We start from the raw sequence: 57,671 nt of genomic DNA on the forward strand, positions 1-57,671 counted from the left end.
GGACGGGCCGGCGCTCACGGCGAACTCGTTCCTGACGTTCGCCAAGAAGAATTACGGCCTCGACCCACCCGACTAACCCACTCGTTTCCGCTGGACTCTCCTCGCTCGGGAGCGCCAGCGCTGTCCTGAGCGCGGTTTCTCCAGTGGTTTCCTGAGAGCTATCCGATAGGTTTCTCAGAAGTGCGTTCTCAACGGCTCTCGGAGAGTTCTTTCAGCCTGTTTAGTCGTGAAACCTGTGCATCATAGAGGTATCTTCGCAACATCAGGTTTGTAGTCGGAGTATCGCCGATTACTGCTACTCGCGGTTCGACACCGGCCCAGCGTTATCCCTCGAGTACCTCGTACGCCACGTCCGCATCCCGAAACGCGTCCGTAACGCGTCCGACGGCATCCGTTGTCGCGATGGCAGTTACCTCGAGTCCGTGTTCAGCAGCGTCGGCCGAGACTTCGCCGACGGCGAACGTCACTGCGGGTTCGACATCTGCCTGCCGACAGGCGACGGTCGCTTCGACACCCGTCGCCACGACGAGGTCGGCGTCGTCGCAGGCGTCACGAACTGTCTCGTCGGCCATCGCGCGACTGCCGCCGGTTCGAACCGTCGGCACCTGAAGAACAGTCACGGAGCCGGGTTCGAGTTCCATCACGCCCTCGAAACTCGTGACACCGACGTCGGTGCCGGCCTCGGCGTCGGTGGTGGCGATACCGGTTGCGGGACCCTCTCCGCCTGGGGTCGCGTGAAGGAGGCCGTCCTCGAGTGTCAGTGAGACGGTGTTGCCCTCTTCGATATCATCGGCAGCGATGTAGGCGTCTTCGCTCATTGCACCGAGAACGTCACCGGTGACGTGGTCTGCGAAGCGACGCACGTCGTCTGCGGCGCGAAAGAGCCAGTCGACGCCCTCGCGGGTGACGCGGTAGCGCGACCGGCCTTCCTTTTCGACGAGGCCGTCATCGACGAGATCACGGATGTACTCGCTGACGGCCTGGCTCGTCACGCCGACTTCCTCGGCGATCTCCCCCTGGCTGACGGCGGGCTGGCGCTCGGCGATCTGTACGAGGATCCGAAATCGCGTCGCGGCCCGTTTGTTGTCGAGGACGTCGACCATACGCCCTCTTTGTTCCGAGGAGAGCAAAAAGGTACGCGGTCGACGTGCGTGGATAGGCATGACTGCTCTTCTTTTGCACGTTCATCTCATCAGTATCTCATCTGTATCTCGTCCCGGCATCTCGTCTCTGAACACCAAACACCAACCGCCAAGCATCAGCTGCCAAGCACCAAGTGAGTCGAATCCCTATCCATCACTGTCTAGCAACCTCGAACACCTGATTTTCCCTAGTGTTGGGACGGACTCGAGTCCAATCGCTCACAGCGACGACTGAACAAACTCATTAGGGTTCGAGAGAGTCACACGAGTATGACCGACCGCTACGACGTGGTGATCGCCGGTGCCGGGCCGGCGGGTGCCCAATGTGCCCGTGACCTCGCGACGCGCGGATACGACGTCGTCGTCCTCGAAACCGAGTCCGAGGACGAGTTCCCGCGACAGAGTAACAAATCGACCGCCGGAACGTTCCCCTCGATGATGGCTTCGTTCGGCATTCCCGACGACGTCGTCATGCAGTACACCGACAGCGTCGTCCTCGAGTCGCCGACCGACCACTACGTGAAAGAACAGCCCGGCGCAGTACTCGAGTTCGCTGACTTCAAGCGCTATCTCGTTGAGGACGGCCAGAAGGCGGGTGCGGAGTACTATTTCGAGTCGCGCGCGACCGCGCCGATTATGGAGGACGGTGAGATCGTCGGCATGACCTACAACGGCGATCAGGAGGTCTACGGCGACGTGATGATCGATGCGACAGGGCCGGCAGCGCCGATCGCGAAGAAACTCGGTGTGAGCGACTTGGAGCGCAAGAACCACGCTATTGGCATCGAGTACGAGTTCGAGGGAATCGACATCGATCGCCCTGGGTTTGCAGATCTCCACGACGCGATGATGCTGCGCCTGGATCACGAAATCGCGCCAGGGGGCTACTCGTGGATCTTCCACACTGGCGAAGATACAGCCAAGATCGGTCTCTGTTACATCCAGAACAACGGCCATGACCGATACGCACGCGATGGGTTCGCGATCGACGACTACCTCGACCACTGGCTCGACACCGACCCGCGGTTCCAGAACGCGACGCGGATCGAGGGCAAGCAACACCGCGGCTCGGCCCACATCCAGATGCCTGGGAAAATGCACACCGATCGATTCATGGCCATCGGTGACACGGTTCCGACGGTCGACCCGCTCTGGGGGGAGGGAATCAACAAGTGCATGCAGTCCGGCCGGATGGCAGCAGCAGCAGTTGATAGCTGTCTCAAACACGGAAACATCGAGCCGTCCGCAGAGAACCTCGAGGTTTACGACACGCTCTGGCACCGTGAGGTCGCGCCGAACATGCAAAAGCGCCTCTGGATGACGAAGCTGCTCTACCTCGCAGAGAACGAGCGCTACGATGAGTTCATGCAGAATCTGCGCCAACTCGACGACGATACGCTGGCAAAGGCAAATCGCGGGAACGTCCGCGCGATTGCAAACCTGTTCAGTCCGGGCGACATTCCGTTGCTCGCACGCTTTGCGAAACAGGAGTTTGGCTTCGGAGCCGGGTTCTAAGCGGAGCGGGCGTTTCTTGCATCGGCGCGCTCAAACGTGCTCCGGTAACCAGCCACCGTCGACTTCGATATTCTCGCCGCTGATATACCCCGAACTGGGATCGAGGAAGAACAACAGCGGCTGCGCCAGATCGTCGAAGCTCGCTGGGCGGCCACGTGGCAATTCCACGGGGAACTCGTCCGAGTTCTCGACGACGTACGGAGAAATCGCGTTGACAGTCACGTCGTCTTCCTGCGTATCCGCAGCCAGCATCCGGGTAAACATCAACACGCCCGCCTTTGCGACGAAGTACGGGAAATTCACCGGGCTCACTAGCCCCTTTTCGCTCGAGGCGTAGCCGATATTGACGATACGGCCGTACTCCTCGTCTCGGTCCCCTTCACGCATCCCCGCTAGCGCCCGCTTCGAACAGAGATAGGTGCCGTTGAGATTGGTCTCTAGGACGCGATTCCACGTCTCGAACTCGAGTTCGTCCCAGTGGCTGGGCGCGAAGTCGCCGACGTTGTTCACCAGCACGTCAACGCCCCCGAGTTCGGATTCAACGGCGTTGAAGAGTCCGTCGACACTTTCGGGATCGGTGACATCAGCCTGGACCGTCATCGCTTCTGTGTCGCCGCCACCGCGGGAGCGGGCTTCCTCGGCAACCTCACGGGCCGCGTCAGCGCTCGTATGGTAGTGAACCGCGGTGTCTGCGCCGTACTCTGCCGTCGCCAGCAGGAGTTCCCGGCCGACGCCGCGTGCGCTTCCCGTCACGAGAACGGTCCGGTTCTCGAGTGCGTGCTCGTCCATACCTCTCCCTCGTCGAGAGTGGATAAAAAAGCCGCCTGGGACGCCGAACCACGACGTGTCGTCGCCACGGGAACGGCTACCGAAGTTAAGTATCCCCCCGCACATACATGGGGTATGACACTGGAAACTGTCTTGCTCGCCGTTGGACCTGGCGATGCTGACCGCAGCACCAAACTGGCAGAAACCGTCGTCGAGGTCGCCAAACCGGCCGACGCGACCGTCGTCCTCGGACACGTCTTTACCGATTCCGAGTACGACGAGGTCCTCTCCCAACTCGAGTTCGACACCGAACTCGAGGGTGTCGACCCAGACGAGGTTGCGACGCGCCACTCGACGATTCGAGAGCTTCGGGACGTGCTCGACGAGCATGAGATCGAGTACGAGACTCGCGGTGCGGTCGGCGACCACGGGCCGACGATCGTCGAGTTGGCGACTGAGGAGGATGCAGACCGTGTCGTGGTCGGTGGCCGGCGTCGTTCGCCGACAGGGAAGGCGGTGTTCGGATCGACGGCTCAGGAGGTGTTGCTGTCGGCACCGTGTCCGGTGACGTTCGTCCGGAACGACGAGGACGACGAGGCGTGAGCAGGTGTTGACCCGTATGCTGGCGGGAACGCGTCCGTTGAACGTCTGAACACGTGAGGATACACCCGCCAGCGCTGTTCGACTCCAGTTCGGCGGTCTACGGTCGACTGGGAGCCGAGCGCTACCGATTCGAGCGGTTGCTATTCCGCCACTGCATCATCCACCGCAAACGAATCGTACTCGAGTTCTCCCGCTCGGTCGTACCGGAGCAACTGGATGTCCGTATTCGACGTTTCGGTGCTCGTCTGCGCGTCCCGCACCCACTTGTCCGCTCATTTCCCTAGTCCTATCCGCTCGTCCGTTTACCCGTTCCACAGGCGGGATTTACCATTATCTTGCAGACGCCAGAGCGGACCTTGCCCTTCGTTCATCGGACACTTACCGCTCTTCGTCGGCCAGGTACTTCCACTCCCGTTCTTGCCGGCGTTCGGCAACGTGTCGCTCACCGTCCGCGAGCTCGTCCCGGACCCGGCGTTCGAGCGCAACCGTTTCCGCGAGGAGCGTCGCCTGAAAATCCTCGAGAACGTCGTAGGACCACCGGTCGTCGTCGACGACGCCGTGCGGGAGTAGATCGCGCCTGATGGCCGCTGCGAGATCGTCGTGTCCAGCCGTACGGAGGTGTGTTTCGGCCTCGTCTATGTGATCTATGCCGTGGCCCGTCGCGTGATGGAACTCGAGAAGATAACCCTGCGCACGCTGAATCCATTCGAGTCCAAGTTCGACTTCGTGGAGGGCAGCGAGTTCCTGTTCGGAGAGGGGAGGTCCGGGTGCCTGGGGCTCGTCGGTTTCTCGGTTGTGGGTGTGGGTGTGGGTGTCCTCGGTCTCGGTCTTGACCTCGTCTTTGCCCCCGGTTTCGCTTTTGGAGTTGGTTGCGTCGGTGTCTCTGCTCCCGTCCTCGCTTGTGCCATCGATCTTGGCCGGCGGATCGGTGGTTGGAGAGTCGTCAGTCGCCATGCAGAATCTATGCTATACAATGGCAAGCATGTGTCGCCGTTCGCTCGCCGACGTTCGAGACGACCTATCGAAGGAACTACTCATCGTCGAGTACAATATGTGTAGTTAAGTAACGTGACAGCGGTCATTCGAACAGGATGGTCTACTATGCGGGCGTCGATCTCGGCGCGACGAACGTCCGGGCGGCGATCGCCACGGACGACGGGACGACGATCGGCGTCAGTCGAAACGCCACACCACGCGGACCGACGGGAATCGACGTGACAGAAGGGGTCCTCCGGACGCTGCGCGAAGCCTGCGGCGACGCCGGCGTTACGCCGGAAAACGTCGTGGCCGCCGGCATCGGTTCGATCGGTCCGTTCGACCTCGCGGAAGGTGCTGTTATCGACCCAGCGAACCTGCCGGACTCGATCGACCGCATTCCACTCACTGGGCCGATCGAAAAGCTTCTCCAAACAGACGAGGTGCACCTCCACAATGACACCACTGCAGGAGTTATTGGCGAGCGCTTTCACGCCGACCGAAACCCTGACGACATGGTTTACATCACCATCTCCTCGGGCGTCGGCGCTGGCGTCTGCTGTGACGGTGAAATCCTCGACGGCTGGGACGGCAACGCCGGGGAGGTCGGTCACTGTATCGTCGACCCGCGCGGCCGACTAACCTGTGGCTGTGGCCACGACGGCCACTGGGAAGCCTACTGCTCGGGCAACGGTATCCCTGACTTTGCGCAACTGCTGGCCGACGACGACCCGACGATTGCGACTGACCTCCCACTCGAGAGCCCAGACTTCACCGCGAAGGATGTCTTCGAGTTCGCCGGCGAGGACGAACTCGCTGACTACGTCATTGACCAACTTGCCCACTGGAACGCCATCGGCGTGACGAACGTCATCCAGTCGTTCGCGCCGATCGTCGTCTCCTTCGGCGGTGCCGTTGCGCTGCACAACGAGGAACTCGTCGTCGACCCAATCCGCGAACGCGTCTCCAAGATGTTGCTCAACAACGTGCCCGAGATTCGCGTCACCGACCACGGCGACGACGTAGTTCTTGAGGGCGCGGTCGCGAGCGCATTGACGAAAGGGACCGGTGACCGGCGATATCTCGACGCCTGAGCCGGTTTGGCGAATGATTACTTTCTTGACCCGTGCGTCGCAATACCACGTATGCGCCGACGAGCCTTCCTCCGCTCCGGTCTGACCACCGGGGCCGGTCTCAGTGCCGCCCTGTCCGCGTCTTCGGTGTCCGCAACTGACGAGTGTGCTCCCTCGCACGCGACCGTCGCTACCGGTTCACAGTCGAATATCACGACCACCAACCCCGACTCGTTTTCCGACGAGCCGGTCGAATTGAGGCTACAGGACGCTTTCCCTGATTCCTACGAGCCACTCGGTCGCACGTCGATCGGCGGCGCGGCCGAAGCGGTCGTCGGCGACGACGGGGAGACTGCCTATCTCGCAACGGCGACGGGATTCACAACTGTCGACGTCTCCGACCCGACCGATCCGGAGGTACTCGCGCGCGAAGACAGTCTGACCGTCGATGACGAGCCACTGACCGAGGTCCTTGACGTTAAAGTGAGCGGTGACCGCCTGGTCGTCCCAGGCCCGGCGAACCACACTACCGCCTCCATTTTCCATGGCTTCATCTGCTACGACGTGAGCGACCCCGCCGACCCCGTCGCCGTCACCGAACCGTACGAAACCGACTACCACATTCACAACTGTTTCCTCGAGGACAATCTGCTGTACATCGTCGCGAACAGCGAGGAGCCCACCGAAAACCCGCTCGTCATCTACGATATTAGCGACGACACCGTCGAAGAGGTCGGTCGCTGGTCGCTACTCGAGTACGAGCCTGGCTGGGAGGAAGTCCACTGGCTCCTGCGATACCTCCACGATGTCTACGTGCACGACGAAATCGCGTATCTCGCCTACTGGAACGCGGGAACCTACCTGATCGACGTGAGCGATCCCACCGAACCGGGGTACATCTCCCACGTCGCCGAGACGGAGCTCGAGGAGCAACAGGACATTCCGTTCTCTGGCGTGACGGACGCCCAGCAGGGGCTGCCGGGCAACGACCACTACTCGGCCGTCGACGACACTGGCACCCTGCTCGGGGTCGGCCGCGAGGCCTGGGCGACTGGCGGCGACGACCCAGACGGCCCGGGCGGGATCGACCTCTACGACGTGAGCGATCCAAGCGAGCCGACCTACCAGGCGACGATCGAGGCACCACCTGCAGAGAACGAGGGATACAACGACGGTATGTGGACGACCGCCCACAACTTCGAACTGCGAAACGACCGGCTCTACTCCTCGTGGTACCGCGGTGGCGTACTGGTCCACGACGTCTCTGACCCGACCTCTCCCACCGCACTCGCAGGCTGGCGAGATGCCGACGAGCTCGGCTTCTGGACGGCGCGGGTACTCGAGTCCGGTGAGACGTTCGTCGCGAGCAGCACGGAGATAATTCAGAGCGCTGATACCGAGGGTGCACTGCTGGTGTTCCCGGCGCAGGTGGACGACAGTGAGTCGGGTGGCAAAGATGGGGGCGGTGACGATGACGACGGCACCGGCGGAAGTGACATGGCAGATTCCATCCCAGGATTCACGGCTGCCGGCGTTGCCGGGGCGGCCGGCGTTGCTGGCAGCGCGCTCGGATTCGAGATGGTTCGTCGACAGCGGTCTGATTCCGCAGTTGAGTCGTCACAGGAGTGACTCAGTTTGCGAGGTGATTTGCGGCTGGCTCTTCCGTGGATGTCCGCAAAACCCTCGTGATCGTTCCTGACGTTCGGTTTTGCGGTCCAAACCTATTCACCGTTCGAGTTCGTAGGCCGGGTAATGAGTAACGCCGACGCCGACACCGACGCTGACGCCGAAACGACGCTCCGAGAGCGCGTCGAGGCCTGGCTCACTCGCGAAATGCCAATCATCCAGATGCACGGCGGGACGAGTGCCGTTCGCGAGGCCGACCCCGAAACCGGTGAGGTTATCATCGAACTTGGCGGTGGCTGTAAAGGATGTTCGGTCAGCGACGTAACCACGGGGAATATCAAGGCAGAACTGATCCAGTGGCCCGAAATCGACGAGGTGACGGTTCGAGTCCCCGACGCACGCGAGAGTCTCGGCGGTCCGGAGCAGGCCGAGTCCATCATGGGAATCGACCGAACGGAGGGCGGTCGCGGTGACTGGGGCTCGTCGAACCCCGGGGAAGACCACCTTTGAGGTGGTTTGGCGAACACGTTTGTCAGTTACAGCGGCGTGTCTCACGTTGACAGGGTCGGTCAGTTTTGAGTATTCCTATATCCTTTTACGCTCGAGTTACGGAGTTAGTCACCATGACGACGTGTGGATGCCCGACCACGGGAGGTGACGGTGATGGGTAACGAACCAATCGGCGGTTCGGACAGCGACCGCGACGCTGCAGCCGACTCTGCAGTCGAAGCGACAGCCGAGACAGCAGTCGAAACCAACGCCGACACTGAAACCGATACCGATACCGATACCGATACCGAAACCGAAGCTGAAACCGAAACCGACGGCGGCGTTCGACCCTACACCGTCCGCCTCGAACTCGTCGACGAACCCGGCGAGTTGCTCCGTGCACTCTCCCCAATCTCGGACAACGGCGGCAACCTCTTGAGTATTCACCACGAACGCGGCAACATCACACCACGCGGGCACATCCCCGTCGAGGTCGATCTCGAGTGCCCGCCAGACCGCTTCGACGACATCGTCGAAGGACTGCGCGACGCCGGCGTCAACGTCATCCAGGCCGGTGCCGAGCGCTACGGCGAAGAAATCTCTATCGTCTTCGTCGGCCACCTCGTCGAGAACGACCTCTCGGAAACCCTTTCACGAATCGAGGCCGAAGCCGAGGCTGCCGTCATCGACCTCTCGCTCGCCGCCCCTGACGGCACCGACGCTACTTCCAGTGCCCGCCTTCGACTCGCTGTCGACTCCGGACGAACCGACGCCGCACTCGAGTCCATTCGATCTATCGGGGCGGACAAGGACCTCACTATCGTCGAGCCGTTGCTCGGAGGTGAGGCCTGATGGCAGCCAGCCAGCGACTCGCGATTCTCGGTGCGGGTGACGTCGGCCGCTCCGTTGCAGACCTTGCAAGTGAGTATGGCCACGAGGTCGTCGCGATCGCCGATTCGACGACAGCGACCGTCGACCCTGACGGAATCGACGTGGCAGACGCTCTCGACCGTAAACTCGGTGGTGAAGAGATCGGTGATGCCGATCCGACAGCCGTCTTCGAAACCGACTACGACGTGCTCGTCGAGGCGACGCCGACGACGCTCGGCGACGCCGACCCCGGCTTCACGCACGCGAAACGTGCACTTGAGACCGACCACCACGTCGTCCTCGCAAACAAGGGTCCCGTCGCCGAGCGCTACGGAGAACTCCGTGAACTCGAGGCCGACAGCGCAGGCTCGGTCCGCTTTGAGGCAACCGTCGGCGGTGCGATTCCCGTCCTTTCGACCATCGAAGACTCAACGTCGCAGGCCGTCACCGCCGTCCGCGGCGTTCTCAACGGTACCGCGAACTTCATCCTTACCCGGATGGCCGCCGAAGGACTTGACTACGAACACGTCCTCGCAGAGGCACAGGACCTCGGTGTGGCAGAGGCCGACCCGACGTTCGACGTCGACGGCACCGACGCCGCCCTGAAGTTCGTCATCCTCGCGAACGTGCTCGCCGACGGCGGCTTCTCACTCGAGGATGCAACCGTCGAGGGCATCCAGAACGTCCCCGGCAGCGCGCTCGACCTTGCCGCAGAGGACGGGCGCACGATCCGCCTCATCGGTGAGGCCACCCGCGACGGCGTCCGCGTCGGCCCGCGTCTCGTCCCCGAGAACGGCGCGCTCGCCGTCACCGGCACGCGAAACATCGTTCAGATCAAGACCCGAAACGCAGGCTCGTTGCACTCGAGTGGCCGCGGTGCTGGTGGCCCAGAAACGGCGACGGCGGTACTTTCTGACGTCGGGCGACTGCCGCCGCTATAGCAATCTGTGAAGGTTTCCATGGCTTGCAAGTTGCTTTCGAGTTGCTTGCAAGTTGCTTGCGAGTGATGGCCAGTTGATGGTCAAACCGTGTGTACGAGACACAAACCGCAAGCAGGCGCGGGGTTCGACAGAATAGACTTTCGAAATGGTTTTAACCGCAACGAGACAAAGAGACCGATATAAGCGCCTCTGCGCGTGAGCTACAACAATGAGCGAACGACACCAGAACCTGGCCGTAATTGGTCACGTTGACCACGGGAAAAGTACGCTCGTGGGCCGACTCCTCTACGAGACGGGGAGCGTTCCCGAGCACGTCATCGAACAGCACCGCGAAGAAGCAGAAGAGAAGGGCAAGGGCGGCTTCGAGTTCGCCTACGTGATGGACAACCTCGCCGAGGAGCGAGAGCGTGGTGTCACCATCGACATCGCCCACCAGGAGTTCACCACCGACGAGTACGACTTCACTATCGTCGACTGTCCTGGCCACCGCGACTTCGTCAAGAACATGATCACGGGCGCATCCCAGGCGGACAACGCCGTCCTCGTCGTCGCTGCTGACGACGGTGTCGCGCCCCAGACCCAGGAGCACGTCTTCCTGGCTCGTACCCTCGGTATTGACGAACTCATCATCGGCGTCAACAAGATGGACGTCGTCGACTACAAAGAGTCGACCTACGATGATGTCGTTGAGGAAGTCACACAGCTCCTCAAGCAGGTCCAGTTCAACACGGACGACGCTTCGTTCATCCCAATCTCGGCGTTCGAAGGCGACAACATCGCAGACGCCTCCGACAACACGTCGTGGTACAGCGAGGAGACCCTCCTCGAGGCACTCAACGACCTGCCAGAGCCACAGCCACCAACGGACGCCCCACTCCGACTCCCAATTCAGGACGTCTACACGATTTCCGGAATCGGTACCGTCCCAGTCGGACGTATCGAGACCGGTGTCATGAACATCGGCGACGACGTCTCCTTCCAGCCAAGCGACGTTGGCGGCGAGGTCAAGACGATCGAGATGCACCACGAAGAGGTGCCAAAGGCAGAACCCGGCGACAACGTCGGATTCAACGTCCGCGGCATCGGTAAGGACGACATCCGCCGCGGTGACGTCTGTGGCCCAGCCGACGAGCCACCAAGCGTCGCCGAGACGTTCCAGGCACAGGTCGTCGTCATGCAGCACCCATCCGTGATCACGGCTGGCTACACGCCGGTCTTCCACGCACACACCTCGCAGGTCGCCTGTACGATCGAGTCCATCGACAAGAAGATGGACCCATCCAGCGGCGAGGTCGCCGAGGAGAACCCAGACTTCATCCAGTCGGGTGACGCTGCTGTGGTCACCATCCGCCCACAGAAGCCCCTCAGCATCGAGCCATCCAGCGAGATCCCAGAACTCGGGAGCTTCGCCATCCGTGACATGGGTCAGACCATCGCGGCCGGCAAGGTCCTCGACGTCAACGAGAAATAAATGCAGCAGGCACGCGTTCGACTCGCGGGCACGAGTCCAGACGACTTAGACGACATCTGCGACGACGTCCGCGAGATTGCGAACAACACCGGCGTCAACCTCAGCGGTCCGATTCCGCTGCCGACCAAGACCCTCGAGGTGCCGACCCGGAAGTCGCCTGACGGCGAGGGCACCGCGACGTGGGAGCACTGGGAGATGCGCGTCCACAAGCGCCTGATCGATCTGGACGCCGACGAACGCGCACTCCGACAGCTCATGCGCATCCAGGTGCCAAACGACGTTTCGATCGAGATCGTCCTCGAAGACTAAGCCGGCGTCTCACTGACGTCTGCTAGTTGGAAAGCCGATCATTGATCAACTGTGACGAGATGGGATGTCCCCATCGTCGTCGCGCTGCGTTTTCACCCATCTATTTACGACCAGCACGCAGCTTTTGCAGAGCCGCTGCACTCGTCTCGGGTCATTACGTTACAGCCACTGGCCACCAAGGCTCAGCAACCGAAGTCGAACCAGCCACAGCTACTCCCAGGACAGCCAGACCAGGCGTGCAGACTTTTATCGCGTCCTACCGAAGGAACTGTATGGCCAACCGATCGCAGCCACGCCCTGGCGCACGCTCGCGTTCACGATCGGCCTCCCGCTCACCCGACACTGGTGCAAGCGCCTCTGGACCCTCCGCCAGCAACGACACGTCTAGCCCCATCTTCGAACTGCTCACCATTTTCGGACTTGTCTTTTTCATTCAGGCCATCACGGATCTCGTCGGCCTGATGACTGGCCTGTTTGTGCTCACTCTCCCACTCGTCGAGAACCCCTGGACTATCGTAACCAGTGTCTACGCCCATGGCGGCCTCTGGCACCTCCTCTCGAACAGCCTTGCACTGATCGTCTTCGGGTGGCCAGTCGCCCGCGCAACGTCGCGTGCGCGCTTTCACACGTTCGTCCTCGTCACCGGCTCGATCGCCGGCATCTCACAGGTCCTTCTCAGCGGCTTCGCGGCCGCTGCCCCGTTTATCAGCGGCGAGCCCGTCGGCGTGCTCGGCGCGAGCGGTGCTATCTTCGCACTTCTTGGTTACCTCATCACTGGCAACCGACTCTCCGCTGGCTTCGCGTCGATCATCGACGTGCCACAGTGGGTGACGATCGTCGTCTTCGTCGGTCTCGCGATCGTCGTCACCCTCACGACCGCCGCACCCGGCGTCGCTCTAATCGCTCACTTCACCGGCTTCCTGCTCGGCTTGCTCGCCGGGCGCGCTCGCGTGTTGCAGGTTCGAGGGAACTCGAGTACGCGTCGGTCTGTGGGTTGATCGAAACGGGGTGGAGATGTCTGCTGGGAGCCGTGACAGCCACGGTGTGGCAGTGACTATACGGGGACAGGCCCCTCTCAAAACACAAGCTACAAATACAGACCCGAGTTAGAAATGTGCGAGGGCTCGTAGATCAGTGGTAGATCGCTTCCTTCGCAAGGAAGAGGCCTCGGGTTCAAATCCCGACGAGTCCATCGGAGCGAGTTTTACGAGCGAGAGTGTTCGAGACGGAATTTGGAGTCCTACCAGTCGCGCGCAGCGAAAGCGAGCACGTCTGGTTTCGGGTTCAAATCCCGACGAGTCCACTTCTCTCCGCTCGTATCACTCGCATTGCGTAGCGCCCTCGTCAAACATCGCAAACCCTCCGGTTTGCTCACTCCCGGCGAGCGCATTGCGATTCTGTAACGTTTCGAATTGTTCCGATAGTCGCCGGGATAGCGACTGGCGAGAAATTATGCAGTAGCAATTTTTTCGTACAAACAACCCCTCAGAACGGAATGATTGCCAGCACGGGATTCACCCCTACGCAGTCACGCGATTTCAGCGAAGGAAGACAAGTATCGTCGGCGTGACGGTCGTACTGTGGCCGTCGGTCGACCACTCAACCTGCGAACACTGTGGTGCCCACATCACGATCGGTTCGGCACCTGGGAGTCGACTCCCCGATGTCGAGAACTGGACGTCTCTCGTTCAGCCAGCCCACCAGACGAGGGCGCTCGCCGAGCGGTCGACAACCGAGAGGTTCGAACTGACAGTGGCCACTGAATAGGACTGCTCAAATCTGGTGATCAGTTGGGATCTGGGTCAATTCCCCAGGTGATGTGATCCCACGCTCGCTCGTAAAAGTAATAGGTGAATGTCTTTGTGACGTTTGTAACGATCCCAATACTGACTGCCTCTGTCCCGTTCCCAGTGATGGCCCATGCGACGGTAATGGTAATCAAGACCATAAACAGCCGATAACAGAGTGTCTTCACGATCGCACGGGCTTGTCCCTGGTGAGGAGACCAGGTGAAGTACCGCCTCATGATAATCGATACTAGTTATCATTCTGTGGTTGAGTAACCAGTTTCGATAACCTCACTCCTTCGGCAACTGGGTCAAACGCACTTGATATTATATTCCCCACAGATGATCCCCGTGTTGGTTGGAGAAACCTGTTTTATGGATACGAGCATACTCGGCCATAATATCGGTCGGATGCGCTTCTTGTGATGTGCAGCGGGTATGCTGAATTATCGAGTGGGCCAAGAATCACTAACCGCTAGCTGTTATCGAAGGTAATAATTAAAACACAGTGTTGTGTTTGTGACGGTGTATGTCAATACCTCGTGATGGTGACGGTGACGGTGAAGAACGCGTGCGTGAGAGTGGAACGACTCGACGGCGAGTGCTTCAGACGGCCGTCGCGACCGGTGCGATAGCGGGTGCGACGATCCCAGCTGCTGCTACTGATTTCGATTCGGTCGACGCTGAACCAACGTTCAAGGACGGGCGTGCACAGCCGGTCTTCGGCGACGACGACGTGATCCGTGAAAACTACTGGGTCGAAACGTCGCTCGACACCGACGGAACCGGTGAGCCGGACCGCGTGCACGTCGAGATCGCGCGGCCAGCCTCGACAGTGAATAGTGATCTACAGTTGCCGGTCGTCATCGAACCAAGTCCGTACTACGGTGAAAGCCAGCCAGCCTGGGGATACTCTCCGAACGAGGAACTGTACGAGCCCGACAAACCGGGACGTGACCTCGATGGCGGTCCCGAGGACCGCTCACGAGCAGTGTACGACGATTACTCTCACCTTGCCGAATTCACCGGCAGTGATGGTCCCCAGATCGGTCCGTCAGCCTTCGAAGACGAACTGCTCCAGTGTGGCTTCATCTGGGCCTATGCAGCCTCGATCGGCACGGAGAAATCAACTGGCTGCCCCGACGTCGGCGGTGACACCGAAATCGAGGGGATCAGGACCGTCGTCGACTGGCTCAACGGCCGGGCGGACGCTTACGATGCACGAGAAGGCGGACAGACGGTTGAGGCGGACTGGACGACCGGCAGCGCCGGGATGATGGGAATCTCGTACAACGGCACGCTCGCAAACGGCGTCGCCGCGACCGGTGTCGACGGTCTTGAGGCAATCGTCCCCATCGTCGCGATTTCAAACTGGTACGACTACTACCGTGCGAACGGCCACGTCGCGTCCAGACTGGACATGGGTGGCCTGTTCGACTTCATCATGAGCCGCGAAGGTGGCGAACGTTGTGAATCTGCCAGAGAACTCGTCGAGAACGGGCAAGATCGGACGACCGGCAACTACAACGACTGGTGGCACGAGCGCAACTATCTCCCGGACGTCGAGAACGTCGACTGCGGCGTACTCATCTGCCACGGGCTCTACGATTTCAACGTCGAAACCTCGAACGCCTCGAAACTGGTCGAACAACTCAGAAAACACGACAAGCCCTACCGGATGTGGCTTCACCAGGGCGGCCACTCCGATCCGCTTCACCGCGGTGTCGACGACGAGGCCTGGGTTGATCTCCTCAACCGCTGGTACTCCTACTGGCTGTTTGACGTCGAAAACGACGTGATGGACGAACCGCCGATCACGGTCGAACGAGAGGCTGGCTCGCTCGCCGCTGAAGCCGACTGGCCACACACCGATACCGAGCACGTCGACCTCTCGTTCGCACCCGGCGGCCAGACGCAGGGCGGACTGACACTCGAGTCCCCCACTGGGCCGCCGGTAACGGAGTCGCTGGTCGACGACCCCAACATCTTCATCGAGACGCACGCAAACGCCGACGAGTCCGACAATCGCCTCGTCTACACGACCGAACCGCTGTCTGAAGACGTGCGACTCAGTGGGACTGTGATCCCGGACCTGACGCTGTCGTTCGACGAACCGGCCGCGAACGTGACCGCGTTGCTGGTCGAGTACGACGCGGATGGCGAGGCAGAGATCGTCAATCGGGGCTGGATGAACCCACAGAATCGGAAGTCAATGAGCGAGACGTTCGCGTTGCACCCACCAGGGCGGCCGTATCACGTCGAATTCAACCTGCAGGCGGCCGATAGAGTCTTCGATGCGGGCTCCCGGCTCGGAATCGTGTTGCTGTCGACCGATCCCGGACACGGAATGCTCCAGCCGCCGGAGACGCGCGTCGAAATCTCGGTTGATCTCTCGAAGAGTACGGTCCGTCTTCCGATCGTTGGTGGCGAGGACGCGATGTCGGCGGCGCTCTCGGAGTGACCGGCCCGCTGTTTCGATCATCTCGATGACTCGTCACGTGGATCGTCACATGCATTTTCCACGCGGGATGTGGTGTCTGGGTGTCTGGGTGATCGACGGACAGATTCTGATCGTGGTCGTGGTCGCGACGCTGACTGTGATTGGAAACTTGAGAACCCGACGACCTGTCTCTTATACACATNATGTGTATAAGAGACAGCGGTTGCGGAGTCGCCGTTCAAACACTTGGCTGGCTCTTGCTCGATGTCTCCCGGAAGTGCGTTCCTGCCTGCTAGGGCAGTTCTCGTCATCGGTTTCGTGGCGCTCGTTACGGCTGCAACGACGGTGAACACGCTGCTTACCGGCGATGGCTTCCTCGGTTAAGCGGTTTCCAGTAAAGAATCACCACAGTTCATCTGAGGAATTATCGTTCGGAGAACCCAGTGCAGCGGTTGCTCCTTTCTGTTTCGACCGGTCTTGAGAGACAGGCATCTCTTGGCGAGACGGTGCATCGAACCCAGTATCGGTTGTGGCGGCCAGAATTCAGTCGCGCCGGTCACCAGTGCGGCGAAGCACGATCGCGAGAGTGGCACCCACGACGGGGAAGGCCGCAAGTGCGGCGAACGTTTGCCAGACCGTGACGATTGAAAGAAGGAAACCGGCGATCGCCGCGCCGGCAGCACCGACGCCGAAGACACCGAGATACGTGTAGCCGTAGGAGAGACCACGCTCTCCGGGCGGGCTATACTCCGCGATAGTGGCCTGGTACATCGGCTGCAGGGAGAACAACAGGAAGCCGAGCACCGACCCAATGATGAGTAGTGGAACGAGGCCGGCCTCTGCGACGGGGACGAACAGCACGGCGACGCCGGCGAGCGAGCCGAAGATCACCGCAAGGCCGGTCTCTGTCCGGATCCGGTCGGTAAGCTTCCCGCCGACGTACTGGCCGGCCATGCCGACCATCAGGAGCCCGGCGTAGAGGTAGGAGGCAGGGTCAAACTCCTCGGCCATTGGGCTACCGGGATCGAACAACTGTAGCTGCTCGGCGACATCAGGCATGAAGTTACTCAGCACGTCCGGCAAGAAGGTCAGCGTTCCGCGGTAGAACAGCCCGTTCATCATGACGACGACCATTGCGATCGTAAAGCCGAGGGTGAACAGCGCGCGGCTGTCCGAGAGGAATCGCGAGAGCGACATCTGCCCGTCGGCCTGTTCGCCGGTTGATCCGCCGGTATCGCCGTCGGCGTCGGTGCTTTCGTCTGCCGGCTCTCGACCACCATCAGGCTGCGTCTCGACCGCAGCCTTCTCGTCGAAACTCGCCGTCACCGCGTAGAGAATCGCGAGGCCGGCCGGGACGACGAGAATTGCAGTGACGAGACGCCAGTCGAAGAACAACAGCAGAATCGCCGTCAGCAACGGTCCGAAGGCGATGCCGAAGTTGCCGGCTATCCCGTGGTAGGCGAAGCCGGTACCACGTTGCTCGACGCCGGTCGAGATCAGCGAGAGCCCCGCCGGGTGGTAGATACTCGCCGCGATTCCCCAGACACAGAGCGCTAGCGTGATCGACACGATACCCTGTGCGGCGCTCAACAGGAGGAACGAACCGCCCATCCCGGCCAGACAGACCAACACGAGTTCGCGTGAACCGAACCGATCGACCAGAATGCCGGCCGGCAGCGCACCGACGCCGAACAGGCCGTAGCCGACCGCGACCGCAGTGCCGAGAATCGCCGTGCTCACGCTGAACTCCGTGAGCCAGATCACCATTAGAATCGGAATCGAGAGCTCGTACGTGTGAACGACCGCGTGCGAGATCATCACAAATCCCGTGATCGAGCGGTCGTTGTCGCTCATCCGATCCGTCTGCGCAGTACTCATCTCTAGACACATCACTGTCTGCCCGTGGTATAACGGTTAGCAAGCCAGAGAAACTGACCGACCGAGTAGCGGGACCGCTACCGTCTTACTCCGCCATCCAGACGCTCGCCTGCGGTTCGTGTGGGTCCGTCGGAATCTCGACCAGCGTCGGCCCCTCACTCTCGATCGCTTCGGCAACCGTCTCGCGAATCTCGTCTGGCGTGCCAGCACGCATCGTCTCGAGTCCCATCCCAGACGCGATGGCATCGAAGTCAAGCGGGACATCCTGCCAGCCGTACTCGCTCGCCTCCATTCGGTAGCTGCGTTCGGCCTCCTCGCTGATGATCGCGTAATCGCTGTTGTTGAGCACGATCACAGTTACGTCTATGTCCTCGTCAGCCAGCGTGTGCAGCTCGTGGACGCACATCATCAGTCCGCCGTCGCCGGTGAGTGCAACAACGTCCTGGTCCGGATTCGCCGCCTTCGCGCCGATGGCAGAGGGCACGCCCGACCCCATCGTCGCCCACGATCCCGGATTGACATAATCGCGGGGCTCGTACGCCTCGAACATCACGAGCGACCAGAGGCGGAAGCCACCCGCGTCGGCCGCGACGACTGCCTCTCGGGGCACCGCATCTCGAATCGCCGACAGCGCACTAGGGGACGGCAGTGGCGATTCGTCGACCGCGACCAGTTCCGCGAGCCGATCCTCAACGGCCTGGCGCGTTTCTCGCGCACGTTCGTATCCATTCGATGAAGCGAGCGAACGGGTTTCGAGAGCGGACTCGAGTGCACTCATCGTTCGGCCGGCGTCTGCGACGATGCCGACCGCGGGGTCGTAGCCGACGCCGATGTCGTCGGCGTCGAGAGTGACGTGGACCAGGTCGTCTGGGACGTCGATTTCCCAGTGTTTCATCGTGACGGCATCGAGGTCGGTGCCGATACCGAGGGCCGCGTCTGCGGCGGCGATCTGGTCTTTGACGGCGCTGCCGGTGCCGCCACAGAGCACGCCCGCAAAGAGGTCGTGGTCGTCGGGGAGAACGGCCTTGCCCTTGTAGGTCGGGAAGACCGGAGCGTCGAGTGTTTCGGCGAGGGACGCGAGTTCCTCGCTCGCGTCGGACGCGCGGACGCCGCCCCCGGCGATGATAATTGGGTGTTCTGACTCGGCGAGGAGGTCAGCGGCTTCGGCGATTCGTTCGTCGGCGGGGGAGCCCACAGTTCGGGTTTCGGTTTTGCCGGGTTCGGCGAGGGGGACGTCCATCGGAAGGAAGTTCTTGGGGATGCCGACGCGGACTGGTCCCATCGGCGCGGTAAGTGCGATGTCGATCGCACGCTGGAGTTCGGCGATCGTGCTCTCGGGGGTTTCGACCGTGACGTTCTCTTTGACGACGTTGTCGTAGGTGTCTGGTGGCGTTTCGTGGATGCCGTCGCCGCCGCGGATCTCGGGTTCGGTCTCAACTGCCATGTGGACGAGTGGTGTGCAGTCGTTGAGCGCGTTCTTCAGGCCGTTCATAGCGTTCATGTCGCCGGGACCGGGGATGACGACGGTTGCGGCCAGGCCGCCGCTGGTTTCGGCGTATCCCCACGCCTGATGGGAGACAGCGGTTTCGTGGCGAGCCATGACGAAGTCGATGTCCGTGCGCTCGCTGATTGCTTCGTTCAGCGGCAGGGTCTGTTTACCGGGGATACCGAACAGGGTGTCAACCCCGTTTGCAACCAGTCGATCGATGACCGCCTCATTAATTCGCATACTGATGGGTGTGACTCACGGGAGCGTAAAGGTTCACCACTTGATCATAGGCCAGCACGTGAATTGTTAGCTTATATTGGTTGCTGGTTGACACGCATACAGATCCCCCATGCTAGTAGATAACTCATAGCAAAGTATTATATTCCTATAGGATAAGATAGTAGTATGGAAGACATCTTCGTCGGCCGCATCATGTCCACGTCACTCCACACGGTACAACGGGACACGTTGGTCGAACCTGCCGGACAGATCATGCGTGAGAACGATATCGGCTCCGTCATCGTCGTTGACTCGGACAACCATCTCGCGGGCATCCTGACGACGACTGACTTCGTTGATATCGTCGCCCAGAGTCAACCAAAGGCCGAAACGACCGTCGAACGCTACATGACCGACGACGTCGTCACCGTCTCGGCGCAAGACAGTGTCCGCGACGCAGCAGCCACCATGCTCGAACACGGCTGTCACCACCTCCCAGTCGTCGACGAGGACGAGGGCGTTATTGGCATCGTGACGACGACTGACCTCGCATCCTACCTGTCCCACAGTCGGACGCCACACAGTAGCCCGTCTATCGAAACGGCCACGTGTCGCTAGACACAGTCGCCGACCAGCAACCATCCGTCCTACTCGAGTACCATCCTCGCTCAACCACACAGTCACGGTGGAATCTCGGCTGCACTCGTCTCCAGGCGAGTTCGCTGTTCGTCTCTCTCAATTCAGCTAAACACCAGTGACGTCCTCGACCCGGCCAACCGACTCACAGTCGACAGTTCACTCGTTTTCGGTCCACGTCACTGGCCGAATGAACAGTATCCGCCACCAGCCGGCACTCGAGTACTGTCCAAACCAGTTGTGTACTGTTCGACTACCGTCCGCAAAATTCGTCGTTCAGATCAACAGAGTGCTTGTTACAGGACAACAATTAACTACCCCTGTGCCGATGAACAGTGTATGCTAGAAGAACCCACTGGCAATCAGGACGAAATCCCCACCACGATCCCACACTGGTACGACCCAGACGGGAGTCCGTTGACACTCGAATCGGGTGACGGCGCGACGGTCGTCGACGACGAGGGCGAGAAATACCTCGATTTCGCCTCGCAGCTGTACTGTGTCAACGCCGGCCACGGGAATCAGCAGATCATCGACGCGATGACCGAGCAGTTAGCACAGATCCAGTACGTCTCTTCCTCGAAGCACTCTCCAGTGCGGTCCGAACTCGGCGAACGACTGGTCGAGATCGCGCCCGGTGACTTCTCGAACGTCATGTTTTCGGTCACCGGAAGCGAAGCGAACGAACTCGCCGTCCAGATCGCGCGCAATCACACCGGTGGCTCGAAGATTCTGACCCGATGGCGGTCGTACCACGGCTCGACCTACGGTGCCGGCAGCCTCTCCGGCGACCCCGAAACGCGCGCCCTCGTCGAGAGTCACGCCGCGACGACTGGTTCGGCGAAGTTTCTCCCGCCGATGTCTCACCCGTCGCCGTTCAACGCCGACAGTCCCGAAGAACTCGCCGAACTGGCGGCCGACCATCTCGACTTCGTCATTCGCAACGAGGACCCAGATTCCATCGCCGCGATCATGATGGAGCCAGTTGCGGGCTCGAGTGGCGGCTACCCAGCCCCGCCGGGCTACTTCGCTCGCGTCCGTGAACTCTGTGACAAGTACGACATCCTGCTGATCGCAGACGAGGTCATCACCGGCTTCGGCCGCTGTGGCGAGTGGTTCGGAATCGAAACCGAGGACGTCGAACCGGACATGATCACGTTCGCAAAGGGTGTTACGAGCTCCTACGCACCGCTGGCTGGCGTGCTCGTTCGTCCTGAGCTCATTTCGGGCGTCCAGGAGGATGGCTTCGACCTCGGCCAAACGTTCGGCGGCCACCCGGTCGGCTGTGCGGCCGCCCTTGCCGCAATTGATGTCTACGAAGACAGCCAGATCGACAACGTCCGCGAGAACGCCTCGCTCTTCGAGGACGGCCTAGCGGAACTCGAGTCCCAGTACGACGTAGTCGCGGACACGAGAGGTCGTGGCTACCTCTGGGGTGTGGCCTTCGAAGATCCGGAGACGGGCGAGCCGTTCTACGACCCGCGCGTGGACAGTGACGACGAGGAAAACCCGGTCTGGGACGTCATTTCGACCCTCGAAGACCGTGGTGTTCTCGTCGGCATCGGCCGACCAGCCACCCAGATCCTGCTCTCGCCGCCGCTGTGTACGACAGCTGAGGAGATCGAGACGGTTCTCGACGCGCTGGACGCGGCGGTCGCGGACGTGTTCTGAGGTCGCAGCCACAAGCAACAATCAGCGAACAGCCGTCTTTATCTCACACGCGACGAACGAACAACCAGAGTCATCCAATGATCGAGGCGACGCTCTGTTTCGTCCTCCGAGAGTCCGAGCCCGCCGGTACCGCTGAGACCACCGAACCCGATAAGTATGGTGAGATCGCTGAAACCGCTACAACTGACACACCCGCCGAACCCAGCGAAACCGACAACACCAGCTACCCACAACCAGCCACAACCGATTCCAGCGGAGACGTCCTCCTCATCGAAAAGCGTCGCGGTCTCGGCGAAGGCTGGTACAACGGTCCCGGCGGCAAACTCGAACCCGGCGAGACGCCACGGGAATGTGCCGTCCGCGAAACCCGCGAGGAAGTCGGCCTCGAGACCGATCCCGACGCACTCGAGTACGCCGGCGAGCTCACCTTCTTGCTCGACGAGGAGGTCCACACCGTCTGTCACGTCTTCCGGACGACCGAGTTCGCCGGTGAACCGCGCCCCTCGGACGAGGCGCGTCCGGAGTGGGTACCGGTTGAAGAGGTGCCCTACGACCAGATGTGGGAGGACGACCGACTCTGGCTGCCGGGCGTCCTCGAAGGCGACACCGTCGCCGGCGAGTTCCACTTCGCGGGCGGGCCGCCCCTCGATGAGGCGGCGTTCGTGGACCACGAACTCGAGTGGGGTGTTTCGTTCGAGTCACGATAGAACGGCCAGAGTCGTATTGCTGTGTCAGAACAGAATCAGGTCGGGCACCATCTCCGAAACGGAGTGGTTGTGGTGTGCTGGCAGGAACTGGCGCAATAGCAGGAACGTTGCAGGTGTCGCCGTACTGTAAATCCGGGATTGGGTAGGAAGGGATGAGATGGGATGGTCGGGAGAGTACCAGCCTGCAGTCACTCACCGTGACACTCTAGCGCCCGAATCGGACACTCGTCGGTGGAACTGTAGTAGGAGACACCACCGCCGTGAAGTTCAGCAAGGAGACTCAGGCAGTCTGACCGATCTGCCGTTGCGAGTGTCACCCAGTCCTCGGTATCAGCGTCTCGGGTCATCACGCGTAGTGGATCGTCTGGCCAGACACAGTCGACGGAGACTGCCTCGAATCCGTCCTCAGCCGCTGGCAGTTCGTACGTCTCAGTGAAGATGACATCGTCTGTTTCGGCCTGTTCGATTCTGAGCTCGGCGACGATTGGCATGTCTCGGATATTCGCGAGGGGGAGTCGCTGTAGCGTCGCATACTCGTTCTCGTCACTACGTCCGAGTGTGTCCATGCAGCCAGCGAGCGCTCCTACGCTACAGACAGCGAGAGAACTGAGCAGCCGCCGTCGGTGCATAATATTACCATTCCTGATCGAAAATATATAGCCTTTGTCTTCGGGGACACCATCGGTGATGGTCCCCACTCCGTGCTATGCTAGGTCGAGACAGCGTATTGCTGTGGATGTTCCATCTGCAAAAGGAGGCCTCCATCCGAAGAAGTAATGCATCTGACTTGTGGAAAGTTTTAATAGTAATTATATTGGGTCATTACTATGCCAAATTCGAATGGCAAATCCACAGGTGGAAAAGACAGTCAAGAATTCGGAGAGGATCAGTCACAAAAGAGCAGTGAAGAAACGGAAACGCAGTCCGGACGAATCCACCGGCGTACGGCGCTCAAGGGGCTTGCAGGTGGTGCAATCGTACCGATTGTCGGCCAGCAGTTACCGACCGTGCGAGCCGACGAAACGGGCGTTTCATCCGACTTCGATCCGGAATTCACCGTGTCTCGGGAGAGGCGAGTGGAGAGTTTCGATGGGACTGGCGACCCCAATAACCCCACCAGCGGATTTTATCTCGCGTCGAATCAGGGGTTGACCGTTTCCCGCATCGAGTCCAATCAGATCGGTGATCAGGTCCTCCATCAGTTCGTTCTGGGAGCGTCTGCAAGCAGTGAACTCGATAGCGAACCTGACGGAAACTGGGAGCAGACAGAGAACCTCAGCGGTATTTACCTCGAAATAGAAAACGACCAGAGCAGTCACACATCCTCGATCCTGGCTCCTGATCAGGGTGATGAACGGATGGTTGGCGCGACACAGGATGATGGCGACCCAAGCATTGACTGGCGAAGCGGTATCCAGGAGTCGATTGAGGTCGCCGTCACGGAACTGAATCTCGTTGCGAACGTTGCCATCAGTTCGTACAACATCTACGATGCCTTCCGGTACGACGGAGAAGAGTTCGGGGACGGGCAACACGCAGATTACTGGTGGAAGTACAGAACATGGACGGGCGGGGCAGACCCGCGAGATGAATTGGGTGCCGCATGTCGCTTCTACGTTGAAGCGAACGAGCCAAGTGATGGATACGACATCACCGTTCGAACGGATGTTGAGTGGGATCACCCGAAAGTCGAGGTCATCAGCGAAGAGGACAACACGTATATTGGGTACGACATTTCGGCATCCGGTGACGTCACGGCAGAGAGCATGGTCTCGGTAGACGACATCACCGATCCATACGTCAGGCGAAAAGCCGAGGAAGCGGGTGTCTCCGAGGTTACTAAAGTCGCCTACAACGACACTATCGAGCCTATCGAAGCGAATCGCGAGCGAAACAGAGAAGTCGACACCGAGTAACTGGCACACTGCGTACCGGCACACGGTTACGCAACTCTTGGGCACCTCGGTTTTTTCTCACTCTTCGTACTGGCTCCCTGGCTGTCTCAATGATCTCTCCGGTCATCCCAACGACGGCGACATCCCCGACGCGTCGATCGATGTCGACGACGGAACAGAAAGTAGCGGTGCAGCGGCCGAGACCGGCGAACAAACGGAGCCAACAGCGGGCGGGCAGTTCAGAGTATAAATCACCCGATCGCTGGCAGTTCAGGGCCGTAGAACGACTTTCCCCGAACTCTTCCGGTCCTCGATATAGTGGTGTGCATCGGCCGCGTCCTCGAGTGCGAACTCCTCGCCGAGGACGACCTCGAGGTCGCCGCTGGTCAGTCCCTGTGTGAGTTCGGGGACGGCTTTCATGATCTTGCTCGGGTCGTGGTAGGAGGCCTGGCCGAGGTGGAAGCCGGAGACAGACTTGTTCTCGAAGAGGAGCCGGCGGTTCTCGGCTTCGGCTGGGACGCCGCTCGCGACCCCGTAGGTGACCATGCGGCCGAAGTGGGCCATTGCGTCGAGGCTGCGCTCGAAGACGTCGTCGCCGACGCTTTCGAGGACCAAATCGACACCCTCGCCGTCGGTTTCCTCGTCGATGACCTCTCGGAAGTCTGTCTCCGTATAGTTGATCGGATGATCACAGCCGAGATCGGCTGCGAGATCAAGTTTCTCCTGCGTGCTCGCGGTACCGAAGACCTCCGCGCCCGCGTTCGAGGCTAACTGGACGGCGGCGGTGCCGACGCCACCGGCGGCAGCCTGGATGAGTACGGTTTCGCCTTTCTCGAGTCCGCCCCACTCGAACAGACAGCTGTGAGCGGTGAGAAACTGGACGGGGAAGCCGGCGGCCTCCGCGAAGCTCATTCCCGCTGGAATCGGAAAGAGCATCTGGGCGTTCGCGGTGGCGTACTCGGCGTAGCCGCCGGTGTTGAGCATCGCAACGACGCGGTCACCCTCGTCTAGATCGACGCCCTCACCGGTGGCATCGATCGTGCCCGCGGCCTCCATACCTGGAACGTAGGTCGGCTCTGGGCCGCTCGGGTAGACGCCGCGGCGCTGCATAATGTCCGCGAAGTTGATCCCGGTGGCCTCGACCTCGATCCGGACCTCGCCCGCGTCCGGTTCGGGGAGATCGGCGTCGGTAACCTCGAGTTGCGAGCTGTCTCCGTACGCTGTTACCTCGATAGCCTGCATACGCTTCCATTTGTAACACACTCGCATAAAAGTCAGCGAACGTGGAAGAACGTGTCAATCGTTGTCGACGGGGGCGTCGCCAGTGATGGGTGAGACGGAAACCAAACGACGCGACTACTCCTCCCAGCCCTGATGGGTGGGATGAAGGTCGGTTTCGTCGTGGTTGGCTCCTTGTTCCCAGACGCCGCCACTTTCACCGCTCGGACCGCGACGGGTCTTCCACTCGAACTCGCCGGGGTCCTCGATGGTGACTTCCCAGACGTTGCCCGCTGTCCAGGTGGCCTCGATTCCGCCGCCCCAGTTCGTGAGTACGTCCGTGCTCCCGGTGACGTAGACGGACTCACCGTAGTCGACGTCAACCGTCATCTGGATCGTAATTTCGTCGGTGTCGCCGTCGTCATCATCGCCGTCTCCATTGTCCCCGTCATCTTCCTCATCAGGCGCATACATGACCCATCCCGCAGCCGGAACCGAAATTTCGACCCACCCCTCGTCGTTGGTGGTAACCGGTTGCTGCCCGCCGGCGTGATCGACGAGTGTCTCGTTCGGCCAGGACGTTTCGACCCAGTCAGTCCACTCGGTCGACTCGTGTGTATTGATGCCCGCCAACAGATTTCCGCTGCGCTCGAAGACATACGTATCGTGCTCGACGTGACGGTCGATCACCTCGCCGTAGGCGAACTCCTGGGAGACAGAGACGAGATCACGGAACGCCTCGTTGTCGAGTTCCGACCGATCCTCGGGCCCGGAACGGTACACCATCGGCATGCCAGCGTACGCGAGAACGAACGCCTCGGCGAGTTCGACCGCACGGCCCTCTGCCTCACCCTCGGTTACACCTGGACCGACGGTATCGTGATTCTGCGCGAAGGTGACCGCGACGCTTGGCTCGTGGTGTACGACGCCGTTCGCCGCGTCCTGTGAGAGCGCTTCCATGCTGCCGCCCTCGAACGCGTCGACGATGGCGTCGTACAGCGGGAAGTCGAACACAGTCATCCCGGTGTCGGCGAATTCGAGTAGCCGATCGATGTCGTAGTCCCAGATTTCACCGACGCGCCAGAGATCGAGGTCGTCTGCGAGTGCGTTGATCTCGGACTCGAAGTACCACGGCCAGACGTGACCAGCGGCGTCGTACCGGAGCCCGTCGGCACCGAGGGCGTCGATCTGCTGGATGTAGTCCTCGTGGGCCTGCTGTACAGTCGCGAGTTCGACATCGAACGACGGGAGTCCGAGGAGGTCGCACTCGTACTCCGCTGCCTCCCCGTCCAGTTGGCAGTCCTCGCCCAGCGTCCCGTTGTCGTGGAAGTGTTCGTCGCGGTCGAACTGCGGGAGTTCAACGTAGCCGTCGGGCCCGTCTGTGGCAGCCATATGGTTCAACACAACGTCGACGATGACCTCGATGTCGTGGTCGTGGCAGGTGTCGATCAGCGACTCGAGTTCGCTCTCGGTGCCGAGGGTCGAATCGAGATCCTGCAGGTCGACTGGCTGGTAGCCGACCGGTGGGTGTGGGTCCCGAAAGCCGTACGGTGAGGTCTCGTCGTAGAAGCCGTACTCGCCGTCGTAGGAGAGGTCGTCCCAATCGAGTTTGCCTCGCGCAGGCTGTTGAACCCAGATCCTATCGATGCCGGCGCTGTCGAGGCGGGGAACATCGGCCTCGATGTCGGTCCACGTCGCGTGGAAGTACTGGTAGGCAACCGTTCCATCCGCAGCGTCGGGCTGATCGGGCAGCGACTGGGCGCTCGTCACTCCGAGCGGTGAGCCGGAGACTGCGAGCGCTCCGAGGGCTGCACTGGCTTTCATGAGGGAACGTCGGTCGATCCCCACGGATTGATTCTTCCTGTGGCTGTGGTTATCTCCCATTGCAACCAGGACAATCACATGAGAAGTAATAATACATAATGAATTTACCAACAGTTCGAAAGAGTATCATTCGATGAACTGACACAGCGGATCGACGTCGCGTTCGCGAGTGAGTGTGACACTCCCCGACCCACCTTCGCATCGTTTAAGACCGCGCTGACTGCATGTCGTGGTATGAGCAACGAGAGTCAGGAACTCGGTATCACCGAGTCGAAATCGCACAAACCTGGTGAGTGGTACGCCGAGGTTGTCCAGAAGGCGAACCTCGCGGACTACGCACCGATGGGCGGATTCATCGTTACGAAACCCCGCGGCTACGCCCTCTGGGAGGGCATCCAGGACGCTCTCGACGGCTGGTTCAAGGAGACCGGCGTCGACAACGTCTACTTCCCGATGTTCATCCCTGAGAGCTTCTTAGAGCGGGAGAAGGACATCGTCGAAGGTTTCGACCCCGAGGTCGCCTGGGTCACCTACGGCGGCCACGACGAACTCGAGGAGCGCCTCGCCGTGCGCCCGACCAGTGAGTCGATCATCGCGCCGTTCATGGCAGACTGGACCCGCAGCCACCGTGACCTGCCGCTGCGACTGAACCAGTGGTGTTCGGTCGTCCGCTGGGAAGCCACGGAGACGAAGCCGTTCTTCCGCACGAAGGAGTTCATGTGGCAAGAGGGCCACACTGCCCACGCGACCGACGAGAGCGCCTGGGAGGAGGTCTGGACTCGCCTCGACCAGTACGAGAAGGTCTACGAGGAGGTCCTTGCAATCCCCGTCCTGCGCGGGAAGAAACCCGAACACGACAAGTTCCCCGGTGCGGACACCACGACCACGGTGGAGGCGTTGATGCCCGACGGCAAGTCCGTTCAGGGCGCGACCAGCCACAACCTCGGCCAGAGCTTCGCCGAGGCGTTCGACATCTCGTTCGTCGACGAAGACGAGGCGGAGCAAACCGCTTACACCACCTCGTGGGGCCTCTCCTGGCGCGCACTCGGTGCGCTCATCATGACCCACTCCGACGACCAGGGGCTCGTACTCCCACCCACCATTGCGCCCACGCAGGTTGCCATCGTCCCCATCTGGCAGGAGGACACGAAAGACGACGTACTCGAGTACTCCCAGAATATCGCGGACGAACTCGATGACGCTGGCTTCAGCGTCGAACTCGACGACCGCGACGAGCGCAATCCCGGCTTCAAGTTCAACGAACACGAACTCAACGGCGTCCCGCTTCGACTCGAGATCGGACCATACGAGGTCGAGGACGAGGAAGTCACGCTCGTTCACCGGCCCGACAACGAGGAAGCCGTCGAGGATCGTGACGGCATTGTCGATGCAGTCGACGACCATCTGGAGACGATCTTCGACAAGCTGTACGACACGGCAGCTGAGAATCTCGAGGAGAACGTTCGCGAGGCCCACAGTCCAGAGGACATCCTCGGGACGCTCGGCAAGCACGGCGGCTACGTGAAGACGCCGTGGTGTGGCGACGAAGCCTGTGAGGAGGTTATCAAGGAGAAAATCGCCGCCGAAATCGTCATGCAGCCCCTCGAGGACGAGGGCGGCACGACGGCAGGCGAGGTTCCCGAACCCGACCACGACGAGTGTGGCGTCTGTGGCGACGCAGCCGACGAGGTCGCATACTTCGCGAAATCGTACTGACACGTCACCGATTCAGTCTCCTCACTATCACGCCTCCGAGTCCGACCGACCACACGCAGGTTTTCGCTTTATCACGGCACGGTAGTGGTGAGTGTATCGTGCGTGCTCGCCTGTCTAACCGTCTGTCAGCACAAATCGCAATACTGGACGTTGATGGTGGAAGCAACGGGAGCGACCACCTGCTGCGTAACGAGTCACTCAGCAACACCTAATGGTTTAACCCAAGAGTGCTTACCAATGGCGTCAAAACTACTGGTGTGGTGTTCACTCTGATGGGTGAACACTGCGTGCCTCTGACACTTTCCTGCGCTGTTTCGGCCGCTACTGTGACCGAGACAACTCTCTAGCACAGTGGACAGTACTCGAGACCGAATACACAAACCGACGCTTCTCACTCAGCTACTGTCGAAATATATACCTTATATCCATGCATATGCGTCTATAATACACTTAGTCATTATGGAGTATCCTCTTATATCCGCTCTCGGAAGGACGCGGTATGCCACAGCCACACAGAGCACCATCCACCGGCCGTTCGCAGGGGCTCGCAGCGCCTACGGACGACCGGTCGAACTGCGGTGTCGGCGTCGTCATGGACCTCGATGGTGGGTCGAGCCACGACATCGTCGCTGAGAGTCTCGATCTCCTTGTCAACCTCGAACACCGAGGCACCACCGGCGCTGAATCGAACACCGGCGACGGGGCGGGGATCATGCTGCAGACGCCCCACGATTTCTTCGACCAGATACTCGAGACCAACCTTCCCGAACCGGGCAGCTACGCCGTTGGCTCCCTCTTCTTCCCAACCGATGACACTGCCCGCACGAGCCTCGTCTCGTTGCTTGAGGATACCTTCGAGAGCTACGACCTCGACGTGCTCGCCTGGCGTGACGTTCCCACCGAAAATGACGGCCTTGGCGCGACTGCACTCGAGTCGGAACCAGCTGTCTGGCAGGTCGTCGTCACGGCGACCGACGACGTGAGCGGCGACGAGTTCGACCGGCGACTGTACGTCGCGCGCCGGGCACTCGAGAACGCGGTTTCGGCAGCCGATATCGACGGGAGTGAGCGCTTCTACGTCTGCTCGCTCGACTCACAGACGGTCGTTTACAAGGGGCTGCTCAAGGGTGAGCAAGTTCCGTCCTACTACCTGGATCTCACCGACGAGCGCCTGGAGTCGACGTTCGCGATGGTTCACGAGCGCTTCTCGACGAACACGCTGGGGGCCTGGCAGTTGGCCCATCCGCACCGGAACGTCATCCACAACGGCGAGTTCAACACGATTCAGGGGAACATCAACTGGATGCGCGCACGGGAGACGGACATCGAGAGCGACGTGTTGTCCGACCTCGACGCCGTCAAACCGATCATTGACGACCCCGAGCAGTCAGACACCGCAAGCGTCGACAACGCACTCGAACTCCTCCTGCAGGACGGCCGCGACTTGGCCCACGCCCTTCGGATGCTCGTCCCCGAGGCCTGGCGCGGCGACGAGTCGATGCCACGAGAGCGCAGAGACTGGTACGACTTCCACGCCTCGCTGGTCGAGCCGTGGGACGGCCCCGCCCTCGTCGCGGCGACCGACGGTGATCGCATCGGAGCCGTGCTCGATCGCAACGGCCTCCGTCCCTGCCGGTACGACGTGACGACGGACAACCGCCTCATCATGGCGAGTGAAGCCGGCGCGATCGAAACCGACCCCGCCGAGATTTCCGAGCGCGGCCGCCTCCAGCCGGGACAGCTCTTCCTCGCCGACCCCGAGGAGGGTCGGGTCATCCCCGACAATGAGATCTTCGCCGACCTCACTGACGAGCGTTACAGTGAGTGGGTCGCCCAGGAGCAGGTCCGCCTCGCAGACATCCGGGAGACCGAGGACAGCGTGCCCCGTGATGCCGTCTCAAACCTGCGCGACCAGCAGGTCGCGTTCGGCTACACGCACGACGAACTCGAGAACCTCCTCGAGCCGATGACGACCAAGGGCAAGGACCCGGTTGGCTCGATGGGTGACGACACACCGCTGTCGGTCCTCACCGAGTACAACCGACCGCTGTTCTCGTACTTCAAGCAGCTGTTCGCACAGGTGACGAACCCGCCCCTCGACTACATCCGTGAGGAACTCGTCACGAGCCTCGAGAGCCGGCTTGGGTACCAGCGGAACCTGCTCGACGAGTCGCCGGCTCACGCCCGCCAGCTCGTCGTCGACTCGCCCGTGCTGACCGACGCCGACCTCGCGTCGATCCGCGACTGTTCGACGAGCGGGATCACGGCGGCGACGATCGATATTACCTACGAGCCCACCTCGCCATCGGAATCCGCAGAATCCGCAGAATCCGCAGAACCCGCAGAACCCGCAAATCCTGCCGATGTGGGCGACGACCCAACCGGCGACCAGCTCCGAGAAGCCATCGAGCGCGTCCGCGAAGACGCCGTTGCAGCGATTGAGGATGGCCACGACGTGCTCATTCTCTCAGATCGCGGCGTCAACGACGAGCGGGTTGCGATTCCGAGCCTGCTCGCGACGGGCGGCGTCCACCACCACCTCGTGCGCAACGGCCTGCGAAACCACGTCGGCCTCGTCGTCGAGTCCGGCGAACCACGCACCGTCCACCAGCTCGCGACGCTCGTCGGCTACGGCGCTGGCGCGGTCAACCCGTACCTGGCCTACCAGACCATCGCCGACCTCACGGCCGGCCCCGACGGCGCGGCTACCAAAACCGCCATCGACGCCTACATCGGCGCACTCGAGAACGGCCTCCTGAAGACGATGGCCAAGATGGGTATCTCGACCGTCGAGAGCTACCAGGGAGCCCAGATCTTCGAAGCAGTGGGGCTGAATTCCGATCTCGTCGAGGAGTACTTCTCCGGCACCGAGAACCGCACCGAGGGTATCGGCCTCGCCGAAATCGAGGCGGACCTTCTCGAACGCCATGTGACGGCGTTCGGCGCAGAAGACGAGTCCGACCTCGACCGCTACGGCGAGTTCGAACACCGCTCTGACGGTCTCACCCACCAATGGAATCCAGAAACAGTCGGCACGCTCCAGCAAGCCGTTCGCTCGAACGACTACGAGCGCTACCAGGAATTTGCCGAGTTGGTCAACGACCAGAACCAGAATCTGCAGACGCTTCGGGGGCTACTCGAGTTCGACTCCGATTGCGACCCGGTCCTGATCGAGGAGGTCGAGCCGATCACAGCGATCGTCGAGCGGTTCTCGACGGCCGCGATGAGTCTGGGCTCGCTCTCGCCGGAGGCCCACGAGAACAACTCGATCGCGATGAACCGTATCGGCGGGAAGAGCAACTCGGGCGAGGGCGGCGAGCCCCCCGAGCGCTTCGGGACGGAGAAGGAGTGCAACGTCAAGCAGGTTGCCTCCGGCCGGTTCGGGGTCACTTCGACGTACCTCTCTTCGGCCGACGAACTGCAGATCAAGATGGCTCAGGGATCGAAGCCCGGCGAGGGCGGCCAGCTTCCCGGCGAGAAGGTCAACGAGATGATCGCCCACGTTCGAAAGTCGACTCCCGGCGTGGGGCTCATCTCGCCGCCGCCGCTGCACGACATCTACTCCATCGAGGACTTGAAGCAGCTGATCTTCGACCTGAAGGCGGCCAACGAGGATGCTGATATCAACGTCAAACTCGTCTCCGAAGCCGGCATCGGCACGGTCGCGGCGGGCGTCGCGAAGGCCAACGCCGACGTGGTGCACATTTCGGGTCACTCCGGCGGCACGGGTGCCTCGCCGCGCACGTCGATCAAGAACGCGGGGCTCCCGTGGGAGCTCGGGCTGGCAGAGGCGAACCAGATGCTCTGTGAAACCGGCCTGCGCGACCGCATCCGTGTCTCCGCCGACGGCGGCATGAAGACCGGCCGCGACGTGGCCGTCGCCGCCCTGCTGGGTGCGGAGGAGTACGTCTTCGGCACGGCCTCGCTCGTCACCTCGGGGTGTGTGATGGCTCGCCAGTGTCACAAGAACACCTGTCCGGTCGGCGTCGCCACCCAGCGCGAGGATCTACGCAAGCGCTTCCCCGGCGAACCCGAGCACGTCATCAACTACATGACGTTCATCGCCGAGGAACTGCGCGAGATCATGGCCGAGTTAGGGTTCAGGACCGTCGACGAAATGATCGGCCAGGTCGACGCCCTCGCCCAGCGCGACGATGTCGAGCACCCGAAGGCCCGGACCGTCGACCTCTCGGCTGTGCTTGCCGAGCCCGCCGGAGACGTACGTCGAAAGGTCTGTGAGCAGGACCACGGCCTCGACGACCAGCTCGACCGCGAGTTCATCGAGAGCGCGGCGGACGCGATCGACGGTGGGGAACCGGTCGCTCTCTCCACGGACGTAGCGAACGTCGACCGCGCAGTCGGCGCGATGCTCTCGAACCGGATCACCAGCCGCTACGGCGAGGCCGGCCTCCCGGCGGACACGATCACGGCCGATCTCGAGGGCACCGCCGGCCAGAGCTTCGGTGCGTTCCTCGCGAGCGGCGTCTCGATGCACCTGACCGGTGCCGCGAACGACTACGTCGGGAAGGGTCTCTCGGGTGGAAAAATCACCGTCCGAACACCGGAGAACGCGGCCTACGATCCGAGCCAGAACGTCGCGATCGGCAACGTCGCGCTCTACGGCGCAACCGACGGCCAGCTGTACGTCAACGGCGTCGCAGGCGAGCGCTTTGCCGTCCGCAACTCCGGCGCGAAGGCTGTCGTCGAGGGCGTCGGCGATCACGGCTGTGAGTACATGACCGGCGGCGTCGTCGCCGTCCTCGGCGAGACCGGCACGAACTTCGCAGCCGGCATGTCCGGCGGTGTCGCCTACGTCTACGACCCAGACAGCGAATTCGAACGGAAGGCAAACACCGGAATGGTTTCACTCCACGACGACCTCGAGGACGAAGATGAGGAGATGCTACGCCGCCTCGTCGAGAACCACGTCGCCTACACGGGCTCCGAACGCGGTAGCGAACTGCTCGAGGACTGGGCGTGTGCACTGGACGCCTTCGTGAAGATCATGCCCAATGCGTATCACAAGGCGATCACCGAACAGGGATCGGACGACGTTCGGGGCGAACTACCCGGGGTGCCCGAAACCGAGACTGAGTCGGACGCCGACGCAGACGCTGAATCCGCCGGATTCGCCGCGAGCGACGATTGAGCGGATCGGTGTCCTCCTTTCCGACTGGCACACCAAGGGGCTGTACACAGGGAGCCGTACTCGAGTTCGACTGCTATCTGCTTCGTTCTGCAACCGGAGACGAGGTGCCCACATACCAGCAGGTGGCATGGAAATAATCAGATGTCGGTTACGGTACCCAGTGACGACTAGAATATCCATTCTTCGACTCTGCTACTAGTAGCGTATCAGAACCACTTGTCGTGAATCCTCTCACATGAACGATCGAATCGACGAACAAATACAGGAGCTCAGTCGTCGATTAACGCGATCGCCAAGACTGACCACGTGATACTGGCGTCGCGTCACCGCAGTTTCGAGTACCGCGTCCTACCTGGCGGGTGTCGTTTGATCCTGGCACGATCTGATCCAGTCAGGGTAGTCGCGGCAAGAGTCAGTCGGCTGTTGGGTCACCGAGTTCAGGTTTTCACCTCCATTACGGCTACACCTTTTACGCCGACTAACTTAATCTTTAGCATCGTCTAATCATTTATCCGCAATCGTCAATCCCGTCCGAGCGTGTGGAATTCGTCGTTCGGTCGCATCTCAGCGAACATGGCCATCCGATTACTCAGGTTGTAAAACGCTGTCACGGCGGCAATATCCCACAGTGCTTCCTCGCTGAATCCGGCTTCCCGGAGCCGATCGAGGTCCGATTGCTCGACCTCCATCGGTCGCTCGGTGAGCGCCACGGCAACATCGAGCATCGTACGGTGAGTCTCGTTGATATCCGCGCTTCGGTAGTTCGCGACCAGCTGGTCCGCTAACTTCGGGTCCTGGGCGTATATCCGCACAAGCGCCCCGTGTGCGACGTTACAGTAGTGACAATGGTTCACACCGGAGACCGCGACGACGATCATCTCGATCTCCTCGCGCTCGAGTGCGGTGTCCTCGACGAGCGCGTCGTGGTACTGGAAGAACGCCCGGAAGTGTGAGGGCTTGTAGGCGAACGCGGAGAAGACGTTCGGCGTGAAACCAGCGCTCTCGGTTTCCTCGAGAATACGTTCCTGAAGATCCTCGGGGAGTTCTTCGAAGTCCGGGACTGGGAAATTCGCCATGGCGTCGTCTGCGAGGGCCGGCGTGGCGCTCGATGCTGCAGTTGCATCGTCGGCTGACTCCGGGTCCGTGTCTGAGTTTGTACTCGAGTCCGACTCCGTGTCGGGTGCGTCGTCTTGATCGCTCATGCACGCCGATTCACACGTCAGCGTAATAACTCACGGTCCTCACTCGCGTGTGGTGGATGGACGGCGTCTGCACAGATAGCACTGGCGAGCCGGTCGAAAAACAACGGTTACGGGATGCCGACTGCGTGTGACTCGTCTGGCCGTCGGCCGACTGCTATTGTGTCGTTATTCGGACCGGGGTCCTCACGATCTCTGTCCCGATCGTCGACCGGGTCGCGTTCGTGAACGTGGCGTCGGTTGCTCATATCGTCGTCTGCACGACGATCATTCGGCTCCTCGTCCATCCGCCGGTCTTCTTCGCCGGACGCTTCGTTCGACTGCTGGGCGTCCGACCGGTCTTCCGTCCAGCTCCCCTGCTCGCCGTTGCGCGCCCGCTGGCCCCGCGGCTCGCGCCGGTCCCGTGGCTCGCGCCGTCCCTCATCCTGTGGCCATTGCTCGCGGTCGCCGCGCGGTTGTGACCGTTGGTCGTCACGGTTCCCCTGGTCTCGTTCGCCCGCGTGCCGTCTCTCGGATTCGTTCGGTGCCTCTCGCTCGTCCGATCGTCGGCGATCGTTTCGGTTGGATCGGTCGTTCATCGTTCTGATCGCCGTCTCCGTCTGAACCGAGTGGTCGATGCGTGCGCCGCGAGAACTCTCCCGCGGCGCGATGAACTATTCGCCGACTGCAGTGCGTGCGTCCGACGGGCGTGCTACACAGATTATGCGGATAAATCCTGAGCGTGCGTAAGCGTGCACCGTCGCTGAGCGCCGTCACCAGCCGCTGAAGCCGCCGTTGCCGCGACGACCGCTTTCGACGCATCCGCTACCGTTTTCCCACACGTCCGCGATGTGCCCGTATGGACACCGCACTCGTCATCGGCGGTACGCGATTTATCGGCCGCCACCTCGTCTCGGACCTGCTGGAGCACGACTACGACGTCACCCTTCTCAACCGCGGCACCCGCGAGAACCCGTTCGCGGACGACGACCGCGTCGACCACATCGAGGGCGACCGCACCAACGACTCCGCACTCGAGGCGGCCGCCGCAACCACCAACCCTGATGCCGTCTTCGACTGCGTCGCCTACTACCCGAAGGACGTACAGGCAGCCACTCGTATTTTCGCCGACTGCGAGGCCTACGTCTATATTTCGAGCGGCGCAGCCTACGGCCGCGAAGAGATACCCAAGCGCGAAAACGAGACGCCACTCGAGTCCTGTTCGCCTGAAGAGGCGACCGACGACTCGGACGCGACCTACGGCAAGCGCAAGGCGGAGGGCGACCGCGCCATCGAGGCGGCTGCCGACCGCGGCGTGAACGCCATGTCTGTCCGTCCCTGCATCGTTTACGGACCCGACGACTACACCGAACGGCTCGATTTCTGGATCGACCGGGTGAACCAGCACGACCGCGTCGTGGTGCCGGGTGACGGCACCAACGTCTGGCACCGTGCATTTGTCGACGACGTGGCGAGCGCGCTCCGTATCGTCGCCGAGCGCGGCGAGGCCGGCGAGGCGTACAACGTCGGCGACCAGCGACTCGTGACGTTCGACGAGATGGTCGACCTGATCGCGGATGCACTGGAGACCACCGTCGACATCGTCCACGCCGGCCCGCGAGAACTCGCCGCCGGCGAGATCGACCCCACCGACTACCCACTCTACCGCGAGTACCCCCACGTCCTGTCGACGGCGAAACTCACTGCCCTCGGCTGGGAGTCGACGCCACTCGAGTCGGCCATGGAACAGTCGGCCGAAGACCATCTCGAGAGTGATCGTGACGGACGAGCGCAGGGGCCGGATCGGGAGGCGGAAGAGCGTGTGCTGGGGATACTCGAGACGCTCTGATCTCGAATCATTATCTTCAACTGGTTTTCGACGAGAGAGTGGGCGTAAGCGTTCACGGGTAAGGGTCGCCGCCACTGTTACGGTGTACCGTCGCGGTCACCACTGCACCGTCGCTGTCATTGCCGTACCGCCGCTGTCGCCCGTCCGCTACCACTGTTATCTCCGTGTCGGCGCTGTCATCGCCACGCGCCCTCGCGGCGAGACATTGTCGAGGAAAAACACGTATATCCCGGGGGTGACTCAGTCCACCTATGTTCGAGAAGTCGACGTGGATTCGGCTCCCCCGAAACGTCGTCGTCGGTCACGGCGTCCGGTCGTCGGTCGTCGAGGTCGTCGACGACCTGCACCTTCAGGGACGGCCGTTGCTGGTGACGAGTCCGACGCCGCGGCAGGTCGCCGCGGAACCGGTCGCCGCAGATTTCGAAGCGGCTGGTATCGACCCCGCGATCGTGACGATCGAATCCGCGACGTTCGACTCGGTCGAAACCGTTATCGAAACCGCAGAAGCGGAGGAGGTCTCCTACCTTATCGGCGTCGGCGGCGGCAAGGCCATCGACATCGCGAAGATGGCGAGCGACCACCTCGAGATGGGCTTTCTCTCGGTGCCGACGGCGGCGAGCCACGACGGCGTTATCAGCAATCGCGGCTCCGTCCCGGACGGAAACACCCGCCACAGCGTGGCAGCCGAGCCGCCGCTCGCGGTCGTCGCCGACACCGAAATCCTGGCCGAGGCTCCCTGGGACCTGACGACCGCCGGCTGTGCGGACATTATTTCGAACTACACCGCCGTGATGGACTGGCGACTCGCAAAACGGCTCAAGAACGTCGAGTACTCCGAGTACGCCGCCGCGCTTTCGGAGATGACCGCCGAAATTCTCGTGGACAACGCCGACCTCATTCGGCCGGGACTCGAGGAGTCCGCCTGGGTCGTCACGAAGGCGCTCATGTCCTCCGGCGTCGCGATGAGTATCGCCGACTCTTCGCGGCCGGCAAGCGGCGCGGAACACCTTTTCTCCCACCAACTCGATCGGATCGCACCTAATGCGGCACTGCATGGCCACCAGGTCGGCGTCGGCTCGATCATGACGGCCTACCTGCATGGCGGCGAGCGCGGTATCTGGCAGGATATCCGCGACGCACTCGCGAGCATCGACGCGCCGACGACCGCAGCGGAACTCGATATCGACGACGAAACAGTTATTGAGGCGCTGACGACCTGCCACGAGATTCGCGACCGCTACACGATTCTTGGCGACGGGATGGACGAGCAGGCGGCTCGCGAGGTTGCGACGAAGACGGGCGTTATTTCCTGAAAGGGTCTCTGTAACGCCGTTTTCGGTGTTCTCGAACACGTCCCAAAAAGCGCCAACAGTACCAGTAGATCGGTACCAGCTGTTTCGCGCTCAGGTGGATTTGTTTTGATATTTCCGTAGTGACGACACGCTTATTATTTGACACACTCTATACACACATATGTCGATTCCCCGTCGTGTGATGGGAGCGGTCCTCCTCGGAGTGGTAGCCGGCTGTCTCTCAATCGGTCCCGGAGCCGAAAACAGCACTGACGGCGAACACGAGGAGGTCGACGAATCGGAATCCGAAACGAACGCGGAAGACGAGAGCAATTGTCGCACCACTACGACCGAACGTGTGTACCTTCGAGGAGAGTTCGTTTCCGAGTCGGAGCGGCCCGACGACAAGCACGTGTACGACAGCGACGACGATCGGTTCGACGGCGTTGAACTGTTCGAGGTCCTCTTCAACGCGGCGAGAGAAATCACAGCGGAAGAGCGGTCCGACGGAACGAGCACAGTGACCACGATCGGCGACGGCGGACTGACAGGAGTAGCGCCAGACGATGACCGTGCAACCGCTGCTGAAGCAGCCTACCATGCGGAGCCAGCACCACCAACGGATGCGCTCTACGTCGAAGACGAAGCGTTCGTACTCAGAGTTCGGCTGCACAGAGAGCAAGACGAAGCCGAACAGTGTTGACTACCCCAAGGACTTCTGGGCGGAGATCTAACGCGGCACGGGTATCGCTCAGCCGGTCGCAGTTGCACCAAAACCGTCGTCCAGCGACCGGGTCGTGCTCAATCTGCTACTCAATTCTACTCACGGAATCGTCGCCGACGAGACACACGTATGGTCGCCGCTGAGTCGGCCCGGACGTGTTCGAAAAGCCGACGGGGACCCGTCGCCCGCGAAACGTCGTCGGCCACACCGTGATCGATAACGCCGTTGATGTCATCGATGACCGCCGCCCACAGAGGTTTGTCCGCGCTACCGCTGAAACCGCTGTGTCCCGAGCAGCGACACCGCGAGCGCGACGATACCACCGATCGCCAGGTGTGCCCAATAGGTCGTCAGCCGGTAGAGGATCGCTCCCGCCGTCGCCACATCCGCCGGAACGCCAGCCGTGGCGACGAGCAAACTCGCTAGCACGACCTCGATGCCGCCGCTCCCACCGGGCAACGGCACGACGCCGCCGAACGACGCCAGCGGCGCACAGACGAACACCAGCGCCAGCGGTACGTCGACGCCCAGCGCGACCAGCCCGAAATACAGCGGGACCGCGTTGAACACCCAACTCACGACCGCGATTCCGAACGCCGCGACGAGCGTCCGCGGCGACGCCTGAATCGCTTCTAGCGTCCCGAAGAAGCCGTCGATCCGACTCGTCAGCGCCCCCTCCAACTGTGTCAGCCGCGAGAACGGGAGCTTCCCCACGAGGGTTTCCGCGTGGCCGGCCAACTCGAGTGACACCTGTCTCGCGACGCCGCGGTGGAAGACGATGACGACGACGCTCGCGGTGAGGAGTCCGCCGCCACCGAGAACCGCGAGACTGGCACCGATCGAATCGAGCGAGCCGTCGCCGGTGAGGACGAAGATGGCTGCCCCGAGGCCGGCGATGACGAGGCTGCCGATGACGTTGAATCCCTCTGCAGCGGCGACGACGGCCAGGTTGTCCTCGAACTCGGAGTCGGAGTTGTTCGCGAGCAAGTAGGCGGTGACGGGGGTGCCAGTCGAGCGGCCCCAGGGAAGCGCGCTGCGGGCGAAGTATCCCGAGAGGTAGGCAGTCGCGAACGCGGTGCCGCGGGCTGCACCCTCGACCGGTGTGAGGAGTTGGTTGACGAGCAGGCCCCGGAGCGCGAGCATGCCGAGACCGGTGAGAAGCGCGGCGGTGAGCGCGGCGGGATGGGCCGCTCGAACGTTGTCGAGGACGGCGTCCCAGCCGACGCCGTAGATGAAGAGTCCGATGACTACGACGGCGACTGTGAGCCCGCCGGCCGCCCGCCGCCAGTGCATACCATCGGTACGCGCCTGCAGCGGGTTAACGCCAGTGAATCGGAAACGCTGGCCGTTTGTTAGCACGCGGACGTGTTCTCAGCTACACGGGTGGCTTCTCAGATATGTCCGCAACTGCGAACGGCCTGCCGATTCAGACGTGCTCGTCGAGGAACTCTGCAATCTCCGAGTAGGCCTCGATACGGTTCTCGAGCTTCGAGAAGCCATGACCCTCATCGTCGAAGAGCAGTTTGCGGACCGGCACGCCCTGCTCCGCGGCCTCCTCGGCGATCTGTTCGGCCTCACCAACCGGCACGCGCGGGTCGTTCTCACCGTGGAGCACGAACAGCGGTGCCTCGATCTGCTCGACGTTATTGATCGGGGAAATTTCTTCCAGGAACTCCCGGTCCTCTGCGAGCGAGCCGTACTCCGCCTCGCGCAGTTCACGCCGCCAGTCGCCGGTGTTCTCGAGGAAGGTGACGAAGTTGGCGATGCCGACGATGTCGATGCCGGCCGCCCAGAGCTCTGGGTACTCGGTTAGCGAGGCAAGCACCATGAAGCCGCCGTAGGAGCCGCCCTTCGCGACGATGCGATCGGGGTCGACGGCCGGGTGGTCCTGCAACCATTCTACGCAGGCCTCGATGTCTGCAACGGAGTCCATCCGCATCTCTACGTCGTCGAGCGCGGCGTAGTCTGCCCCGTAGCCCGCCGAGCCGCGGACGTTCGGTTCGAAGTAGCCGTAGCCCCGGTCAAGGAAGTACTGCTTGACGCTGGAGAAAGAAGGGCGACGTTGGCTCTCGGGGCCACCGTGGATGTCAACGATGACCGGCGCGCCGTTGTCGCTGCCAGCCTCAGTTTCGCTCTCCTCGTCCGGAAGCGTGAGAAAGCCCGGCACCTCCAGCCCGTCGAAGCTCTCGACGTGGACCAACTCGGACTCGTCAAATGTCTCGCGAGGAATCCCCGCAGTCGGCGCGCTGGTCCAGCGCTCGGCCTCACCGGTTTCGATATCGACCACGAAGACGTTCGTGTTGACCGTATCGCCTGTCGTCGATAGCGCGAAGCGCTCCGCATCGGGATCGAAGCTTACGCCACCGGAGACGCCACCCGGCAGGTCGGGTTCGGGGAACTCCTCGAATTCTGTGGGGTCGTCCGCATCGAACTCACCGACAGTCAACTCCGTATAGCCCTCCACGTTCTGCGAGTAGACGAACCGGCCCGTCTCGTCGTCCAGCGCAATGCCGTCGACGTTCCACTCGTCAGCGACGACGGACTCGAGTGCCCGCGATTCGAGATCGAGGTAGGCCAGATCAAGGGTGTCAGTGTCGCCGTGGTCGGTGACGAGGTAAATCCCCTCGCCGTCGGGTGCCCAGCTCGCGCTCTGGTAGCGGACATCGCCCTCGTGTGGCGTGAGGTGCTCGAGTGCTGGTTCGTCTGCTTCGAGATCAAGCACGTACAGATCCTGATCGAAGTTGGAGTAGGCCTGGGAGACGAGCAGTCGGGTGTCGTCGGGGCTCCAGCCGGACAAGGAGAGCCAGCCGTCGCCCTCGTAGACGAGTTCTGCTTCGTCGCCCGTTTCGTCCCGGTCTTGTACGTAGACGTCGAAGACGGCCTCATCGCGGCGGTTCGAGGTGAACGCAAACCGGTCGCCGTCGTGGCTCCAGCCGCCCCAGCGGTGTTTGGCGTCGGGCATCGCCGTCACGTTCTCGATTGTGCCGGTCTCTGCGTCGAGTCGGAACAGTTGTGCGCGCTCGTTGCCGCCCTCGTCCATGCCGAAGATCAGCTCTGAGCGCTCGGGTGACCAAGAAGCGAACGTCACCCGCTCGTCGGCGAACGTCCGTTGCTCGGGCCACTCGCGAGGACCGGTGAGCGTCCAGACTTGCGGCGTTCCAGTCGTGTCCATCAGGAACGAGAGTTCGTCGCCGTCCGGGCCGAACGAGGCTCCGTAGGCGCTGCGAACGTTGAGATAGCGTTCGATTTCGTATGCTGGCATACCAGACGCTGTGGCGTGGGTCCCGGTAGTCGTTTGGGTTGCGGCGAGGCGGGCGTCCAGTAGTCTGCAACTACTTGTTCTGGTACCGTCCCCCGGCCGTCTCGTCTGTCGGCGACACAGGATGGTGCGCTTCGCGGACAAAATTCGGCTTGATCCCACTCAGTGACAAAACTCGGCTTGATTCTGTCCGGCGTCGTGGCAATTGCTGCGCTTAACAAAGGCCGCTCGGCGGGTTCGTCCGACTGATGACAGCCGACGGCACGAATGGCTCTGACCGCACGGACCGCGCTGGCAGCGATACACCCTCTATCTCAGCCTCAGACTCTTCCTCTCCTTCCACGGTAGCCTCGAGCCCACCGGACGACCCCAACGGCGGCACCGCCATCGTCTTCCTCACGATCCTTATCGTCCTCGTTGCCTTCGGCACCACTGTTGCCGTTGTCGGTCCCGAACTGATGGGCGGCGACACCGATACCACCGCAGACAGCGGTGGCGACACACCCGGGTCCCTCGACACTGGCGACGGCAGTAGCGCGGCGGGGGACTCGAGTGCGTCGCCAGCTGGAGAGTCGGACTCGGATTCGGACTCGAACACAGACACTGGTACAGAGGCAACTGAGAACGAGTCGACGACCGACAGTGGCAACGTGGCGGAGGGTGATGTGGAGACGGATGACGCAGACGGCAACGAGAACGACAGCGACAGCAACAGCAACAGAAATGAGTCGGTGTTCAACGAGACCGACAGTGACACAGTGTCAGACGAAAGCAACGACGATCAAAACGAGACAGTTGGCGACACGGACAGTGCAACCGAGAGCAGAGGGGGTGATGAGGGAACGGCAAACGACGGTGTTGACGACGACGGTAGCTTCTTCGACGGACTGGACTCGTTCTTCGAGGAGACGTTTGGCGGCGATGGCGGCAGTGACGAGGAATCGAACGAAACCGACGAGTAGCAGAGTAACGACCGACTGACACGACAAGTCCCTGTTCAATGCCGGCCACACGACGCAGTGTCGATTGGAACCCGAGTAATGATCGATAGCAGCCGGGAAGGTCGAGTGTCGACGCTTCGAAATGGGATTCCTGTCTTCGTGAGCGCCCTCCAGCCCAGTGTTTCGTTCCCGTTGTCGGCGCTGAAACGGTTCAACAGTCACGGAGAAACGGTTGCATCGAACGAAACCACGATTTTCCCGAGTGTTTATTTCCACGCCACGATTTCGAATAGAGTGTACAGGCAGTCCTGTCTTCCTGACAATCATTACGATTGTGTCTGGTGAGCATAACAAAGAACGACTCTCTCAAGTGCTACCGTCGAGGGCCGCGTTGATGAGAGACACAGTCACACAGAAACTAGATGGACGCATAGGGCGAAAAGACACGCGAAAACGCCTATTAGCAGGCTTACTCACGATTGTCGTGGTTGTCGGACTCACCGTTGCGAGCGTCGGCGGGGCAGCAGCAGTCGGGGCGCAAGACGACGAGCCGGCGGACGCCGGGCTCGGTGATGAACTTCTGGTAACCGAAGACTGCGAGGACGACCCTCACATCTCCGTCGAGAATCCGACGGATAGCGATGCCGAACTGACGATGACCTGGACTTCCGAGTACGACCAGCTCCAGATCCAGACACAGGGAGCGCTCCTGGCGACCCTCCAGACCGAGAGTGAGGTTGCTGCCGACGGTACGGAAACCACCCACTCGCTGACCGTGACGGTTCCAGCGAACGACGAAGTAACGTTTGTCGGCCTGCCCGATGACACCTACGAGTTCTCCGCCACCGCAGACGGCGAGGATATCGCCCTCGATCAGGACGCGGTGACACTCGATTGCGACAGTGATGTCGACCCAGCCGAGTTGTCGCTGGATGAGCTTGTGGATCGGTACGGGCCGAACGTCGTTCTCGTGACGCTCGAGATGGACGACGTTGTCGACGAGATGCCAATCGACGACGATGCGCCAGTGGACGAACCAGAGAAAGACGATGAAGCACAGGTTGACAAGCCTGAAGCGGACGATGCACCAGCGAAGGACGAGGAGCCGGTGAAAGATGACGAGAAAGCTCCGGTTGAGGAACCTGAAAAAGACGAGAAAGATGACGAGAAGCCTGTGACAGACGACGAGAAGCAGGTTGACGAACCAGAGAAGGAAGAACAGGTCGATGAACCCGAGAAGGATGAGCCGGTTGGTGAGAAGGACGAGACGGAAGAGCGGGTGACTGACGAGCCGAAGAAGGACGAACCGGTGAAAGAGGAGAAAGAGACTGACAAGCCAGAGTACGCTGTTGACAAGGACGACGAGAAAAAGACTGAACCGGTCGAGAAGGACGAGAAGCCAGCGAAGGATGAGAGAGTTGACAAGACGGAGGAAGATGAAGACGAGAAGATCGAAAAAGACGACGACAAGAAGGACGCTGAACTGCTCGACGTTGAGGAAGACGATGAGAAGGATGTGAAAGAGGACAGAAAGGACAAGAAGGACAAAGCTGAGAAAGACGACAAAGAAGAGGCTGAAGTCCTTGATGTTGAGGAGGACAAGAAAGACGAGAAGGACGAGAAGAAGGAAGAGAAAGACAGGGATAAGAAAGCCGATAAGAAGGACGCTGAACCGCTCGACGTTGAGGAGGACAAGAAAGACGAGGAAGATGCAGAGGCGCTAGAGGAGCCGGACAAGAAGGACGAGAAGAAGGATAAGAAGGACAAGAAGGACGAGAAGAAGGATAAGAAGGACGAGAAGGACGAACCTGACGCTGAAGCGCTAGAGAAGCCAGATAAGAAGGATCGAGACAAGCCAACGGATGACGCTGCAGCGCTCAAGACGGACGACAAAACGAAGGCTGACGCGGGACACCAGGCCAGTGGTCCATCGTCGATGGCCGAACAGTTCTCGGATGAGATCGAACTCGCGAACGAACTGTTCGACTGACAAGTGTAGTAACAGACGACTGACGGTCGTAACGTCCTACCGGTGAACGTCCGTTCGCCGGTTGCTATGTGGTTCTTTTTCAGCAGAAATCGGCAAATGGTGGCGGCTATGCTGCTGTCAGAGCGATCGATGCTCACCGCACGAAAGAAGTGACTTTTTATCCCGTCCCTGCGTGGCGATGCTATATGCGAGTCGCGTTCGTCTCCGCTGAAACGGTTTTCCACCGCGATACTGAGACGAACCGGCGATTGCAGACCGTCCTCGAACTACTCGATAACGCTGGCCACGACGTGCACGTTTACTGTACACAGTTCTGGGACGGCGAACACGCAACGTTCGAACGCGAGGGAATCACGTACCACGGCGTTTCCGTCGAACTCGAGGCCACCGCCTCGTTTCTCGTCCGACTGCCGTTCGTCCTCGCCCGCGCTCGTCCCGATATCGTCCACGTCAGCGCACAGCGACCGGGACAGGTCATCGCGGCCAGTCTCGGTGCGACGCTGGCCAGAGCACCCGTGGTCGCCGAGTGGTACGGCATGGACGGCATCCCAACGAATCGGTGGCGCAAACTCGCCGCCCGATCTGTCGACCGAAACCTCGTCCCCTCGGAACTCGTCGCGACCTGGGTTCGCGAACTCGGCGTCGATGAGCGAGCGGTCGATCCGATTGCGAATCCAATCGATGTCGAACAGATCCGTGAAATCGAACCGGGTGACCGGGCCGACGTTATCTACGCTCGCCGTCTCGACGACGGAGCGAACCTCGAAAGCCTCCTGCTCGCGCTCGCCGAACATCGCGACCGTGAGTGGCGGGCAACCGTCGTCGGCGACGGCCCAGAACGAGAGGCGTACGAACAACTTGCGAGTGACCTCCGGATCGAAGATCGAGTCACGTTTGCCGGCGACCTCTCACTCGAGGAGCGAATCGCCGCCTACCGAGGCGCGCACGTCTTCGCCCAGACCGCAGAACACTGTGTCTTCCCGACCGAGATGCTCTGGGCGCTCGCCGCCGGCTGCGTCGGTGTCGTCGAGTACCACGTTGACTCGAGTGCCCACGAACTCGTCGAGGGCTGGGATCGGGGCTTCCGGACGACGAGCGAGGACGAACTGAGTGATGCGATTCTCGAGGCGGGTGAACTCGAGTACCGCGATGTCGATGACGAGTTCGACGAGTACGATGGGGCGGAGATTCGGGACCGGTATCTGACGATGTATCGAGCGTTGCAGGATGCGTCGGGGCTGTTGTAGCGGCTTGCTGGCACTATCTCTGTAAGACTAGCCCGGTACACACTAGCCGGCAAGCGAACAGACACCCAGGCAAACAGGTATTTAGTCGTTTACGGAGTGGTTTCGGTATGGACGATGCTGGGAGCGTAGATAGCAGCGAGGGTGGCCAGACGGACACCGAGACGACCACCGACACCGACGCGACCACCAACGCGAACTGTGACTTCTGCCAGATAAGCGCAGGTGCTGAACCTGCAGCGCTGCTCTACGAAGACGACCGAACGATCGCATTTCTCGACCAGCGACCGGCAGTCCGCGGACATACATTAATCGTGCCACGCATGCACGAGGAAGAACTGCTGCTCATGGACAAGATGGAGACCGCCGCCGTCTTCGACACCGTTCGCACCGTCGCGACGGCACTCGAGTCCACCCTGGAGCCGGACGGCTTCAGCGTCTTCCACACGAGCGGGCCGCTGGTCGGGACGGTCGATCACGCACACGTCCACCTGGTGCCGCGGTTCGAGGACGACACCGTTGGGCTCTCGCTGGCTCGCCGGGAACTCGAGTCGGGCGACGCAGCGGCGCTTGTCTCAGCAGTCCGCGAAAAACTGTAACCGGCTGAGAAGATCTGAACCGTCCCAAAATCGGTCCAGAACCGGCTCAGAGATCGAACTTCTCCGCAGCCGTCTCCATATCCTTGTCGCCGCGACCCGAGAGGTTCACCAGAATCGTTTCGTGTTCGCCTTCTTCTGCGAGTTGAATCGCGCGGGCGACGGCGTGGCTGGACTCGAGTGCCGGGATAATGCCCTCGGTCTCACTCAGTTCGCGGAAGGCTGCAAGCGCCTCCTCGTCCGTGATACCGGTGTACTCACAGCGGCCGACAGCGTGGAACATGGCGTGTTCGGGGCCGACGCCGGGGTAGTCGAGGCCGGCAGAAACCGAGTGGACCTCGACGTCGTCGTCGAGCACGCGCGTTTTCATGCCGTGGATGGTGTCGTCCTGTCCCTTGGCCAGCGGCGCGGCGTGGCGACTCGAGTCCGCCCCCTCGCCGCCACCCTCTGCGCCGTAGAAGTCGACAGGATCGTCACGGAACGCGTGAAAGAGGCCGATAGCGTTCGACCCACCGCCAACGCAGGCGACTGCGGCGTCCGGGAAGTCGCCGGTTTGCTCTAGGTCCTGGAACTGCTCGCGGGCTTCCTCGCCGATGACGGACTGGAAGTCACGAACCATTCGCGGGAACGGGTCCGGACCGACGACGCTGCCGACGAGGTAGTGCGTGTCGTCGACGTTTTCGGCGAAGTCCTCGAGTGCGGCGTCGACGGCATCGGCCAGTCCTTCACCGCCGCGGGTGACCTCGTTGACCTCCGCACCCATCAGCCGCATCCGGAAGACGTTCATCGCCTGTCGCTGGGCGTCCTTCTTACCCATGTAAATCTCCGTCTCGAGGCCGAGCAGCGCGCCGACCATCGCGGTTGCAACGCCGTGTTGGCCCGCGCCAGTCTCGGCGATGAGTCGGTCGCGACCGGCGCGTTTCGCGAGCAGCGCCTGCCCGAGACAGTTGTTGATCTTGTGTGCGCCGCCGTGAAGCAGGTCCTCGCGCTTGAGATAGATCTCTGCGCCGTAGCGTTCGCTCAGGTTCGCCGCGTGATACAGCGGCGTCGGCCGTCCTGCGAACGACTCGAGATGGTCGCGAAATTCGGCCTGGAATTCGTCGGTCGATGCGACTTCGTCGTAGGCGGCTGCGAGCTGGTCGAGCGGTTCCTGCAGCGGCTCGGGGACGTAGCGCCCGCCGTAGCCCTCGAACTCGCCTGTAGACTCTCGGTCGGTCATATATCCGGTGTGACGCCCTTCAGTGGCAAGTAAGTTCCGCGGACACAGTGATGGCGACGGGAGCGTCGCTACCGCCGCCGGCGTCGTGTGTCGCGTGTTGCGTGTCGCCTGTCGGCCGGTGTCTTATCCGGGCTGCTGTGGTACGATAGCCCTCTCCGATGACGGCTGCCACTGCCGCCCGGCGCTCGACAGCGCATCGACTCGAACCGAGTAGACAGGTCGCGACTTGTCCCGGTATCGCCGTCCAGCCCGGGGTGAGCCGACCGTGTCCCTGAGAGTCTCTCGCCTGCTGGCGGGCGAAGGCTCGACGCCGCCGGGCCTGCCGAACTTTGACTCGACAACGGTGTTCGTCCGCGCGGCGGCGAGTGCGCTTCGCGGTGAGGAGTTTCCCGCACTGGGGATGTTTCCCTCGTGGCTGCTCCCCGTCGCAGCCCGGCTCAATTCACTGCCGCGGCGGGCTTGAACCGGGATCTACACCACCGGCAGTGCGAACGAGGGCGTCTCGCCGGACGAACTGGGCAACGTCGACGTCGAGCGGTTCCGCCAGTGGGTCGTCGACCAGTATCCGGACCGCGGCTATCCCGCTGTCATCGTCGGCTCGAGCAACGGCGCGGCGGTCCATCTCGCCACGCTGCTATAGTAGCCACTGCAAGTCACTGCACACCTGATCGCACGACAGCTGTGCGACCAGTGTGTAAATAGTTGCAGTTGTTACTATAGGTGTCCCCTGGCTCCCACAGACGTTCCTCGTCCCCGTCTCGCGCTCACTCCCACCCGACGCAATCCACGCGGATCTCGAGTGGGGTGCCGAGCACGCCGAGCCGTTCCTCGCGGCCAACCCGGTCGTCACCCTCCACCAGATGCACGACCCGAACCAGGACCGGCTGATGGTCCAGAAACTGGCTTACTTCCGGACGAAATCCTGCCGTCTCGGCGACGCCTACGAGGAGTTCATCGAGACGGTGCTAGCGTCCGACGGGACGATCATCATACTCGAGTGCGAGTACGACTGGCCGGCGGTCCGGATCGACGACCGGCACACGTACCAGGTCGGCGGCCACGGCGGGCTCGAACCCGAGGACTACTACGAGGGCGACGAGGCGATTGCGGAGTTTCTCGAACAGCAGGGGGCGAACCGCGACCGGTGGTATACGCCCGAACCAGACGAACGCGTTCCAGAAGCCGAGTGGGGCTTCGAGCCAGCACTTGGCGAAGATATCGACCGCCTTGCGGACGAGAATGGCTACGACGTTCGACGGTTACAATTCGACGAACCACACGAGCTGAGCCCCTTCGTCGCCGATCGGTATCGCGAGCGCTACGCCGAACTCGGCCGACCGGTCGACCGGCTGTTCGTCCAGTCGTTCGCGCTGGTCGAGCCGTGGTGGACCCTCCGAACCGGCTCGGTGCCCTACTGGACGCCGTTCAACACCGCCCCCGACGCCGCTCAGCTAGAGTCGTATCTGGACGGCGTCGAGCCGTACGACGAAATTTGGACGACCCTGTTCGCCCATGGCGTCGACTCCGCCGGCCTGGGGTTGATCGATCGCTGGCGGTCCGTCCTCAGCCGGGCACGCGACCAGTACGGCTTCGTCGGCGTCGACGAGGCCGAGTTCCCGTACGACATCGAAACGCACGTCCGGTATCACGAGGACCTGCCGGAGACGATTCGCGCCCGCTACGCCCACCCCGCGCCGATGGCGTTCGATCGGTTCGATTCGATTGCCGACGACGCTGGATCGGTGTACGGGGTCGACTGGAACCAGCAGTGAAACATGACGGGGCAGCTACTGCTGGACTGGAGCTGGTTCGTCCCCTGCGCTCTCCTGTTGCTCGTCTGGTTTGGCACCGGAATCGGAACTGTCCGACTCCTCGAGATGCGTCGACGCACCGTGACCCGAGATGAACTCCTTCGTTCGGTCGGCCTGCGGGTTCTCGAAGAACGTCCGTGCGTCGTTAGCCTCGACGAGTTCGCCGAGGTAGAGGAAGACCACGTCGTCGGCGAGTCGTCGCGCCTGATCCATACTGTGGGTGACCATGATAATCGTGTACTCCTCTTTGAGGGACTCGAGTGTCTCCTCGACCTGCTCGGCCGAGATGGGGTCGAGCGCGGAGGTGACCTCGTCACAGAGCAGGATCTCGGGTTCGACGGCGAGCGACCGAGCGAGACAGAGGCGCTGGATCTGACCGGTCGAGAGCGCCGCGCCGGGGTCGTCGAGTCGGTCCGCGACCTCGTCCCAGAGGTTGACCTTCCGAAGACAGGTCTCGACGAGGTCGTCGAGTTCCTTGCGGGAATAGTCGCCGTGGATCTTCGGGCCGTAGGCGACGTTGTTGTAGATCGACATCGGCAGCGGCGTCGGGGTCTGTGGGACGTAGCCGATCTGGCGGCGAAGTTCCGGCAGCGGTTCGTCCGTATTGTAGACGGTCTGGTCGCCGAAGTGGACCTCACCGGAAATCTCCGCGTTCGGCTGGATCTCGTGGAGTCGGTTCAGCGATTTCAGCAGGGTCGACTTTCCACACCCCGAGGGGCCGATGATGGCCGTCAGGGCGTTCTCCGCGAAGTCGACGCTGACGCCGTCGAGCGCGGTGACTGTTCTGTTTCCGGTGTACGTTACGTCGAGATTGTCGGTGCGGAGCGCTGGCTGGTTGTTCATGACTGTCTCCCTCCTGGTGCGAACCGGGCGTAGCGCCCGGCGAGTAGTTTCGAGACGACGATCAGTGCGAGGACGGCGACGATGAGGACGAACGACGCCGCGTAGGCGTGCGAGCGGACCTCGGCGTTGAACGACGCCGCCTGCTCGAAGATGAGGATCGGCAGCGTCGTCGCCGGATCGAACGGCCCGCCGGGCATCTGCGTGCTCCGCCCGGCGGTAAACAGCACCGTCGCGGCGTCGCCGATCCCGCGGGCGAAGCCCATGATGATGCCGGCGATAACGCCCGGTAGCGCTGCACGGACGGTTACGCGAGCCGTCTCGAAGCGCGTCGCGCCGAGCCCGTAGCTCGCTTCTTTGACCGTATCCGGTGTGGCTTTGAGCGCCTCGTCGGCGTACCGGGTCATGATCGGATACTGGAAGATCGCAATCGCGATGACGCCGAAGATCAGGCTCGTCTGTGCGCCGACGGCGATGATCACCGTCAGCACGAACACACCGTAGACGATCGGCGGCGTCCCCCAGAGCACGTTGAGGAACATGTTGATGACCTCCGAGGTGCGCTCACTCGAGTAGTCACTCTGGAGGTAGATCGCCGTCGAGAGCGAGAGGACCATCGCGATGACAGTTGCCGGGACGACGATGAAGAGGCTCCCCAGCACTGCGTGGAGGAATCCCCCACCGCCGTCCAGCATGTAGCGCGAGCCGGGCGGCGTGATTGCGACTGCCGGATCCGTGAGGAAGACGCGGCCGCCGCGGTAGAGCGTCACGCCGACGACGAGCGCCAGCACGCCGACGATGAGCGCAGCGCTCGCGCGAGCGAGCAGGCCGAAAAGCCGCTGTTCGGTGTAGCGATCCATCAGTACTGCCACCTCCGTTTGAGCCGGCGTCGAACGAGCATCGCGCCGAAGTTGAACAGCCAAACGATAACGAGCAGTATGAGTCCGACCAGAATGAGCGCGGACTGCGTCAGCGGCAGGCTCATCAGTTCGCCGAAGTCGTTGACGATCAGCGTCGGCAATGTTTCACCAGCGTCGAACGGATTGTCCGGAATCGCGGTCTGGCCGCCGATGAGCATCGCCGGCACGATGGTCGCGCCGAAGACGCGCCCGAAGCCGAGCAGAATAGCCGAGAAGATTCCCGGCCCCGCGGCTCGCAGGAGGACAGAGCGGATGGTTTCCCACTTCGTTGCACCCACGCCGAGCGACGATTCGCGAAGTTCGTCGGGCAGCGCCTCGAGTGACTCGACCGACAGCGAGATCATGAACGGCGTGACGATGATCGCCATCACCAGACTCACCGTCACGATACCAAGGCCGATGCTGTGTGCGCCAAGCGCCGGCGCGAGGTAGTCGCCGACGAACGGGACGACGACGATCAGGCCGACGAGCCCGAAGATGACGCTCGGAATCGCCGCGAGCACGTCGATGAACGACGAGACGATCATCTTCGTCCGCCCCTCAGCGTACTCGGCGATGTAGATCGCCGCGAGGATCGCGATCGGCGTCCCCATCGCCATCGAGAGTACAGTCACGTAGATCGTGCCGACAATCGCCGGCAGGAAGCCGAACTCCTCCTGTGCGGGGTCCCAGTTCGAGGAGGTGACCATCTCCAGCAGGGAGTGTTCGGAGACGATCGGAATCGACTGCTGGACGAGCGTCAGGACGATGAGCCCAAACAGGGCAATCGCGAACAGGCCGGCACCGAGCAGCCAGTAGCTGCTCAGCCGTTCGATCGTCAGCCGCCACTCGAGTCGGTCCGAGCGAGCGTCGTCTGTGCTCGGTGGCGTCCCGGGAGTTCCATCCGTGCCCGCGCCGTGGTCCGTTGTCGAGGACATCTAGCCCGTCACCTCGAACTCGAGTTCGTCGTGTCGGTCCGCGAGTCGCTCCCGTTCTTCTGCGAGCCGTTCGTCACTGATCGGGGCGTAGCCGTGGTCGCGGACGTACTCCTGGCCGTCCGTGAGCACCCACTTGGCGAACTCGGCGGCTTCGTCCTCGAACTCCTCGTTGGCCGCGATAAACATCTCACGGGCCGGCGGGGCGGGGTACATATCGTCCTCGACAGCCGTGAGGAACTCGTCGCGGTTGTCATAGAAGTCCTCCTCGGGCGAGAGCGTGCCGCTGCCGTCGAGATCGAGCGGCACTGGCCGAATGTTCATCTCGAGGTCGCCCGTGTTGAAGTCGTAGACGTAGTTCAGATTGTTCAGTGAGATGCCGTGGGAGTCGTTGTTGATCGCCTGGGCGACCTGCTGGTCACCGTCGAAGTTCCCATCGGCGTAGTCCTCGAGTTCGTTCTCGGTGTGGGCGTCGTCCTCGCCACCGAGGAAGTTCCCCCACTGTTTGTAGGCTGCGGAGGAGTCAGACCGGCCGTAGACGTAGATCGGCTCGTCGACGTTCGCGTCGACCAGTTCGTTCCAGTTCGCGACCTCGTCAGTGAAGACGGACTCGAGTTGCTCGCGTGTCAGCCCGTGTTCGCGGAGCTCGTCGTAGACGGGGTTATTGACGTTGATGGTGCCGACGACGGTGTCGATGAGCATGGCCACGGCGAACAGGCCCTGCTCGAGTTCGGCCTCGTCAGGTTCGCGTCCCATCATCGCGATGTCGACCTGGTTGTTCAACACGTCGGAGACACCAACGCCGGTGCCACCGCCGGAGACATCGATGTTGACGCCGGTCTCGGACCGGTACTCGTCGGCCCAGACCTGCATCATCGGAAGCGGGCCGACGCCCCCAGAGATGCGAATCGACGTACTACCGGAATCAGCACCGGTGAGACAGCCCGCAAGGGCGAACGCCGACCCGACTCCGGCCGTCTTGAGCGCCGCTCGACGGGAAATGCCGCGTCGATCCGGTGGAGACAGTTCTCGGTTGTCCGCACGTTCCATAGTGCTGGTTCGTTGTCGGTACGCGCTTGAGTCGTTGTGCAACCCAGCAACACCTTGGTGAACAACCAGACCCCTGCAATCGTTTCCGCAGAATTTGGATGATATCACTGCTCACACATTCGCAGCCGTCGCGACAGCGGCTGGAACAGGTCCGCTGTGAGGTTAGCACAACGATCTCTGACAGCGGGACGAGTCACAGACCGGATTGGCTATGAGCGGCCGTATCGTCGGCTTCTGTCCCCCTCGACAGTGTTCACCAGATGCGGAACGTATTGCCACCACTCTCGACAGCAACTCAGGGGCCGGTCGCTGGCGTCGGCAACGCGACGGTCACTAGCAGGAGCGAGAGCGAACTCACCGCGAGCAGCGCCAGGAGGACGACGAGAGCAGGGGTGATGCCGGTCTGGCGTAGTTGCCGGATTCGAATTTTGGTTCCCAGTCCGACGAACGCGAGCAGGAACAGCCAGTTGTAAGCGTTCTCGATCGACGCCTGCTGGCCTGCCGAGAAGACACCGAGCGTCGAGAGCGCGGCCAGAGCGAGAAAGCCGAGGACGAACTTTGGAAATTCGACCCAGAGTGTGCCTAGCGTCGACCGGAGTGACCCAAAGAGGGAGGGACGGCCACCAGCTGCCGTCGTTCCCGTTTGCTCGCGGGCGTAGTAACTGGCGTAGGCGAGTACGACCACGCCGATCAGCGCGTTGCGTGCGAGTTTGGTAATCGTCGCCCACTGGCCCGCGAGTTCAGAGTGAGCGAATCCGACCGCGACGACAGGTCCCGTCGAGAACATGCTGAGGCCCGCCCAGATGCCGAACACCTGTCCCGAGAGCCCAAGCAGGTCGCCCACAAGCGGGTAGACGACGATCGTGAGCGCATCGAACAGGAGCACTGTCGCGGCCGCGTAAGCGACGTACTCCTCTCTGGCTCGAATGGCACCGGCGACGGCGACGACGGCCGAGACGCCACAGATGCCGCTGCCCGCCGCGAGCAGTGAGCCAAGTCGGTCGGCCAGGCCGAAGACGTATCGGGCAAGCAGTTCGACGAGCACCACCGTCGCCACGACGACGAGGCCGATCGCGAGCAGGACGAATCCACCCGCCTCACGCAGCGCACCGACCGAAATTGACGCGCCCATGAGCACGATTCCGGCACCGAGCCAGAGCTTGTGAGTCGCGAGTCCGGGCTCGAGGCGCGACGGAACGCCGACCGTATTCGCGAGCACAAATCCGAGCGCGATCGCGAGCAACAGGTGATTGCCGCCGATCGTGTCGGCGAACAGTCGGGCAAGTACCGCGCCGAGGCAGAGTGCAGCGATTCCAAACAGTCGTGAAGCGCCAACCATTCCGTCCGCTACCAGCTCCAGACCCAGGGAATGTGCACGTCGAGCAGCGACACGAGCGCGACAACCGTCGCGCCGACCACGACGCTCTGCCAGTCCCGCTCGAGTGCGCTCCAGCGTGAACGCACTGCGGCGAGCGATGCCAGCCGAGACTCTCCGTTCATACTTCGGTTCGGTTCGCTGGCACACTTAACGCTTGCCGATTCCGTCATTGATGTCGGAAATAGTTGCCACAACCTGTGACGAGACCGGTGGCGGGATGAGGTGCTGCATGTACGCATCGGCTGTTGTGATTCCACTCGACTTTGGCAACAGGGTGACAGCGAGTCGACGCTGCAGCGACGGCCCAGCGTCACTACACACCAACGCGGCTCCCTCCGACTCCCTATGACTCCCAGTCGAATTGCTTCGGGTCCCGCGCTGCAAGTGCCGTCCGCACCGCAGCGACGTTCTCCGGCACGTCGTGCACCCGGATGAGATCCGCACCACGATCCGCCGCAAGCGCGCTCGCCGCAACCGTCGCGTCACGTCGCTCGTCCGGTCCCTGGCCGATGTGCGCGAACATCGACTTGTGTGAGTGGCCGACGAGCACCGGATAGCCGAGCGCACGGAACTCCCCGAGTCGATCCAGAATCTCGAACGACTCTGCCGCCGACTTCCCGAAGCCGATTCCCGGGTCGACGACGATTTTCCCCGGGTCGACGCCCGCCTTCTCGGCGAGCAACAGCCGCTCTGACAGTTGCTCGATCACGTCCTCGACGACGTCGTCGTAGGTCACCTCGCGGTCGGGATCGACGATTGAGTCGATGCTGTGCATCACGATCAGCCCCGCGTCGTGCTCGGCCGCGACGAAGCGCATTTCGGGATCCTCGAGTCCCGACACGTCGTTGATGATGTCCGCACCGGCCTCGAGTGCGGCCTCGGCGACGACCGCCTTTCGTGTGTCGATCGAGATGGCGACATCGAGGTCACTGATTCGCTCGATAACGGGGACAACACGCTCGATTTCTTCCTCGACCGGAACCGGCTCTGCGCCGGGACGGGTGGACTCCCCACCGATGTCGATCACGTCCACGTCGGCCGCGACCATCGCCTCCGCGCGCTCGACAGCGTCCTCGAGTGCATCGAACTCGCCGCCGTCGTGAAAGCTGTCGGGGGTGACGTTAAGGATGCCCATGACGGCGGTGCGGTCGGCCCAGGGTGGTGTCTCAGTGCTGGTGGGTGTGGGAGTAGCGGTGTCCGACGCTGGAGCCGCATTGGAGGTCGATTCGATACCCACGGTCTCACCAATCTCACGCGCAACCGTCTCGAGTCCGTCCTCGCGGTCGACGGTCGACACTAGTTCCTCGAACTGCGCGAGCGTTCCCATCAACACGACATCGACGCGCTCGCCGTGATCGTCGTCCGCCCCCGAGACGACGCACTCGCCGCCGAGACGCACTAGCTCCGTCCGCAGTCGGTTCGCCTGCGACGACTGCAGGTTCGTCTTGACCACGCGGTGGAGCGCCTCACCGTCGAAGCGGTCGACATCGGCGTCGGAAACCTGTGCGGACTCGAGTGCATCCCGCGCGTCCGACCGGTCGCGGATTCGCTTGGTGATCCCGGTCGTCGTCCAGCGCGAGCGGGCCTCGGCGACTGCGAACAGCGAGCCCGTAACGAGGACACAGTCGTCGGGGCCGGCGTCGGCGAGCGCCTGCGAGAGCGCGTCCTGAACGTTCCGCGTCGTCTGCACCTGGGCTGTGCCGGCGTCATCGAAGACAGTCGCGAGCACGTCGCGGTCCTCGGCGCGGTCGAGGCCCGGCTCCGCCGTACGTACTGCGTCGGGTGTCGGCAGCGCCGCGGCCATCTCGCGGTGGTCCTTGTCGTGCATCGCACCGAAGACGAGGTGGAGGTCGTCGAACTCGTAGGTTCCGAGCGTGGCGGCGAGTTGTTCGCAGGCACCGGGGTTGTGCGCGCCGTCGAGGATGACGAGCGGTTCGGTCCCCATCACTTCGAAACGGCCCGGCCAGTGGGCGTTTCGCAGCCCGCGTGCGAGTTCGTCGACCGACACGTCGGCGACCTGTCGTGCGAGCGTGGCGGCGATGCCAGCATTCTCGG

General features: G+C 61.9%; 45 protein-coding genes, 1 tRNA gene and 2 pseudogenes (1 of these 48 running past the window's edge). 27 read left to right on the forward strand and 21 right to left on the reverse strand.

From position 1 onward, the window contains the following. Positions 1-323 precede the first annotated feature (323 nt). Positions 324-1,103, reverse strand: coding sequence for a DUF7839 domain-containing protein (locus C482_RS17660; RefSeq protein ID WP_006169156.1), 780 nt, complete (start codon positions 1,101-1,103; stop codon positions 324-326). A 309-nt stretch (positions 1,104-1,412) separates the two neighbouring features. On the opposite strand from C482_RS17660, the gene C482_RS17665 reads away from it, so the two are divergent. Beyond that, complete coding sequence (locus C482_RS17665; RefSeq protein ID WP_006169157.1) at positions 1,413-2,657, forward strand: digeranylgeranylglycerophospholipid reductase; 1,245 nt, start codon at positions 1,413-1,415, stop codon at positions 2,655-2,657. A gap of 30 nt (positions 2,658-2,687) precedes the next feature. Here the strand turns inward: C482_RS17665 and C482_RS17670 are convergent, their stop codons facing one another. Next, complete coding sequence (locus C482_RS17670; protein ID WP_006169158.1) at positions 2,688-3,446, reverse strand: SDR family NAD(P)-dependent oxidoreductase; 759 nt, start codon at positions 3,444-3,446, stop codon at positions 2,688-2,690. Positions 3,447-3,560: 114 nt separating this feature from the next. On the opposite strand from C482_RS17670, the gene C482_RS17675 reads away from it, so the two are divergent. Then, positions 3,561-4,028 carry a universal stress protein gene (locus C482_RS17675; RefSeq protein ID WP_006169159.1) on the forward strand — a complete coding sequence of 156 codons (468 nt, stop codon included), beginning with the start codon at positions 3,561-3,563 and terminating at the stop codon, positions 4,026-4,028. 378 nt (positions 4,029-4,406) lie between these two features. On the opposite strand, the pseudogene C482_RS17680 reads toward C482_RS17675, so the two are convergent. Beyond that, a pseudogene (locus tag C482_RS17680) lies at positions 4,407-4,796 on the reverse strand (hypothetical protein); the annotation flags it as partial. 323 nt (positions 4,797-5,119) lie between these two features. Between C482_RS17680 and C482_RS17685 the strand changes: the two are divergent. From C482_RS17685 to C482_RS17725, 9 genes are all read left to right on the forward strand, one after another. Next, the gene (locus C482_RS17685) at positions 5,120-6,097 is read left to right on the forward strand and encodes an ROK family protein (protein ID WP_006169161.1); all 978 of its coding nucleotides are present in this window, start codon (positions 5,120-5,122) and stop codon (positions 6,095-6,097) included. Between the two features lie 51 nt (positions 6,098-6,148). After that, entirely contained in the window at positions 6,149-7,705 is a 1,557-nt protein-coding gene (locus C482_RS17690; protein ID WP_006169162.1) for an LVIVD repeat-containing protein, read from the forward strand. Between the two features lie 123 nt (positions 7,706-7,828). After that, positions 7,829-8,212, forward strand: coding sequence for a NifU family protein (locus C482_RS17695; protein ID WP_006169163.1), 384 nt, complete (start codon positions 7,829-7,831; stop codon positions 8,210-8,212). 153 nt (positions 8,213-8,365) lie between these two features. After that, on the forward strand, positions 8,366-9,043 hold the full coding sequence (locus C482_RS17700; RefSeq protein ID WP_006169164.1) for a hypothetical protein: 678 nt from the start codon (positions 8,366-8,368) through the stop codon (positions 9,041-9,043). Further along, complete coding sequence (locus C482_RS17705) at positions 9,043-10,002, forward strand: homoserine dehydrogenase (RefSeq protein ID WP_006169165.1); 960 nt, start codon at positions 9,043-9,045, stop codon at positions 10,000-10,002. Before C482_RS17700 ends, C482_RS17705 begins: the two co-directional genes overlap by 1 nt. A gap of 208 nt (positions 10,003-10,210) precedes the next feature. Continuing rightward, positions 10,211-11,473, forward strand: a complete 1,263-nt coding sequence (gene tuf, locus C482_RS17710) for a translation elongation factor EF-1 subunit alpha (protein ID WP_006169166.1) — start codon at positions 10,211-10,213, stop codon at positions 11,471-11,473. Continuing rightward, a complete protein-coding gene (gene rpsJ / locus C482_RS17715) occupies positions 11,474-11,782 on the forward strand; it encodes a 30S ribosomal protein S10 (protein ID WP_004215311.1) in 309 nt (102 codons plus the stop codon). Positions 11,783-12,054: 272 nt separating this feature from the next. After that, positions 12,055-12,780, forward strand: a complete 726-nt coding sequence (locus tag C482_RS17720) for a rhomboid family intramembrane serine protease (RefSeq protein ID WP_006169167.1) — start codon at positions 12,055-12,057, stop codon at positions 12,778-12,780. Positions 12,781-12,902: 122 nt separating this feature from the next. Beyond that, positions 12,903-12,974, forward strand: a tRNA-Ala gene (locus C482_RS17725). Between the two features lie 594 nt (positions 12,975-13,568). On the opposite strand, the gene C482_RS17735 is transcribed toward C482_RS17725, so the two are convergent. Further along, the gene (locus C482_RS17735; RefSeq protein WP_006169169.1) at positions 13,569-13,808 is read right to left on the reverse strand and encodes a DUF2061 domain-containing protein; all 240 of its coding nucleotides are present in this window, start codon (positions 13,806-13,808) and stop codon (positions 13,569-13,571) included. A gap of 290 nt (positions 13,809-14,098) precedes the next feature. On the opposite strand from C482_RS17735, the gene C482_RS17740 reads away from it, so the two are divergent. Continuing rightward, a complete protein-coding gene (locus tag C482_RS17740) occupies positions 14,099-16,030 on the forward strand; it encodes a CocE/NonD family hydrolase (protein ID WP_006169170.1) in 1,932 nt (643 codons plus the stop codon). A 522-nt stretch (positions 16,031-16,552) separates the two neighbouring features. Here C482_RS17740 and C482_RS17745 read toward each other — a convergent pair. Next, the gene (locus C482_RS17745; protein WP_006169171.1) at positions 16,553-17,887 is read right to left on the reverse strand and encodes an MFS transporter; all 1,335 of its coding nucleotides are present in this window, start codon (positions 17,885-17,887) and stop codon (positions 16,553-16,555) included. 85 nt (positions 17,888-17,972) lie between these two features. Further along, on the reverse strand, positions 17,973-19,616 hold the full coding sequence (locus tag C482_RS17750) for a thiamine pyrophosphate-binding protein (RefSeq protein ID WP_006169172.1): 1,644 nt from the start codon (positions 19,614-19,616) through the stop codon (positions 17,973-17,975). A gap of 165 nt (positions 19,617-19,781) precedes the next feature. Here C482_RS17750 and C482_RS17755 point away from each other — a divergent pair, with 165 nt between their 5' ends. The 3 genes from C482_RS17755 to C482_RS17765 all read left to right on the forward strand — a co-directional run bounded on the left by C482_RS17755 (position 19,782) and on the right by C482_RS17765 (position 22,609). Further along, positions 19,782-20,213 (forward strand): CBS domain-containing protein, encoded by a 432-nt coding sequence (locus C482_RS17755; RefSeq protein ID WP_006169173.1) that lies wholly within the window; start codon positions 19,782-19,784, stop codon positions 20,211-20,213. Between the two features lie 357 nt (positions 20,214-20,570). Continuing rightward, positions 20,571-21,902 (forward strand): aminotransferase family protein, encoded by a 1,332-nt coding sequence (locus tag C482_RS17760; protein WP_006169174.1) that lies wholly within the window; start codon positions 20,571-20,573, stop codon positions 21,900-21,902. 77 nt (positions 21,903-21,979) lie between these two features. Then, positions 21,980-22,609, forward strand: a complete 630-nt coding sequence (locus tag C482_RS17765; RefSeq protein ID WP_006169175.1) for an 8-oxo-dGTP diphosphatase — start codon at positions 21,980-21,982, stop codon at positions 22,607-22,609. A 188-nt stretch (positions 22,610-22,797) separates the two neighbouring features. Here the strand turns inward: C482_RS17765 and C482_RS17770 are convergent, their stop codons facing one another. Further along, entirely contained in the window at positions 22,798-23,175 is a 378-nt protein-coding gene (locus tag C482_RS17770) for a hypothetical protein (protein ID WP_006169176.1), read from the reverse strand. 261 nt (positions 23,176-23,436) lie between these two features. On the opposite strand from C482_RS17770, the gene C482_RS17775 reads away from it, so the two are divergent. Together C482_RS17775 and C482_RS17780 are read left to right on the forward strand one after the other, a co-directional pair. Next, the gene (locus C482_RS17775; RefSeq protein ID WP_006169177.1) at positions 23,437-24,525 is read left to right on the forward strand and encodes a hypothetical protein; all 1,089 of its coding nucleotides are present in this window, start codon (positions 23,437-23,439) and stop codon (positions 24,523-24,525) included. A 37-nt stretch (positions 24,526-24,562) separates the two neighbouring features. Further along, positions 24,563-24,754, forward strand: coding sequence for a hypothetical protein (locus C482_RS17780; protein WP_006169178.1), 192 nt, complete (start codon positions 24,563-24,565; stop codon positions 24,752-24,754). Positions 24,755-24,774: 20 nt separating this feature from the next. Here the strand turns inward: C482_RS17780 and C482_RS17785 are convergent, their stop codons facing one another. Further along, the gene (locus tag C482_RS17785; protein ID WP_006169179.1) at positions 24,775-25,746 is read right to left on the reverse strand and encodes a quinone oxidoreductase family protein; all 972 of its coding nucleotides are present in this window, start codon (positions 25,744-25,746) and stop codon (positions 24,775-24,777) included. A gap of 114 nt (positions 25,747-25,860) precedes the next feature. Next, positions 25,861-27,546, reverse strand: a complete 1,686-nt coding sequence (locus tag C482_RS17790; RefSeq protein ID WP_006169180.1) for an alpha-amylase domain-containing protein — start codon at positions 27,544-27,546, stop codon at positions 25,861-25,863. A gap of 234 nt (positions 27,547-27,780) precedes the next feature. Between C482_RS17790 and proS the strand changes: the two genes are divergently transcribed. Further along, entirely contained in the window at positions 27,781-29,262 is a 1,482-nt protein-coding gene (gene proS, locus C482_RS17795) for a proline--tRNA ligase (RefSeq protein ID WP_006169181.1), read from the forward strand. 499 nt (positions 29,263-29,761) lie between these two features. Continuing rightward, on the forward strand, positions 29,762-34,411 hold the full coding sequence (gene gltB / locus C482_RS17800; RefSeq protein ID WP_049896946.1) for a glutamate synthase large subunit: 4,650 nt from the start codon (positions 29,762-29,764) through the stop codon (positions 34,409-34,411). Between the two features lie 521 nt (positions 34,412-34,932). On the opposite strand, the gene C482_RS17805 is transcribed toward gltB, so the two are convergent. Together C482_RS17805 and C482_RS17810 are read right to left on the reverse strand one after the other, a co-directional pair. Continuing rightward, positions 34,933-35,613 (reverse strand): peroxidase-related enzyme, encoded by a 681-nt coding sequence (locus C482_RS17805; RefSeq protein ID WP_006169183.1) that lies wholly within the window; start codon positions 35,611-35,613, stop codon positions 34,933-34,935. A 107-nt stretch (positions 35,614-35,720) separates the two neighbouring features. Then, positions 35,721-36,188 carry a hypothetical protein gene (locus C482_RS17810; RefSeq protein ID WP_006169184.1) on the reverse strand — a complete coding sequence of 156 codons (468 nt, stop codon included), beginning with the start codon at positions 36,186-36,188 and terminating at the stop codon, positions 35,721-35,723. 260 nt (positions 36,189-36,448) lie between these two features. Here C482_RS17810 and C482_RS17815 point away from each other — a divergent pair, with 260 nt between their 5' ends. The 3 genes from C482_RS17815 (at position 36,449) to C482_RS17825 (ending at position 39,433) form a co-directional block, all read left to right on the forward strand. Beyond that, entirely contained in the window at positions 36,449-37,438 is a 990-nt protein-coding gene (locus tag C482_RS17815) for an NAD-dependent epimerase/dehydratase family protein (protein ID WP_006169186.1), read from the forward strand. A gap of 251 nt (positions 37,439-37,689) precedes the next feature. Beyond that, positions 37,690-38,751, forward strand: coding sequence for an NAD(P)-dependent glycerol-1-phosphate dehydrogenase (locus tag C482_RS17820; protein WP_006169187.1), 1,062 nt, complete (start codon positions 37,690-37,692; stop codon positions 38,749-38,751). A 160-nt stretch (positions 38,752-38,911) separates the two neighbouring features. Then, positions 38,912-39,433: a hypothetical protein gene (locus tag C482_RS17825; RefSeq protein ID WP_049896949.1), complete on the forward strand. Its 522-nt coding sequence runs from the start codon at positions 38,912-38,914 to the stop codon at positions 39,431-39,433. 288 nt (positions 39,434-39,721) lie between these two features. On the opposite strand, the gene C482_RS17830 is transcribed toward C482_RS17825, so the two are convergent. After that, the gene (locus tag C482_RS17830; RefSeq protein ID WP_006169191.1) at positions 39,722-40,747 is read right to left on the reverse strand and encodes a lysylphosphatidylglycerol synthase transmembrane domain-containing protein; all 1,026 of its coding nucleotides are present in this window, start codon (positions 40,745-40,747) and stop codon (positions 39,722-39,724) included. A gap of 133 nt (positions 40,748-40,880) precedes the next feature. Further along, positions 40,881-42,716 carry a S9 family peptidase gene (locus C482_RS17835; RefSeq protein ID WP_006169193.1) on the reverse strand — a complete coding sequence of 612 codons (1,836 nt, stop codon included), beginning with the start codon at positions 42,714-42,716 and terminating at the stop codon, positions 40,881-40,883. A gap of 245 nt (positions 42,717-42,961) precedes the next feature. On the opposite strand from C482_RS17835, the gene C482_RS17840 reads away from it, so the two are divergent. The 4 genes from C482_RS17840 (at position 42,962) to C482_RS17855 (ending at position 47,487) form a co-directional block, all read left to right on the forward strand. Then, on the forward strand, positions 42,962-43,675 hold the full coding sequence (locus C482_RS17840; RefSeq protein ID WP_006169194.1) for a hypothetical protein: 714 nt from the start codon (positions 42,962-42,964) through the stop codon (positions 43,673-43,675). Positions 43,676-44,138: 463 nt separating this feature from the next. Beyond that, the gene (locus C482_RS17845; RefSeq protein WP_006169195.1) at positions 44,139-45,644 is read left to right on the forward strand and encodes a hypothetical protein; all 1,506 of its coding nucleotides are present in this window, start codon (positions 44,139-44,141) and stop codon (positions 45,642-45,644) included. Between the two features lie 185 nt (positions 45,645-45,829). After that, on the forward strand, positions 45,830-46,891 hold the full coding sequence (locus C482_RS17850; RefSeq protein ID WP_006169197.1) for a glycosyltransferase: 1,062 nt from the start codon (positions 45,830-45,832) through the stop codon (positions 46,889-46,891). A 107-nt stretch (positions 46,892-46,998) separates the two neighbouring features. Next, positions 46,999-47,487, forward strand: a complete 489-nt coding sequence (locus tag C482_RS17855) for an HIT family protein (protein WP_006169198.1) — start codon at positions 46,999-47,001, stop codon at positions 47,485-47,487. Between the two features lie 46 nt (positions 47,488-47,533). On the opposite strand, the gene trpB is transcribed toward C482_RS17855, so the two are convergent. Further along, positions 47,534-48,703 carry a tryptophan synthase subunit beta gene (gene trpB / locus C482_RS17860; RefSeq protein WP_006169199.1) on the reverse strand — a complete coding sequence of 390 codons (1,170 nt, stop codon included), beginning with the start codon at positions 48,701-48,703 and terminating at the stop codon, positions 47,534-47,536. Between the two features lie 265 nt (positions 48,704-48,968). Between trpB and C482_RS17865 the strand changes: the two are divergent. Then, positions 48,969-50,475 (forward strand): annotated as a pseudogene (locus tag C482_RS17865) (hypothetical protein). 15 nt (positions 50,476-50,490) lie between these two features. Here C482_RS17865 and C482_RS17870 read toward each other — a convergent pair. From C482_RS17870 to folP, 7 genes are all read right to left on the reverse strand, one after another. Continuing rightward, positions 50,491-51,357 (reverse strand): phosphate ABC transporter ATP-binding protein, encoded by an 867-nt coding sequence (locus C482_RS17870; RefSeq protein ID WP_006169204.1) that lies wholly within the window; start codon positions 51,355-51,357, stop codon positions 50,491-50,493. Further along, complete coding sequence (locus tag C482_RS17875; RefSeq protein WP_006169205.1) at positions 51,354-52,214, reverse strand: PstA family ABC transporter permease; 861 nt, start codon at positions 52,212-52,214, stop codon at positions 51,354-51,356. The genes C482_RS17870 and C482_RS17875 overlap by 4 nt, the downstream gene beginning before the upstream one ends. Then, positions 52,214-53,191, reverse strand: coding sequence for a phosphate ABC transporter permease subunit PstC (pstC, locus tag C482_RS17880; RefSeq protein WP_006169207.1), 978 nt, complete (start codon positions 53,189-53,191; stop codon positions 52,214-52,216). The genes C482_RS17875 and pstC overlap by 1 nt, the downstream gene beginning before the upstream one ends. Then, positions 53,192-54,238 (reverse strand): PstS family phosphate ABC transporter substrate-binding protein, encoded by a 1,047-nt coding sequence (locus tag C482_RS17885; protein ID WP_006169208.1) that lies wholly within the window; start codon positions 54,236-54,238, stop codon positions 53,192-53,194. It lies immediately after the preceding gene. Positions 54,239-54,533: 295 nt separating this feature from the next. Continuing rightward, a complete protein-coding gene (locus tag C482_RS17890) occupies positions 54,534-55,577 on the reverse strand; it encodes a YeiH family protein (RefSeq protein ID WP_006169209.1) in 1,044 nt (347 codons plus the stop codon). A gap of 8 nt (positions 55,578-55,585) precedes the next feature. Beyond that, the gene (locus C482_RS21905; RefSeq protein ID WP_169317625.1) at positions 55,586-55,738 is read right to left on the reverse strand and encodes a hypothetical protein; all 153 of its coding nucleotides are present in this window, start codon (positions 55,736-55,738) and stop codon (positions 55,586-55,588) included. Positions 55,739-55,959: 221 nt separating this feature from the next. Then, a protein-coding gene (gene folP / locus C482_RS17900; protein ID WP_006169212.1) for a dihydropteroate synthase crosses the window boundary here: on the reverse strand, positions 55,960-57,671 show its 3' portion. The gene runs 811 nt beyond the window's last position; 1,712 of the gene's 2,523 nt are visible here — the last part of the coding sequence; its start codon lies off the right edge, out of view; it ends in the stop codon at positions 55,960-55,962.

This window comes from Natrialba chahannaoensis JCM 10990 (genome assembly GCF_000337135.1).
Classification (GTDB): Archaea; Halobacteriota; Halobacteria; order Halobacteriales; family Natrialbaceae; genus Natrialba; species Natrialba chahannaoensis.

What these genes read in the sequence shown, in the direction of transcription:
- C482_RS17745 (WP_006169171.1), bottom strand. Translation starts at nt 17,887, where the DNA reads ATGAGTACTGCGCAGACGGATCGGATGAGCGACAACGACCGCTCGATC.
- C482_RS17765 (WP_006169175.1), top strand. Translation starts at nt 21,980, where the DNA reads ATGATCGAGGCGACGCTCTGTTTCGTCCTCCGAGAGTCCGAGCCCGCC.
- C482_RS17850 (WP_006169197.1), top strand. Translation starts at nt 45,830, where the DNA reads ATGCGAGTCGCGTTCGTCTCCGCTGAAACGGTTTTCCACCGCGATACT.
- C482_RS17740 (WP_006169170.1), top strand. Translation starts at nt 14,099, where the DNA reads ATGTCAATACCTCGTGATGGTGACGGTGACGGTGAAGAACGCGTGCGT.
- C482_RS17825 (WP_049896949.1), top strand. Translation starts at nt 38,912, where the DNA reads ATGTCGATTCCCCGTCGTGTGATGGGAGCGGTCCTCCTCGGAGTGGTA.
- trpB (WP_006169199.1), bottom strand. Translation starts at nt 48,703, where the DNA reads ATGACCGACCGAGAGTCTACAGGCGAGTTCGAGGGCTACGGCGGGCGC.
- C482_RS17885 (WP_006169208.1), bottom strand. Translation starts at nt 54,238, where the DNA reads ATGGAACGTGCGGACAACCGAGAACTGTCTCCACCGGATCGACGCGGC.
- pstC (WP_006169207.1), bottom strand. Translation starts at nt 53,191, where the DNA reads ATGTCCTCGACAACGGACCACGGCGCGGGCACGGATGGAACTCCCGGG.
- C482_RS17685 (WP_006169161.1), top strand. Translation starts at nt 5,120, where the DNA reads ATGGTCTACTATGCGGGCGTCGATCTCGGCGCGACGAACGTCCGGGCG.
- C482_RS17785 (WP_006169179.1), bottom strand. Translation starts at nt 25,746, where the DNA reads ATGCAGGCTATCGAGGTAACAGCGTACGGAGACAGCTCGCAACTCGAG.
- C482_RS17695 (WP_006169163.1), top strand. Translation starts at nt 7,829, where the DNA reads ATGAGTAACGCCGACGCCGACACCGACGCTGACGCCGAAACGACGCTC.
- C482_RS17705 (WP_006169165.1), top strand. Translation starts at nt 9,043, where the DNA reads ATGGCAGCCAGCCAGCGACTCGCGATTCTCGGTGCGGGTGACGTCGGC.
- rpsJ (WP_004215311.1), top strand. Translation starts at nt 11,474, where the DNA reads ATGCAGCAGGCACGCGTTCGACTCGCGGGCACGAGTCCAGACGACTTA.
- C482_RS17875 (WP_006169205.1), bottom strand. Translation starts at nt 52,214, where the DNA reads ATGGATCGCTACACCGAACAGCGGCTTTTCGGCCTGCTCGCTCGCGCG.
- C482_RS17870 (WP_006169204.1), bottom strand. Translation starts at nt 51,357, where the DNA reads ATGAACAACCAGCCAGCGCTCCGCACCGACAATCTCGACGTAACGTAC.
- C482_RS17790 (WP_006169180.1), bottom strand. Translation starts at nt 27,546, where the DNA reads ATGAAAGCCAGTGCAGCCCTCGGAGCGCTCGCAGTCTCCGGCTCACCG.
- C482_RS17855 (WP_006169198.1), top strand. Translation starts at nt 46,999, where the DNA reads ATGGACGATGCTGGGAGCGTAGATAGCAGCGAGGGTGGCCAGACGGAC.
- gltB (WP_049896946.1), top strand. Translation starts at nt 29,762, where the DNA reads ATGCCACAGCCACACAGAGCACCATCCACCGGCCGTTCGCAGGGGCTC.
- tuf (WP_006169166.1), top strand. Translation starts at nt 10,211, where the DNA reads ATGAGCGAACGACACCAGAACCTGGCCGTAATTGGTCACGTTGACCAC.
- C482_RS17665 (WP_006169157.1), top strand. Translation starts at nt 1,413, where the DNA reads ATGACCGACCGCTACGACGTGGTGATCGCCGGTGCCGGGCCGGCGGGT.
- C482_RS17810 (WP_006169184.1), bottom strand. Translation starts at nt 36,188, where the DNA reads ATGAACGACCGATCCAACCGAAACGATCGCCGACGATCGGACGAGCGA.
- C482_RS17720 (WP_006169167.1), top strand. Translation starts at nt 12,055, where the DNA reads ATGGCCAACCGATCGCAGCCACGCCCTGGCGCACGCTCGCGTTCACGA.
- proS (WP_006169181.1), top strand. Translation starts at nt 27,781, where the DNA reads ATGAGCAACGAGAGTCAGGAACTCGGTATCACCGAGTCGAAATCGCAC.
- C482_RS17770 (WP_006169176.1), bottom strand. Translation starts at nt 23,175, where the DNA reads ATGGACACACTCGGACGTAGTGACGAGAACGAGTATGCGACGCTACAG.
- C482_RS17735 (WP_006169169.1), bottom strand. Translation starts at nt 13,808, where the DNA reads ATGAGGCGGTACTTCACCTGGTCTCCTCACCAGGGACAAGCCCGTGCG.
- C482_RS21905 (WP_169317625.1), bottom strand. Translation starts at nt 55,738, where the DNA reads ATGAACGGAGAGTCTCGGCTGGCATCGCTCGCCGCAGTGCGTTCACGC.
- C482_RS17670 (WP_006169158.1), bottom strand. Translation starts at nt 3,446, where the DNA reads ATGGACGAGCACGCACTCGAGAACCGGACCGTTCTCGTGACGGGAAGC.
- C482_RS17700 (WP_006169164.1), top strand. Translation starts at nt 8,366, where the DNA reads ATGGGTAACGAACCAATCGGCGGTTCGGACAGCGACCGCGACGCTGCA.
- C482_RS17890 (WP_006169209.1), bottom strand. Translation starts at nt 55,577, where the DNA reads ATGGTTGGCGCTTCACGACTGTTTGGAATCGCTGCACTCTGCCTCGGC.
- C482_RS17805 (WP_006169183.1), bottom strand. Translation starts at nt 35,613, where the DNA reads ATGAGCGATCAAGACGACGCACCCGACACGGAGTCGGACTCGAGTACA.
- C482_RS17820 (WP_006169187.1), top strand. Translation starts at nt 37,690, where the DNA reads ATGTTCGAGAAGTCGACGTGGATTCGGCTCCCCCGAAACGTCGTCGTC.
- C482_RS17755 (WP_006169173.1), top strand. Translation starts at nt 19,782, where the DNA reads ATGGAAGACATCTTCGTCGGCCGCATCATGTCCACGTCACTCCACACG.
- C482_RS17840 (WP_006169194.1), top strand. Translation starts at nt 42,962, where the DNA reads ATGACAGCCGACGGCACGAATGGCTCTGACCGCACGGACCGCGCTGGC.
- C482_RS17660 (WP_006169156.1), bottom strand. Translation starts at nt 1,103, where the DNA reads ATGGTCGACGTCCTCGACAACAAACGGGCCGCGACGCGATTTCGGATC.
- C482_RS17750 (WP_006169172.1), bottom strand. Translation starts at nt 19,616, where the DNA reads ATGCGAATTAATGAGGCGGTCATCGATCGACTGGTTGCAAACGGGGTT.
- C482_RS17775 (WP_006169177.1), top strand. Translation starts at nt 23,437, where the DNA reads ATGCCAAATTCGAATGGCAAATCCACAGGTGGAAAAGACAGTCAAGAA.
- C482_RS17675 (WP_006169159.1), top strand. Translation starts at nt 3,561, where the DNA reads ATGACACTGGAAACTGTCTTGCTCGCCGTTGGACCTGGCGATGCTGAC.
- C482_RS17815 (WP_006169186.1), top strand. Translation starts at nt 36,449, where the DNA reads ATGGACACCGCACTCGTCATCGGCGGTACGCGATTTATCGGCCGCCAC.
- C482_RS17830 (WP_006169191.1), bottom strand. Translation starts at nt 40,747, where the DNA reads ATGCACTGGCGGCGGGCGGCCGGCGGGCTCACAGTCGCCGTCGTAGTC.
- C482_RS17690 (WP_006169162.1), top strand. Translation starts at nt 6,149, where the DNA reads ATGCGCCGACGAGCCTTCCTCCGCTCCGGTCTGACCACCGGGGCCGGT.
- C482_RS17835 (WP_006169193.1), bottom strand. Translation starts at nt 42,716, where the DNA reads ATGCCAGCATACGAAATCGAACGCTATCTCAACGTTCGCAGCGCCTAC.
- C482_RS17760 (WP_006169174.1), top strand. Translation starts at nt 20,571, where the DNA reads ATGCTAGAAGAACCCACTGGCAATCAGGACGAAATCCCCACCACGATC.